47 protein-coding genes and 2 pseudogenes (1 of these 49 running past the window's edge) are annotated in these 57,671 nt (G+C 45.8%); 23 read left to right on the top strand and 26 right to left on the bottom strand.

Going from position 1 to position 57,671, the window contains the following annotated elements:
- From H6F77_RS14890 to H6F77_RS14875, 4 genes are all read right to left on the bottom strand, one after another.
- A protein-coding gene (locus H6F77_RS14890) for a ribonuclease catalytic domain-containing protein (protein WP_190489473.1) crosses the window boundary here: on the bottom strand, positions 1-1,551 show its 5' portion. 462 nt of this gene lie to the left of the window's left edge; 1,551 of the gene's 2,013 nt are visible here — the first part of the coding sequence; the start codon lies at positions 1,549-1,551; its stop codon lies beyond the left edge, outside the window.
- Between the two features lie 127 nt (positions 1,552-1,678).
- The gene (gene rpsR / locus H6F77_RS14885; RefSeq protein ID WP_190489581.1) at positions 1,679-1,894 is read right to left on the bottom strand and encodes a 30S ribosomal protein S18; all 216 of its coding nucleotides are present in this window, start codon (positions 1,892-1,894) and stop codon (positions 1,679-1,681) included.
- Positions 1,895-2,013: 119 nt separating this feature from the next.
- Complete coding sequence (gene rpmG, locus H6F77_RS14880) at positions 2,014-2,208, bottom strand: 50S ribosomal protein L33 (protein WP_190489472.1); 195 nt, start codon at positions 2,206-2,208, stop codon at positions 2,014-2,016.
- 44 nt (positions 2,209-2,252) lie between these two features.
- Positions 2,253-2,792, bottom strand: coding sequence for an RDD family protein (locus H6F77_RS14875; protein WP_190489471.1), 540 nt, complete (start codon positions 2,790-2,792; stop codon positions 2,253-2,255).
- A 217-nt stretch (positions 2,793-3,009) separates the two neighbouring features.
- On the opposite strand from H6F77_RS14875, the gene H6F77_RS14870 reads away from it, so the two are divergent.
- On the top strand, positions 3,010-4,287 hold the full coding sequence (locus tag H6F77_RS14870) for a molybdopterin molybdotransferase MoeA (protein ID WP_190489580.1): 1,278 nt from the start codon (positions 3,010-3,012) through the stop codon (positions 4,285-4,287).
- A 64-nt stretch (positions 4,288-4,351) separates the two neighbouring features.
- Here H6F77_RS14870 and H6F77_RS14865 read toward each other — a convergent pair whose 3' ends face one another.
- Together H6F77_RS14865 and H6F77_RS14860 are read right to left on the bottom strand one after the other, a co-directional pair.
- Positions 4,352-5,521: a peptidoglycan-binding domain-containing protein gene (locus H6F77_RS14865; RefSeq protein ID WP_242022169.1), complete on the bottom strand. Its 1,170-nt coding sequence runs from the start codon at positions 5,519-5,521 to the stop codon at positions 4,352-4,354.
- Between the two features lie 109 nt (positions 5,522-5,630).
- A complete protein-coding gene (locus tag H6F77_RS14860; RefSeq protein ID WP_190489470.1) occupies positions 5,631-7,256 on the bottom strand; it encodes a serine/threonine-protein kinase in 1,626 nt (541 codons plus the stop codon).
- A gap of 842 nt (positions 7,257-8,098) precedes the next feature.
- Between H6F77_RS14860 and pheT the strand changes: the two genes are divergently transcribed.
- Positions 8,099-10,549, top strand: a complete 2,451-nt coding sequence (pheT, locus tag H6F77_RS14855; RefSeq protein WP_190489469.1) for a phenylalanine--tRNA ligase subunit beta — start codon at positions 8,099-8,101, stop codon at positions 10,547-10,549.
- A 145-nt stretch (positions 10,550-10,694) separates the two neighbouring features.
- On the opposite strand, the gene H6F77_RS14850 is transcribed toward pheT, so the two are convergent.
- On the bottom strand, positions 10,695-11,099 hold the full coding sequence (locus tag H6F77_RS14850) for a BRO family protein (RefSeq protein ID WP_206753468.1): 405 nt from the start codon (positions 11,097-11,099) through the stop codon (positions 10,695-10,697).
- Between the two features lie 101 nt (positions 11,100-11,200).
- Here H6F77_RS14850 and H6F77_RS14845 point away from each other — a divergent pair, with 101 nt between their 5' ends.
- Positions 11,201-13,663, top strand: coding sequence for an NACHT domain-containing protein (locus H6F77_RS14845; protein ID WP_190489467.1), 2,463 nt, complete (start codon positions 11,201-11,203; stop codon positions 13,661-13,663).
- Positions 13,664-13,770: 107 nt separating this feature from the next.
- Here the strand turns inward: H6F77_RS14845 and H6F77_RS14840 are convergent, their stop codons facing one another.
- On the bottom strand, positions 13,771-14,340 hold the full coding sequence (locus H6F77_RS14840; RefSeq protein WP_190489466.1) for a Uma2 family endonuclease: 570 nt from the start codon (positions 14,338-14,340) through the stop codon (positions 13,771-13,773).
- 109 nt (positions 14,341-14,449) lie between these two features.
- Here H6F77_RS14840 and H6F77_RS14835 point away from each other — a divergent pair, with 109 nt between their 5' ends.
- Together H6F77_RS14835 and H6F77_RS14830 are read left to right on the top strand one after the other, a co-directional pair.
- Positions 14,450-14,719, top strand: coding sequence for a YciI family protein (locus H6F77_RS14835; RefSeq protein WP_190489465.1), 270 nt, complete (start codon positions 14,450-14,452; stop codon positions 14,717-14,719).
- Positions 14,720-14,786: 67 nt separating this feature from the next.
- Entirely contained in the window at positions 14,787-15,533 is a 747-nt protein-coding gene (locus H6F77_RS14830; RefSeq protein ID WP_190489464.1) for a Uma2 family endonuclease, read from the top strand.
- On the opposite strand, the gene H6F77_RS14825 is transcribed toward H6F77_RS14830, so the two are convergent.
- Positions 15,503-16,258 carry a cobalt-precorrin-6A reductase gene (locus H6F77_RS14825; RefSeq protein ID WP_242022167.1) on the bottom strand — a complete coding sequence of 252 codons (756 nt, stop codon included), beginning with the start codon at positions 16,256-16,258 and terminating at the stop codon, positions 15,503-15,505. The genes H6F77_RS14830 and H6F77_RS14825 overlap by 31 nt on opposite strands.
- A 739-nt stretch (positions 16,259-16,997) precedes the next feature.
- Here H6F77_RS14825 and H6F77_RS14820 point away from each other — a divergent pair.
- Both H6F77_RS14820 and H6F77_RS14815 read left to right on the top strand, forming a co-directional pair.
- Positions 16,998-19,535: a mannose-1-phosphate guanyltransferase gene (locus tag H6F77_RS14820; protein ID WP_190489463.1), complete on the top strand. Its 2,538-nt coding sequence runs from the start codon at positions 16,998-17,000 to the stop codon at positions 19,533-19,535.
- Positions 19,536-19,649: 114 nt separating this feature from the next.
- On the top strand, positions 19,650-20,306 hold the full coding sequence (locus tag H6F77_RS14815; RefSeq protein WP_309228854.1) for a single-stranded DNA-binding protein: 657 nt from the start codon (positions 19,650-19,652) through the stop codon (positions 20,304-20,306).
- A 66-nt stretch (positions 20,307-20,372) separates the two neighbouring features.
- Here H6F77_RS14815 and H6F77_RS14810 read toward each other — a convergent pair whose 3' ends face one another.
- Complete coding sequence (locus H6F77_RS14810; RefSeq protein ID WP_190489595.1) at positions 20,373-20,729, bottom strand: hypothetical protein; 357 nt, start codon at positions 20,727-20,729, stop codon at positions 20,373-20,375.
- 323 nt (positions 20,730-21,052) lie between these two features.
- Here H6F77_RS14810 and H6F77_RS14805 point away from each other — a divergent pair, with 323 nt between their 5' ends.
- The 4 genes from H6F77_RS14805 (at position 21,053) to H6F77_RS14790 (ending at position 24,694) form a co-directional block, all read left to right on the top strand.
- Positions 21,053-21,358, top strand: coding sequence for a hypothetical protein (locus H6F77_RS14805; protein ID WP_190489462.1), 306 nt, complete (start codon positions 21,053-21,055; stop codon positions 21,356-21,358).
- A 1-nt stretch (position 21,359) separates the two neighbouring features.
- On the top strand, positions 21,360-21,719 hold the full coding sequence (locus tag H6F77_RS14800; RefSeq protein WP_190489461.1) for a cupin domain-containing protein: 360 nt from the start codon (positions 21,360-21,362) through the stop codon (positions 21,717-21,719).
- A gap of 1,082 nt (positions 21,720-22,801) precedes the next feature.
- Positions 22,802-23,686: a ChaN family lipoprotein gene (locus tag H6F77_RS14795; protein ID WP_190489460.1), complete on the top strand. Its 885-nt coding sequence runs from the start codon at positions 22,802-22,804 to the stop codon at positions 23,684-23,686.
- 48 nt (positions 23,687-23,734) lie between these two features.
- Positions 23,735-24,694: a PrsW family intramembrane metalloprotease gene (locus tag H6F77_RS14790; RefSeq protein WP_190489459.1), complete on the top strand. Its 960-nt coding sequence runs from the start codon at positions 23,735-23,737 to the stop codon at positions 24,692-24,694.
- A 2-nt stretch (positions 24,695-24,696) separates the two neighbouring features.
- Here the strand turns inward: H6F77_RS14790 and H6F77_RS14785 are convergent, their stop codons facing one another.
- Positions 24,697-25,497 carry an inositol monophosphatase family protein gene (locus H6F77_RS14785; protein ID WP_190489458.1) on the bottom strand — a complete coding sequence of 267 codons (801 nt, stop codon included), beginning with the start codon at positions 25,495-25,497 and terminating at the stop codon, positions 24,697-24,699.
- A complete protein-coding gene (locus H6F77_RS14780) occupies positions 25,497-26,927 on the bottom strand; it encodes a BCD family MFS transporter (protein ID WP_190489457.1) in 1,431 nt (476 codons plus the stop codon). The genes H6F77_RS14785 and H6F77_RS14780 overlap by 1 nt, the downstream gene beginning before the upstream one ends.
- 218 nt (positions 26,928-27,145) lie before the next feature.
- Between H6F77_RS14780 and H6F77_RS14775 the strand changes: the two genes are divergently transcribed.
- The 5 genes from H6F77_RS14775 to H6F77_RS14755 all read left to right on the top strand — a co-directional run bounded on the left by H6F77_RS14775 (position 27,146) and on the right by H6F77_RS14755 (position 31,573).
- Entirely contained in the window at positions 27,146-28,096 is a 951-nt protein-coding gene (locus H6F77_RS14775) for an aldo/keto reductase (RefSeq protein ID WP_190489456.1), read from the top strand.
- A 96-nt stretch (positions 28,097-28,192) separates the two neighbouring features.
- Complete coding sequence (locus tag H6F77_RS14770) at positions 28,193-28,708, top strand: methyltransferase family protein (RefSeq protein ID WP_190489455.1); 516 nt, start codon at positions 28,193-28,195, stop codon at positions 28,706-28,708.
- A gap of 216 nt (positions 28,709-28,924) precedes the next feature.
- Positions 28,925-29,161 carry a hypothetical protein gene (locus H6F77_RS14765; protein WP_190489454.1) on the top strand — a complete coding sequence of 79 codons (237 nt, stop codon included), beginning with the start codon at positions 28,925-28,927 and terminating at the stop codon, positions 29,159-29,161.
- A gap of 291 nt (positions 29,162-29,452) precedes the next feature.
- Complete coding sequence (locus H6F77_RS14760; RefSeq protein WP_190489453.1) at positions 29,453-30,514, top strand: fatty acid desaturase; 1,062 nt, start codon at positions 29,453-29,455, stop codon at positions 30,512-30,514.
- A 204-nt stretch (positions 30,515-30,718) separates the two neighbouring features.
- Positions 30,719-31,573 carry a hypothetical protein gene (locus H6F77_RS14755; protein ID WP_190489452.1) on the top strand — a complete coding sequence of 285 codons (855 nt, stop codon included), beginning with the start codon at positions 30,719-30,721 and terminating at the stop codon, positions 31,571-31,573.
- An 83-nt stretch (positions 31,574-31,656) separates the two neighbouring features.
- On the opposite strand, the gene H6F77_RS14750 is transcribed toward H6F77_RS14755, so the two are convergent.
- Both H6F77_RS14750 and H6F77_RS14745 read right to left on the bottom strand, forming a co-directional pair.
- Positions 31,657-34,113 (bottom strand): hypothetical protein, encoded by a 2,457-nt coding sequence (locus H6F77_RS14750; protein ID WP_190489451.1) that lies wholly within the window; start codon positions 34,111-34,113, stop codon positions 31,657-31,659.
- Between the two features lie 101 nt (positions 34,114-34,214).
- Positions 34,215-35,426, bottom strand: coding sequence for a glycosyltransferase family 4 protein (locus H6F77_RS14745; RefSeq protein ID WP_190489450.1), 1,212 nt, complete (start codon positions 35,424-35,426; stop codon positions 34,215-34,217).
- A gap of 29 nt (positions 35,427-35,455) precedes the next feature.
- Here H6F77_RS14745 and H6F77_RS14740 point away from each other — a divergent pair, with 29 nt between their 5' ends.
- On the top strand, positions 35,456-36,460 hold the full coding sequence (locus H6F77_RS14740) for an Npun_R2821/Npun_R2822 family protein (RefSeq protein ID WP_190489449.1): 1,005 nt from the start codon (positions 35,456-35,458) through the stop codon (positions 36,458-36,460).
- Between the two features lie 3 nt (positions 36,461-36,463).
- Positions 36,464-37,483 (top strand): Npun_R2821/Npun_R2822 family protein, encoded by a 1,020-nt coding sequence (locus H6F77_RS14735; RefSeq protein ID WP_190489448.1) that lies wholly within the window; start codon positions 36,464-36,466, stop codon positions 37,481-37,483.
- Between the two features lie 118 nt (positions 37,484-37,601).
- Here the strand turns inward: H6F77_RS14735 and H6F77_RS28430 are convergent, their stop codons facing one another.
- The gene (locus tag H6F77_RS28430; protein ID WP_255515762.1) at positions 37,602-37,736 is read right to left on the bottom strand and encodes a hypothetical protein; all 135 of its coding nucleotides are present in this window, start codon (positions 37,734-37,736) and stop codon (positions 37,602-37,604) included.
- Positions 37,737-37,784: 48 nt separating this feature from the next.
- On the opposite strand from H6F77_RS28430, the gene H6F77_RS14730 reads away from it, so the two are divergent.
- Positions 37,785-38,732: a glycosyltransferase family 2 protein gene (locus H6F77_RS14730; protein WP_190489447.1), complete on the top strand. Its 948-nt coding sequence runs from the start codon at positions 37,785-37,787 to the stop codon at positions 38,730-38,732.
- A gap of 45 nt (positions 38,733-38,777) precedes the next feature.
- Here H6F77_RS14730 and H6F77_RS14725 read toward each other — a convergent pair whose 3' ends face one another.
- The 5 genes from H6F77_RS14725 to H6F77_RS14710 form a co-directional block, all read right to left on the bottom strand.
- Positions 38,778-39,578, bottom strand: coding sequence for a Rho termination factor N-terminal domain-containing protein (locus H6F77_RS14725; protein ID WP_190489446.1), 801 nt, complete (start codon positions 39,576-39,578; stop codon positions 38,778-38,780).
- Positions 39,579-39,582: 4 nt separating this feature from the next.
- Positions 39,583-41,085, bottom strand: coding sequence for an AAA family ATPase (locus H6F77_RS14720; protein ID WP_190489445.1), 1,503 nt, complete (start codon positions 41,083-41,085; stop codon positions 39,583-39,585).
- A 145-nt stretch (positions 41,086-41,230) separates the two neighbouring features.
- Positions 41,231-41,665: an HHL1-like protein gene (locus H6F77_RS14715; RefSeq protein WP_190489444.1), complete on the bottom strand. Its 435-nt coding sequence runs from the start codon at positions 41,663-41,665 to the stop codon at positions 41,231-41,233.
- Positions 41,655-41,945, bottom strand: a complete 291-nt coding sequence (locus H6F77_RS27575; RefSeq protein WP_206753467.1) for a hypothetical protein — start codon at positions 41,943-41,945, stop codon at positions 41,655-41,657. Before H6F77_RS27575 ends, H6F77_RS14715 begins: the two co-directional genes overlap by 11 nt.
- 41 nt (positions 41,946-41,986) lie before the next feature.
- On the bottom strand, positions 41,987-42,724 hold the full coding sequence (locus H6F77_RS14710) for a hypothetical protein (protein ID WP_190489443.1): 738 nt from the start codon (positions 42,722-42,724) through the stop codon (positions 41,987-41,989).
- 290 nt (positions 42,725-43,014) lie between these two features.
- On the opposite strand from H6F77_RS14710, the gene H6F77_RS14705 reads away from it, so the two are divergent.
- The gene (locus H6F77_RS14705) at positions 43,015-43,956 is read left to right on the top strand and encodes a ParA family protein (protein ID WP_190489442.1); all 942 of its coding nucleotides are present in this window, start codon (positions 43,015-43,017) and stop codon (positions 43,954-43,956) included.
- A 117-nt stretch (positions 43,957-44,073) separates the two neighbouring features.
- Here H6F77_RS14705 and ileS read toward each other — a convergent pair whose 3' ends face one another.
- Both ileS and H6F77_RS14695 read right to left on the bottom strand, forming a co-directional pair.
- Positions 44,074-47,670 carry an isoleucine--tRNA ligase gene (gene ileS, locus H6F77_RS14700; protein ID WP_190489441.1) on the bottom strand — a complete coding sequence of 1,199 codons (3,597 nt, stop codon included), beginning with the start codon at positions 47,668-47,670 and terminating at the stop codon, positions 44,074-44,076.
- A gap of 287 nt (positions 47,671-47,957) precedes the next feature.
- Entirely contained in the window at positions 47,958-48,782 is an 825-nt protein-coding gene (locus H6F77_RS14695; protein WP_190489440.1) for a Ycf66 family protein, read from the bottom strand.
- Positions 48,783-48,893: 111 nt separating this feature from the next.
- Between H6F77_RS14695 and H6F77_RS14690 the strand changes: the two genes are divergently transcribed.
- The 3 genes and pseudogenes from H6F77_RS14690 (at position 48,894) to H6F77_RS14680 (ending at position 53,003) form a co-directional block, all read left to right on the top strand.
- Entirely contained in the window at positions 48,894-50,168 is a 1,275-nt protein-coding gene (locus tag H6F77_RS14690) for a hypothetical protein (protein ID WP_190489439.1), read from the top strand.
- Between the two features lie 443 nt (positions 50,169-50,611).
- Entirely contained in the window at positions 50,612-52,114 is a 1,503-nt protein-coding gene (gene gnd, locus H6F77_RS14685) for an NADP-dependent phosphogluconate dehydrogenase (protein ID WP_190489438.1), read from the top strand.
- A gap of 118 nt (positions 52,115-52,232) precedes the next feature.
- Positions 52,233-53,003: pseudogene (locus H6F77_RS14680) on the top strand (SDR family oxidoreductase).
- Between the two features lie 34 nt (positions 53,004-53,037).
- Here the strand turns inward: H6F77_RS14680 and H6F77_RS14675 are convergent.
- The 4 genes and pseudogenes from H6F77_RS14675 to H6F77_RS14660 all read right to left on the bottom strand — a co-directional run.
- On the bottom strand, positions 53,038-53,706 hold the full coding sequence (locus tag H6F77_RS14675; RefSeq protein WP_190489437.1) for a Uma2 family endonuclease: 669 nt from the start codon (positions 53,704-53,706) through the stop codon (positions 53,038-53,040).
- 174 nt (positions 53,707-53,880) lie between these two features.
- Positions 53,881-55,524 (bottom strand): DUF1997 domain-containing protein, encoded by a 1,644-nt coding sequence (locus H6F77_RS14670; protein WP_190489436.1) that lies wholly within the window; start codon positions 55,522-55,524, stop codon positions 53,881-53,883.
- A gap of 100 nt (positions 55,525-55,624) precedes the next feature.
- The gene (locus H6F77_RS14665) at positions 55,625-57,109 is read right to left on the bottom strand and encodes a WD40 domain-containing protein (RefSeq protein WP_190489435.1); all 1,485 of its coding nucleotides are present in this window, start codon (positions 57,107-57,109) and stop codon (positions 55,625-55,627) included.
- 211 nt (positions 57,110-57,320) lie between these two features.
- Positions 57,321-57,671 (bottom strand): annotated as a pseudogene (locus tag H6F77_RS14660) (photosystem II q(b) protein); the annotation flags it as partial.

The following is a 57,671-nucleotide window of genomic DNA, read 5'->3' as shown; positions in this document are numbered from 1 at the left end:
TGGTGTAATCCCCATTTCACTCTTGGGCATGCAGCGACGCATAGCACAGAAGCGGACTGGGCCAGCGGGTAGCTGCAAAAGTTCTTCTTCCGAGGGCAGGTCTGGTTGAGGCTGACCGCGAAAAGGCAGGGGAAGATTGTGGGCTTGGCCGTAACGCGCCGCGACTTCACCAGCGAGGATCATCATCTCCGCCACCAGTTGGCGCGATCGCGAGTCATCTAATACATTAATGGTGATTTCATCACCTTCTACCTTGATCAACCCCTCCGGCATGCTGATGCTAATCGATCCCTGAGACTGTCGCCATTTCCAGCGAAGTTGAGCAGCTTTCGCGATCGCCTCTATCTCCGGTTCCGCCTCAATCCCTAGCTGAAGCATCTCATCTACATCTTCGTAGGTGAGGCGATATGTCGGTTTGATCGTGCTGGCATGAATGGTGTACTCGGCTACTCCACCATTTTCATCCAAAATTACGCCAAAGCTCAGGGCACAACAAAGTTTACCCTGAACCAGACTCATTGGCCCCGTCGCCAACGCAGGTGGAAACATCGGAATCATCCCCGTAGGGAGATATAGCGTAGTGCTGCGGCGTCTAGCTTCTAGGTCGAGTTCATCCCCAGGATTAAGCAGACGGGTGGGGTCAGCAATATGTATCCAAAGACGCTGACGCCCATCAGCAGTATTTTCCACGCTTAAGCCGTCGTCAATTTCCTGGGTGCTTTCATCATCAATGGTGTATACCTTTAGATGAGTTAAGTCCAAGCGATTCGGGTCTTCAGTAGGGGGCGGGATATCCAGGCAGCGCTGCGCCACTTCTATTACCTTATGAGGAAAGTGAACTGGAATTTGACTGCGCCGCAGAAACAGGTTCTCGTGAGGACTCCACCATCCTAGATCTACCAGGAATTCTCTGGCACCTTCAGGATTCTGAGGACGTTGTAGTGCGGCTAAAGTTTCCTGAACAAACTTGGAAGCAAATTCTGGGCTGAGGACACACTTTTCAAATATTTCCAACTTGTGGCGATCGCTATCCTGCCACTCCACTGCCTCACCAGCTATTTTTTGCTGCAAGCGCGTCAAAAATTCTTGCTGCTCTCTTAGCTTCTGCGCTTCCACTTCCAGTTGGTGTCTAATTTCACCTACCATCCCTGCGGGACGTGGCTGGTAGTGGTCCGCCTTTTTTTTGAAATAAATTTTATCGTCGGACAGCAAGCAGTGAGCAGCGTAGCATACAGGCGGGCTTTGATCTGAGAACAGCAGCGAGGCCATAGTTGCCACCGTCGCTGATTCGTCATCCTCAACCAATATTTCCCATGCTACCTCTAGACTCGACGGGTCTATATATTGCTCTACTTCTTTTAAGAAGCTGGGAATTTCCGACGGCTTATAACTTTGCCCCGCCACTTCATAAGTAATGTTCCGGGGGTGGAGTGTGTGCGATTGACCGCGATCGTCTACCACAATCCAATGCGTTTTGCCCTCTTGACGGTCAGCAACTGCAAGACGCCTGTCTCCATGCAGTCGAAATTCAATGAGCGTTCCTTTCTCCACAAGTTCTGGCGTTCCCCGGTAGCTGTCTTAGCATACAAACTATATTCAGTTTAACTTCGAGCGGTCAGCCTGCCTATCGACTGGGAATTCGGTCAACTACCCTAGCCGATGGCGGCGTGTAGGCTAATTATCCTTCTGCATTTATAAAAGGTAATAACGCTACCAAGCGGGCACGCTTAATGGCTACGGTCAGGTCTCTTTGCTGTTTTGCTGTTAGACCAGTAATGCGACGCGGCAATATTTTACCACGCTCTGTGATAAATTTCCGCAACAGCTCTACATCTTTGTAGTCAATGGGGTCTTCGGGTTTGATGGGGGAAAGGCGACGACGATAGTAGGTCATTGGAGTTCTTAGCTTCGTTTTTTGAGTTGTAGAAACGCGATTCATCGCGTCTGAAATATGAGTTGTTAGCGATCGCGAGCCAATTAACTAAGGGCAAAGGGCTAGAGACCAACTAACATCTACTTGATTTCCTTGTGTAGTACGTGTTTGTTGCAATGGGCACAGAACTTATTCAGTTCCAGTCGCGCCGTCGTGTTGCGGCGGTTTTTGGTGGTTGTATAGCGGGAAACACCGGGCGATCGCTTCGCTGTGTTTGAGCGACACTCGGTACATTCCAAGGTAATAATTAGCCGGACGCCCTTCTTGGCTGCCATAATTCTACTAAAACGGTTGGGATAGCGTTAGACACAAATTTCTATTATTTCACACGACGGGTCACTTCGGCAAGTAATTTTTTAACTCTCAAGTCCAAAGAAAATCCGCGACGTGAGGCGACAACGAGCGATCGCGCCAAGCGATCGTGCAATGCTTGCTGATTTTCATCTATCAAAGCTGCGCCACAATCTGCCGCCAAAGGAGCAGTTAGCAGTATAAGAGAGACACCGTTACCAAAACCAATATATAGCCCGATCGTAGCTAAAAGAGCGCAAAAACCCAGAATTCCCTCCCGCTTGGACAATTCCAACAGCCCTGGCGTCTTCCCAGTCTTAGGATCGATCGCTCTCATATCCAGCGCCCAACGTCCCAAGCTTTGTCCCTGATTCTTCGCTACCAATACAACCCGCAACAGCCACCAAGCGACGACAAAAACTAGCACCTGAGAAAACTGGACGCCGGGAATAGCGCCACCAAACGGCAACGTAAATATCAAAACTGCCACAAAATCAATCGCAAAGGCATAAACCCGTCGCTGGATCGGCACTTTGGGAAAGTGGCGATCGCTTGGTTCAATAGTCATGGGAGGGGGGGAATTTGGACTTGCTACTTTTCATATTAAGCGCAGCTAACGTTATGCCCTCAGCTTTGAGATTTTTGTCCTTGGGCAAATTTATAAGTTGATAAATTTGCCTGTTTGTGACTAAAGACGCCAGATGAAAGTTGCGACAAATATCGACGCGATCGCCCTTAACAAGCCATAAACTGAGCATTAGAGTCTTGAGGCTAGGTTGATGAGTATGTTGCCAGTTAATGAAGCAGAGGCACTTATTTTAAATTTGGTGCAACCTCTAGATAGTCAGCAAGATGCCGAAGTTGTAGACTTATCTTCCGCTGCGGGACGCATTCTGGCGACACCAGTGACAAGCCAGCTAGATTTTCCCCACTGGGATAATTCTGCGATGGATGGCTATGCCGTGCGTTACGCCGATGTGCAAAACTGTAGCGCCGAACAGCCAGCCATTTTAGAAATTGTCGAAGAAATTCCCTGTGGCTTTGAACCTCAAGTTACCATCCAACCAGGACAAGCTGCCCGCATTTTAACGGGTAGCATGATGCCAGATGGGGCGGATACGGTTGTAATGCAGGAAGTGACAAAGCGAGAAGGCGATCGCGTTGTCATATTAACAGCACCCCAGCCCCAAGCCTTTGTCCGTCACCGCGCCGCATTTTACCAAGCCGGAACGCCCCTACTACCTGCGGGCATAGCTCTCAACGCTCCAGAAATCGCCGTTTTAGCCGCAGCACAGTGTACTGAGCTACCAGTGTACCGACGCCCCCGCGTGGCAATTTTATCCACTGGCGATGAGTTAGTGACGCCAGACCAACCGCTGCAACCGGGAAAAATTGTAGACTCAAATCAATATGCTCTAGCTGCAATAGTCGCGCAAAGTGGCGCAATCCCACTGATGATGGGAATTGTGCGCGATGAGAGAGAAGCACTTAAGGAAGCGATCGCCAGCGCCATATCCACCGCTGATATAGTTTTATCCACTGGCGGCGTCTCGGTTGGCGATTACGACTATGTTGAGGAAATTCTCGCTCAACTAGGTGCTGAAATACACATCCGCTCTGTCGCCGTCAAACCAGGCAAACCTCTAACTGTTGCTACCTTCCCACAAAACAGGAAGATGGGGAGTGGCGCAGCAGAAAACCAATTATTCATTAACAAACCCGTGCTGTATTTTGGCATACCGGGGAATCCGGTTTCAGCATTAGTAAGTTTTTGGCGCTTTGTACAACCTGCTTTGAGAAAATTATCAGGTTTATCTCAAGGTTGGGAGCCAATTTGGGTAAAAGCGCGATCGCTTCATGATTTGCGTTCGGATGGCAAACGCGAAAGTTATCTGTGGGGCTGTCTAAACTTAAAAGACGGTGATTTTGAATTTCAACTAGCTGGTGGTAGCCACAGTTCTGGCAATTTAATTAATCTAGCTAATACCAATGGACTTGCCGTTGTGCCAGTCGGCACAACATTTATCCCCGCTGGCGAACAGGTACTGGTTTTAAAAATTTAGCCTTGAGTTTTGAGCAGGCGTTAATACAACTCAAAACTCAAAAACTTGCAAGCCAAAACTAACTCTACTTAGGGGGAAACTTCTTAACCACTTCGTCGCCAGGAATAACGGCGGTATAGAACATATAGTCATTATTCGCCTGATAACGCTTATCCTGCTTGACTATTCTCATAAACTCCCGATGTCCCTCTCTGTTGCGTCCTACCAAGCATCCCGCACTAGCATTATGGACATCGTTATAGGCCATATCGTAACCCCAGTGTTGGTTTATACCAAAAAGTCCGGCGTCTGTATTATCGCCAGCGCGACTGAAATCTTTATTAAAGTCGCGGTAAACAGTTATATTTCCAACCTGTACCAGCGCCTCGTGAGGTTCGGCGTTCCCGTGTATTCCTACCTGCCAAGCTTTATACTGTCCGAACTTAACCCGGGCGGCTCCGCCGTCGTTCATAGGGTAATAAGTGTAATAATCCCCAGGCTCCGTTGTTGCTTCCCAGTTGCCGATTATACCAGGGATGCCATTGAGGATCTGGATTACCATGCGGCGGTCGTTGAACTGGTTGGGGGTATCCTTGTTGAGGCTGCCATCAGCATTCATCCCCTCAAGGTAGACAATATTGTACTGTTTGGGGCCTTGAAAAATTTTGTATCCCTGAGACTGCATATACTTGACAATGCAGCTAGCCAAGTCTGTACCCAACTTCAGCGGTGGCGTCGGGATATCACTTGCCTTGGCTTCAATCAGTTTTTCAGCAGTGGAAGCTCCGAGGTAGTTGGGTTCGCCACATTGCATCAGCTCTTGAAACATCCTTAAAGCCGCTGCGGATACAGGGCCAAAGTTCCCATCAGCAGGCGCGTCTAACAGCTCTAATCCTATTAGTAGAACTTGGATTTGCTTAGTAAGATCTTTGTCAGTAGCGATCGCCTCATAGTTGTATTTTAGGTTTGTCCCAAGGAAGTTTTGCAGCTTTATTTTTGTTGAGGGTAAACTCCTGGTCTCAATTAATTTTTTGGCGGTTACCGAGCCAAGGTGATCGTACTCTCCAGATTGCGTTAGTATTTGAAACTTTTTTAATGCTGCTATAGAGATTTTGTTAAACACTCCATCTGCGGGCGCACCGAAAAGACCCAACTCTTTAAGCCGGATTTCGATCTGCTTGGACAGTTCTTTGTCAGCAGCGATCGCACCGATACTTACTTTCAGGCTTTTGGCCAGAATGTCTTGCAATTTCATAACTCTAACAATAAACAGATAAATTTTTACTTCCCGTCTAGATCAACCAATTTTGTAGCTAACGCAATGGCTGTCATTTTTTTGACGAAAAAATAATTTTAGCTCATATTTACCAAAAGCCACGCTTACCGCTGGGTAACACTGTTGCCCAATTTGTTTTAGCCGTTGCTAGCTGTTCCTCAGTAATTTTGGCATTGCTGAGATTCGCACCACATAGATTAGCTCCGCGAATGTTGGCATTGCTGAGATAGGCATAGCTTAGATCCGCTCCTCGCAGATCGGCTCCTTCCAAATCGGCCTGATTAAAGTAGGCTCTGCCCAAGTTCGCATCTCGCAGAATGGCCTTACTTAAACTCGCGCGCCCAAAATCAGCATTAGCTAGGTCTGCTGCCTGTAAGTTAGTCTTAACTAACTTCGTTTGGTGAAAAATACTCCCAGATAAATTTGCTTTTTCTAGGTTTAGCAGGCTCAAATCCATCTGGGCAAAATCGCGGCGCCCCTTTGCATACGCTGTTATAACACCAGGCGCATCCAATTTTATGGGCCCTTTTGGCTTTCCTGAAGAATTGCTGTTCTTCAACGTGCTAGTTGTTGGGTTTCTACCAATAAAAGCCCCGCTTCCAGCCCCGTTATGCATCTGCGGAGTTCCCGTATTTTCCATCTTGGCGCGGCGTGCCCGTATCGCGGCTGCCTGTGCCAATCTAGATGAGGCAGATGAGTTTGCATTGGGGGAAGTCTGCGGTCCTAGATCGCCTGAGTGGAATTGGCGATAGCCAGGATTGCGGATTGAGGGTTTGGATTTGGTCGCCAAGCCCTGCTCCAAACTATCAAGATAGGGTTCAAGATCAAGCGCTCTCAGAACTTCCTCAGCACACTGAAAGCGGTGAGCAACTGAAACCTCTAACATTTTCTTCATCACATCAGCAAAATGATCGCTGATATAAACTTGCTTTTTCCAGAGCATTTCACCCGTTTTTGGATCGTATTCTAATTCCTTGGGTGATTTACCCGTTAATAGATAAATACAAGTAACCCCAACTGCATATATATCACTGGCATATACCGGGCGCATTGCCATCTGCTCTGGAGGCGCAAATCCTGGCGTGCCAATCGCATAAGCTGTCAAAGCTGTCTGATCTGAATTGCTAGAGGCACCACCTTGACTCACCTGATTTTTGACAGCTCCGAAGTCAATCAAAACCAGTTTACGGTCTTGCTCGCGACGAATCATGTTTGCTGGTTTGATGTCCCGGTGAATTACCTGCTGGCTGTGGATGTATTCCAGAACGGGGATGATTTCGCTCAAGAATTGTTTGACTCCAGCTTCGCTCATGGGGCCATCGCGTTTAATCTCCTGCTGTAGGGTATAACCGCTAATGTATTCCTGCACGAGATAAAATTGCTGGCTATCTTCAAAGTAGTCCAAGAGCCTTGGTACTTGGGGATGATTGCCAATTTTGCCGAGCGTTCTGGCTTCTCGGGCAAACAACTCCCGTGCCATTTCTAGAACTTGGGGGGCAGTTGTCGATGGTCGCAGTTGCTTGATCACGCAACAGGGTTCACCGGGCAACCCTTCATCCTGAGCCAAGAAGGTGGCTCCGAAACCCCCTTGACCCAGCGACCTTATAACTTTGTAGCGATCGCGCAACAGTATTTTAGAGTTACACGCCCGACAGATTTCGGTATCCGTCGGATTCTGGGGATTGGGACAGGCTGGGTTTAGGCAGTAGCTCATTCAGCGTCACCGATGGCACACAAGTCCGCGCTTTAACTAATATATTGACTTAAAAGCTTTCAGCTTTGCACCACTGCTTCCCAGGGAACCCTTTCCTGAATGTATTCCCTGAGCTATTGGTTGCCTTAGCTTTATTAAACCGTGTTTAAGACCAGGATATCTTACTTTTTACTATTATCCCGCTATAACTGCGAAATAGCCGCCTACTTTACAGGCAATTATCTTAAAGAGTTGCTAAAGTTAGCTTAATTTTGCTTAATGCTTTATGTAGACTTATATATTTATAATTTGGCCATACTTCATCTAAATATTTTATACAACCTTTACCTGTACCGCTAACCCAATGTATTTGGCATTGGATACTAAATTTACCGATAAAACACTTTACCTATAATAGTATAAACTCAGACAATGTAAATATGTAGCTAATAAGTGGTGACACCCCCTTACCCATAAAGCTTAGGTATATGCTTTCATTTCACGTATAGAGGGACAAACAGGTACAAGAGAGTAATAAAGAAACAGAGAAAGAATTTTCCTCGCTGACCTCATCACGCGCTCTTACTGCTATTTTCGGGTTGTAATTAAGCCCAGTTTTTTTATTTTCGCCCCTGATAAAAATTAATACAGGCCAACGAATTTACCTAGAAATAATACCTAGTTCCCTACGTAGGGTATACTCTGCTCCTCAGCGCCGCGGCTTATGAAGACCGCGATAATAACTAATGGCTCTTGATAATACTTATTTATATTTTAACTAACCCTTGAGATGTAAAGATAGCCGCAGTCTCTCATAGGGACGGTAAAATGAACGGGCTGAGGTAGATCTAAGTTTAGAGTAAATGCGTATCTCTCTTTCCTGGCTGCGCGAATTGGTGGACGTGACAATTACCCCGGATGTGTTGGCTCACACGCTAACTATGGCTGGGTTTGAGGTGGAAGACATCGAGGATCGACGCACTTGGGCTGATGGTGTCGTTGTCGGCAAAGTCCTCAGCCGCGAACCCCACCCTAATGCAGATAAATTAAGCGTCTGCCAGGTTGATATTGGCGCTTCTTCGCCTTTAAATATCGTCTGCGGCGCATCTAACGCGAGGGCTGACATTTATGTGCCCATCGCGACGATAGGCACTTTTCTTCCCAAAATCGATTTAAAAATTAAACCAGCCAAACTGCGAGGCGTCCCTTCCGAGGGGATGATTTGTTCTCTGGCTGAACTTGGTTTGGCTAAAGAATCGGCTGGAATTCACATTTTTGACCTAGAAAACCCCAAATTAGGCGCAGATGCCAGACCGCTGCTGGGTCTAGATGATGTAATTCTAGACTTGACATCTACGGCAAATCGTGCGGATGCCCTGAGCATGGTAGGTGTGGCGCGGGAAGTAGCAGCGCTAACTGGGGCAACGGTAAGAATACCGCAAGCACCCGAGGTGTCTGTACCATCTGAAAACGGAAATCTTAATTTGCGAATTTCAGCACCCCAAGCCTGTCCGGCATACATAGGGACAGTTATAGAAGGTGTAAAAATTGCCCCTTCTCCCGCTTGGTTGCAACAGCGACTGCAATCGGCTGGGGTACGCCCGATTAACAATGTTGTAGATATTACCAACTACATATTGCTGGAGTGGGGTCAGCCGCTGCACGCCTTTGACCGCGATCGCCTGCAATCTGTCGCTGGTGGAGATAGTTTGACGATAGGCGTCAGATATGGAAGCCAAGGGGAATCCCTAAAAACACTGGATGGGCAAACCCGCAACTTGGGGACGCAAAGCCTGTTGATTACCGCCAACGACAAGCCAGTTGCCCTTGCTGGCGTCATGGGTGGAGAAGAAACAGAAGTTTATGAAGGAACGATGAATTTAGTCTTAGAAGCGGCGCTGTTCGACTCGGTGGCGATTCGGCGATCTGCACGCGGTCAAGGGGTAAGAACTGAGGCTTCCGGTCGTTACGAACGGGGAGTCAACCAGGCAGAATTGGGTATAGCTTGCGCTAGGGCGATCGCGCTTATTGGTGAGTTAGCATCTGGACAACCAGTACAACAAAAAATCGCCGACACGCGACCCGATCCTGCCATATGGAGTCGTTCCATAGAACTGCGTCTAGACCGAGTTAACCAAATCTTAGGCCCAATTGACTTGGGAGAAGAAATAGGGGACATTCAAGCAAAAGACATGAAGCGCATCCTAACAGCTTTGGGATGTCAGGTTAATCCTGTAGCAGATAACGAACGAGTGTGGAAGGTTACGGTACCGCCTTATCGCTATCGAGACTTAGAAAGAGAAATAGATCTGATTGAAGAAATTGCCCGCCTATACGGTTATGACAACTTTTGCGACGAGTTGCCAAGTGAAAGCGAGGCAGGTTATCTTTCATTAGACCAGCAGCTAACGCGCCAAATTAGAGAAGCTTTAAGGGCGGCGGGACTGACAGAAGTAATGCACTACTCCTACGCGGTGAATGCATCAGCGGGGGGAGAGAGACAGGTAGCGATCGCTAATCCTATGTTTAGCGAATATTCAGCTTTGCGAACTGAATTAGTATCCGGACTAATTGAAGCTTTTCAATACAACCTAGAACAGGGAAATGGTGCGTTGAATGCTTTTGAAATTGGGCGGATATTCTGGCGAGAAGAGGAAGGGCTAATAGAAGCGGATGGCTTAGCTGGTATTATTGGCGGAGATCCAATCATCGGAAAATGGACGCGGGGAGGTAAAGAACAGCCGATGACTTGGTTTGAAGCCAAAGGCGTTCTTGAAAGCGTGTTTCAGCGATTGAGTTTGGTGGTAGAGTATCAACCAGATCGACGCGATCCGCGCCTGCATCCAGGACGCACGGCTTCTTTGTGGGTGCAGGGAAATCGACTGGGAACGTTTGGGCAATTACATCCCCAATTGCGGCAAGAAAGAGGGTTGCCAGATGCAGTTTATGCGTTCGAGTTGGATTTAGATGTGTTCTTAGAAGCTTTGGCTGAGGATGAGAAATTGACGCCTAAATTGCGTACTTTCTCGACTTATCCAGCATCGGATCGCGATATTGCCTTTTTTGCACCAGTCCAGGTAACGGTAGCCGAGATTAAAAAAGCCATTACTAAGGCGGCGGGTGCGTTATTGGATTCGGTGGAGTTGTTTGATGAGTATCGCGGAGAAAACGTACCAGAAGGGCAGAGAAGTTTAGCTTTGCGGTTAGTTTATCGAGCAAGCGATCGCACTCTCACGGATGCAGATGTAGATCCTGTACACAACAAAGTACGGGAGGCGCTAGTTGAGAAATTCCGCGTTAGTTTGAGAAGTTAGATGTTTATGCCGACACCATAAAGGGTGCGGCTATACAAAAGAAGCCCGCGCAGGCGGGCTTTTTTGTTGAGATTAGGGGGAGGGCGATCGCTACTTTTTATTCCCCAACCGTATCCTTAATTTGCAGGTGGATAACTGTGCAAACTCAAGCTATCTTGCGGAGGAAGGGAAGTGCTTCTTTGTACAACCACTTCTGAAACTCAAGTGCGGTTGGTTTGCTAGTACGGCTAATGAGATAATCAAGCCCGTCCTGGTTTACTGTCTGGACTAATTCTTTCCAAATAAGTAGCTGGCCTTTTCTGTCTACACAAGTACAGACCAAATCCTTAAACTCTTCGGGAATTTGATTCAAGACAGCTTTATTTAGACCAAGTGCTAAAAGCACGTCTTCAGCAACGAACTTTAAATTTTCTGCCGTTCCTGTATAGCGTAAGCAATGACCTTGAAAATCTAACTCCGCGCAGCCAGAGTCTAACACTTCAATGGTGGATGTGATGTGATTATTCATAGTTGGCTTTGCATCCTTTATAGCTTGTTGGTGTAGTTTCATATTTGCGCTAGCCTAGTACACACCCACTACTCATGCTGTGAGTCTTTGTGAATAGAGAGAGTACACAGATGTGTACTCTGCGTTGTGAAGTGCCCAGAAGTATGAATCAACAACATTTCAAAGCAATATTTAATCGTTTGACTAAGAGGCGGGAAGAGGTATTGCTAAGATTTCTGGCTAACGAGACAGATGAAGCGATCGCGCAATCTCTGCACATCACGCCTGCAACTGTCAGAAAACATCTTGAAAAAATATGCAAGGAATTTGGCCTGACAAATGATTTTGCAGACGAACGCCGCTCAAAACGGCAAGACTTACTCGTATTATTTGCCAATTACAAGCCTGAGTTATTAGGTGGATGTTCTTCTATTGTCACGGATAAAAGGCACGTAGAAGAGATAGGAAGTGCAGAAGAGACCAGGTTGGAAACTACTAATTTAGTAGAACGTGAAGAGGCGATCGCGGACTCTCCAGAGAATGATATAGATGAGTTAGTGCGAAGAGTGCGATCGCATCCCTATCGCCACGACAAAATCCAAGAACAGTGCGGACGTTTACGCATTTTGGATGTTGACTCGCGGGTTGGAATAGACGACATTTATATTCATGTCAACGTTCTGGAAAAGCTACCCAGCACTAGACAATTAGATATTTCTGACTTTCAAAGCTTCAACCCAGCTACAGATAATTTTGATCGCTTGGGCTTGGGCAAAGTCCGTGAGCCACAAGTACCAGGTCTAGAAGCAGTAACAAGGTATTCTAAGCTGATGGTGCTGGGCAAACCAGGAGCGGGTAAAACCACTTTTTTGAAGTTTTTAGCAATTCAGTGTAATCAAGGCGAATTTCAAGGCGATCGCATACCGATTTTTATAGAATTAAAGGCTTTCGCTAGAAAGCGTATAGGTGATTTCAGGTTATTGAACTATATCAGCCAAGAATTGACCATCTGCGATATTTCACATCAGCAAGTTGAAAACTTGCTCTATGAAGGTAGATTTTTTATTTTGCTGGATGGATTGGATGAAGTTAAAGCGGATGTTGGTGATGAAGTGCTGACAGAAGTTTGCACTTTTTCTAGTAAATATTTTAAAAACCAGTTTGTTATCACTTGTCGAATTGCCGCCCAGCTTGCCAATCAGCGGGATAGTTTGAACTTCGATAATGTCGAGGTAGCAGATTTTAACTATGAGCAAATCGAAGCATTTGCTAAAAAATGGTTTGTAGAGGTTGGCAGGAATTCAAATGAGCAGGGAGAAGCTAAGGCTAATCAGTTTGTTGAAAATTTGCATCTGCCAGAAAATGAGCAAATCCGAGAACTGGCTGTAACGCCCATATTGCTAAATCTGGCTTGCTTATTTTTTCAAGAAAAGTCTGAATTTCCCTCGAACCGCGCCAAGCTGTATGAACAAGGACTAGATATTCTGCTCGAAAGGTGGGATGAGTCTAGGGGCATTCAGCGGGATGAAGCTTATCGCAATTTGTCTTTGGAAGACAAGAAACAAATGCTGATTCAGGTGGCATTTATTATGTTTGAACGGGGCGATTACTTCTTTGAACAAGACACAATACACAAAATTATCGCTGACTATCTCCGCACTTTACCAGATGCTCAAACTGAACCAAAAGCTTTGAAACGAAATAGTAAGGCTGTGCTGAAATCAGTTGAGGCGCAACATGGGTTATTAGTAGAGCGATCGCGGGAAATTTACTCTTTTTCACATCTAACGTTTCAAGAGTATTTCACTGCAAAAAACTTTGTTGATAGTTATAATTGGCAAAATCTGGTCAAATATATCGCTGAACCACGTTGGAGCGAAGTATTTTTGCTGGCGGCTGGTATGCTGAAGCCTGCTGATGAATTACTACGGTTGATGAAGCAAGAAGTTGATGCGATTGTGCGTGTTGATGAGCAATTGCAGAAATTCCTAGTCTGGGTTAAACAAAAATCCCTTTCAGTCGAGGTTCGCTTCAAACCAGCCGCCGTTAGAGCTTTTTATTTTGCTTTTGCTCTTGACCGCCGTAATGTTATGCCCACAATCCTTAGCACTACCCTTGCTCATGCATTAAACAGCGACCTAACTAATGAATTCTGCAATGATTTTAAAAATAAATGTGCTACTGGCCTTGCTCTTGACTGTGCCCTTCTTTTGGATCTTAACTTGGCGCGTGACCATGCCCTTGGTGGTACATTTGCTAGTCAATATGCCCTAGATCCTGAACTCAAGCGATGGCTCCAAAAACTTCAACAAACACTTAAAGACCAACTACCTGAACTGATTAAAGATACACAAGGATATAGAGCCTGGTGGGAGGCTAACGGCCCTGCTTGGACTGAGGAGTTAAGATATGTGATGAGGGAGTATCGCAATATCGGTCGCGATTGGGGGTTTAGCGAGGCGCAAATGGAACGGCTAGAGCAATATTACGATGCTAATAAATTGCTTGTCGATTGTCTGAATAGTGCTTCTAACGTATCGCCTGAAGTGCGGCAGGAAATAGAAGATACATTGTTGTTGCCTATTGCTGAAATTGATAACCTAAAAAATAATGCTTTAAATCCCTAAATACCAGCAGCAATATGTTTCACGAAGCGCGATCGCTCCTTGACTTCATTTTATTATTTATTATCTTTTTTATAAATTCAAAAATACAATAATAGATTAAGCAAAATCTAAGGAGCGATCGCACTTCGCAACATCTCTTTAACAACAACAGTCACATCAGGAAACGCCAAGAGGGAAACACTTGCATTTTCTGAAAGAATCATTTGTCTTTGATAACCATCTTGACTCGGTTCTCTAAATACGTGCAATTTACGGTTATTAACATCTAACACCCAATAATCGGAGATTCCCGATTGAGCGTAAATTCCCGCTTTAAATTCTAAGTCGCGACTCAGACTTGTATCTGCTACCTCAATAATTAGATAAACTTCATCCCTAGTAGGATGGTGGTCTTCGTAATATAGCGGATCTGGCACGACAACGGAAATATCCGGTTCTGGTTCCGAGTAATCGTCTAACTGGATAGGAGACTGTAGACGAAGCAAAATCTGCTCTCCTAAAAGGTTCCTCAGCAACCTTTCCGTGCGCGTAATTGCCGATTCATGCGCTGTTCCTTTAGCTGCCATCTTTATAATCTGCCCTGCAAGTAATTCAACTCGTTCATCTGGATCAAAAATACCAGCTTCCGTCATACGATGATAGTCTTTAACTGTCAAAAGGCGAACATCTAACAGCATGGTTGTATCCTGTATTGTTTGAAGAAAAAATGCGATCGCCGGACAAATATTGGCTTTAACTATGATAACTTAAACCCTAGAAGCAATCGTTTATCTCAGCGCAAATAATATGACTAAATACGTGATGTGGGGAAGTTACTGTGAGGATGTTCTAGAAAAACGCGCACCCCACCGACAAGCTCATCTCGATGTACTTGCCAAACAAAAAGAATCGGGTGTCCTAATTACAATTGGCCCCACTAAGGATTTAACTAAAGTCTTTGGCATCTATGAAGCCGAAGATGAAGCCACCGTTCGCGGGCTAATTGAAGCAGATCCCTACTGGCAAAACGGTGTCTGGACTGAGTACGATGTCCGTGAGTGGATACAAGCTTTCTAAAGAATTTTAGATTTTGGATTAATCCAAAATCTAAAATCTAAAATCTCACATCGTTAAGAGGTTGTCTATGTCTGCGATCGCCACAACCCCAGCCCCCCAGCCGACAATTACTTGGCCTCTCTTACCTGATGATTTTGTTTTACCAGATGACCCTGTGGAAAATGAAGACCAGCCTCTACTAGCAGCAGCACTGCGCCAATTATTGCTAATTGCATTTCCAGAGCTATTACAAGATGCTTTAATAGTCTCTAACTTTGCCCTATGTGCTGCGATCGACGACCGCATCACCTGCAAAGCCCCAGATTGGATGTTCGTGCGTCCCGTACAACCCTGGCAAAGTCCTGAACCCCGCCGCAGCTATACTCCCCACACAGAAGGCACGATCCCCCAAGTGGTGATGGAATTTCTCTCGTCCACATATGGGGAAGAGTATTCCGTCGAGTTTGAACAGCGCATCGGCAAATGGTATTTTTACGAGCAAGTCATCAAAGTTCCCGTTTACGTTATCTTTCAACCAAAAACAGGTCACTTAGAGGTCTATGCTCTCGTTGATGGGCGTTATCAGCGGCGATCGCCAGATAGCGCTGGACGTTATTGGATTCCTGGCTTAGACTTATTCCTGGGTCAATGGCAGGGAACCCATGAAGGCAAAACTGGCTGCTGGCTGCGGTGGTGGAATGCCGACGGGCAAATGCTGCTATTCTCTGAAGAGCGGACAGAACAAGAACGTCAACGCGCTGAACAAGAACGTCAACGCGCTGAAAGACTAGCTGAGTTGGTGCGTCAGCTAGGTGGAAACCCTGACGAAATATGAAAGCGGCAAAACTCCAGTGCAACTGATAAATCGCTGGTTTGTTGCGGGTAGTCAACTTCTGGGCGGGCGATCGCCACCAACTTGACACCTAACTCAGCTGCAACTATCCGCTTCACGTCTTCTCCCCCAGCGCTTCCAGAGGCTTTAGTCACTACGAGGGAAATTTTCCACTGACGCCACAGCGCTTTTTCCAATTCTGCTGAGACGGGAGGACGCATAGCAATCAGCCTGTCTGGTGTAAACCCAGACGCCAAAGCTGCTTCTAAAGCTGTGAGGGAGGGGAGAATGCGGGCAAATAAAGTAGATTTGTCTTGCAAAGAACTAAATAAGGGTAACGTTCTATAACCCAGGGTCAGCAGCACTCGCTGTCCTTGGAGATAGTTTCCAGTAATAAGAGTATCGAAACTGTCTAGTGAAATTACTTGCGGTACAGACATTTCAGCCTGTGGCAATTCTGTTAGTGCTGGGCGTTCGTAGCGCAGATAAGGAATATTTTGCTCAATTGAAGAAGCGATCGCTAGCTTAGAAATCTCCACCGCATAAGGATGCGAGGCGTCTAAAATTGCCACAATTCCCTCTTCGTGCAAAAACGAGTCAAGGGTAACGGCAGACAAATAACCTACCCAGACTCGTAATATGGGAGAAGGTGGATAGAGCGATCGCGCCGCCGATGTCGTTACCGTAACCGTACAGGGGATATTAACAGCAGCAAGAGCGATCGCCAACCTAGCACTCTCGTGAGTACCACCAATCAGCCACAGCCGTACTTTATCTCTTTCCTTTGCCTTTTTAATTGTTACTTCAGCCTTACCTCTAACCCTTTAGCGCTTTTCTAAAGTTCTGACGATAAGCTTTATTACTTATCACCAAAGCGGGCCACAACAGCGCCAACATCAGTCTACCCTGACTAAAATTCGTCCGCCGAAACCCCTTCCAGAACCTCCAAGCACCATATCCATAACCCCCCAGCAACAAAAAGGCGATTAACGTACCCATTTGATCAACCCTTTATTACAACCGACCAAGTTTAGTTCCAAAGCAAGAAAATGTAAATTTCAGCAAGCCACACAAGCGCCAATTGATTGGCAGCAATTTCAGTGGATAGAGAGCAACAGCCTCATACTTAAGTGTAGCTGCGTCTACCGAATTGCTTCCAGCCACAGGGCAAAGTAGGATTGACAGGAGTCATAAATCCCAATTCCATTGTCTAGGGCCATGGGTTTAGGCGAGACAAAAAGCGGTTAGGTTCTTTGCCTAAAAAGGTACGACTAGGTTTTAGCAGACAAAATTTATGCCCGCATGACATGGTAAACGCGCCCCCAGCTAAAGAACAACAGACTGTTGTTCTATCCTATAGGCGAGGATACCCTAAAATCCAAGGCCGTAGGACACTAAAAGAAAGGCAAGTGGAACGCTAACTATAAGAGATGATGCCGTGAAAAGTGCAAATAACCAGGAGGACTTATGCGAGCAGTACTAATGGCTGGCGGATCTGGAACGCGGCTTCGTCCGCTGACCTGCGATCTCCCCAAACCGATGGTACCCGTCCTGAATCAGCCCATTGCCGAACATATTATCAACTTACTAAAACGGCATCATATTACTGAGATTATTGCTACCCTGCACTATCTCCCAGATGTGATGCGAGACTATTTTCAAGACGGCAGCGATTTTGGAGTCCAAATTACTTATGCCGTAGAGGAAGACCAGCCTCTTGGCACGGCTGGCTGTGTCAAAAATATTGCCGAATTACTTGATGACACATTTTTAGTCATTAGCGGCGATAGTATCACCGATTTCGACCTAACCGAGGCAATTAAATTTCATAAAAAACATCAATCAAAAGCGACGTTGATTTTAACCCAGGTTCCAAATCCAATTGAATTTGGCGTAGTTATTACTGATGAAAAACATAGAATTAGTCGCTTTTTAGAAAAACCTTCTACAAGCGAGATTTTTTCAGATACGGTCAACACCGGGACATACATCCTAGAACCGGAAGTATTGCACTATCTGCCAGCAAATCAGGAATGTGATTTCTCCAAAGATTTGTTCCCCTTGCTGTTGGAAAACGATGAGCCAATGTACGGCTATATCGCCAAAGGCTACTGGTGCGATGTCGGCCACCTAGATGCTTACCGCGACGCCCAATATGATGGTCTGCTGCAAAAAGTTAAACTGGACTTTGCCTATAAAGAGCAGTCCCCCGGACTGTGGATTGGCCAGAACACTTATATTGACTCTACAGCTAAGATTGAAGCGCCATGCATGATTGGTAGCAACTGCCGCATTGGGCCGAGGGTCAAGATTGATGCAGGAACTGTAATTGGTGACAATGTAACAGTCGGCTCTGATGCTAACCTGAAGCGTCCCATTGTCTGGAACGGAGCAATTATTGGCGAGGAAGCAAGTCTGCGTGCGTGCGTTATCGGTCGGGGGACAAGAATAGACCGTCGCGCTCATGTCTTGGAAGCGGCTGTGGTGGGTTCTCTTTCCACTGTGGGCGAAGAAGCCCAAATTAATACCAGCGTGCGCGTTTGGCCAAGCAAACAAATTGAATCAGGTGCAACGTTAAACATCAACTTAATCTGGGGTCATACGGCTCATCGCAATCTGTTTGGACAGCGTGGTGTTAGCGGATTGGCGAATATTGACATCACGCCAGAATTTGCGGTTAAGTTGGGAGCCGCTTACGGTTCGACGTTGAAACCTGGTTCCCAGGTAATGGTATCTCGCGATCAGCGCAGTATTTCGCGCATGGTGAGTCGCTCTTTGATTGCTGGTTTAATGTCGGTTGGCGTTAATATCCAGAACCTCGAAGCAACAGCAATACCTGTTGCTCGCACGGTCTCTCATACTTTGGCGGTTGTTGGTGGTATTCATGTAAGGGTGCATCCAGACAGACCCGATCACATTTTGATTGAATTTTTCGATCGCCAAGGCATCAATATCTCGAAATCTCAAGAGAAAAAAATTGAGGGGGCTTATTTCAAGGAAGACTTGCGACGGGCACAAATCGATGAAATCGGTAATATGGCTTACCCCAGCCAGGTGATTGATATCTACAGCACTGCTTTTGAAAAGCTTTTGAACGTTGAGGCAATTCGCTACAGCGGCTCGAAGGTGGTGATCGACTATGTTTATGCTGTTAGCGGTGCAGTTTTGCCGCAACTACTGGCTAAGTTTGGCTCTGATGCGGTCGTGCTAAATGCCAGCTTGAATCAATCGGCTCTGTCTGGAAACGAGCGGGAGGCGTTGCTCAATCAGCTTGGTCATGTGGTTGAGGCTTTGAAGGCTAATTTTGGCGTTCAGGTGTCGGCAAATGGGGAACAGATGATTTTAGTCGATGAATCTGGGATGCCGATTCGGGGTGAGCTGTTGACGAGCTTGATGGTAAGTATGATTTTAAGGGCTAATCCTAGAAGCTCTGTTGTTGTGCCCGTCCATGCGTCGAGTGCTATAGAGCAGATTGCCCGACGCCATGATGGGAAGGTGATTCGCACTAAGGCGAATCCAACGGCTTTGATGGAGGCGTCTCAGGCTAATCCTAATGTGGTGTTGGGCGGTAGCGGTGAAATGGGCTTTATTTTCCCGCAACTGCATCCGGGGTTTGATGGGATGTTCTGTATTGCAAAGCTGATTGAGATGCTGGCGCTTCAGGAGCGATCGCTCGGTCAAATTCGCGCTGAGTTACCCCGCGTTTTCCATAAAAGCTATACGGTGCGCTGTCCTTGGACTGCGAAGGGTGCCCTAATGCGCCATCTGGTGGAAACCCATCCTCCTGAAAATCTGGAGCTGGTCGATGGAGTAAAGATTTGCAACCACCACGATGATAGTTGGGTGCTTATATTACCCGATGCTGGAGAACCTCTCGTGCATATTTTCGCTAATAGCAACGACCGCGATTGGGTGGATGGAAACATGCGAGAGTATCGCAGCCGCGTTCAAGAGTTTGTTGAGCAGGAGCAAGGAACAGACCCCTTTTATGGGGAAGCCGTTTAATACCTTTTGGGATTTGTGATTGTGGAAGCCTTCCCAGTAGGTAGTAGAAACGCGAAATTTCGCTTTAACCCCACAACCTTCAACACAAATGTTATAGTTTAAGACTTTTGAGTGTTGAGTGTTAATCTAAACGTTCAACACTTAACGCTCAAAGTTTTCTCTACTGGTACATTTGTTCTATTATTAATGGAGGCGATCGCGAGGCGCAAGGAGCCAGCAATTATGAATAACTGCATTTTAATGGCGGAAATAGTTAAAGATCCGGAACTGCGTTACACGTCAGATAATCAAACTGAGATTGCAGAGATGCACGTCGAGTTTCCGGGCTTGAAAGCTGACGACCCACCAGCACTCTTAAAGGTAGTGGGTTGGAGAAATTTGGCGCGTGAAATTAAGCAACGCTACAAGAAGGGCGATCGCGTGATTATTGAGGGTCGCCTCAGCATGAACACTATTGACCGACGAGAAGGATTTAAGGAAAAACGCGCTGAATTGACTGCTTCGAGAATTCACAAAATAGGCGCTGATACCGAAATCGAGGCGCGAGAATCATCTGCTGATAAATCTACTAGCAATCTTGTCTCTTTTGAGCGCGGTAAATCACCAGCTATGGCGTCAGCATCCGAACCGCCAAGTACAAGTGATTCGCAATATGAATTTGGTTCATATGATTCCCCATCACCTGAATCCACCTACGAACAGCCCAAGCGCCAAAAGCCAGCTGCTTCTAACGCAGGTAATTCTCAGGACTTGGATGATATTCCGTTTTAGATTTTTAGATGGACTGCTACCGCGAGTCGCCCACAATCCCCAATCTAAAATCTGAAATCGCTACATTTACTCGAGCAAAAATTCAACGGGATCGTCATCCCAAGGCGGAGTGGGACACAGCCAAAAAAGACCGCGGTTAATGTCGTCTTCGATGTCCCCAGCGTCGTCCCGCTCGAAAAAACTCGCTAGGGCATCTATGTCGCCCTCTCGCAGCGGAGCGAGGGGCGCGGCACAGTCTTCTAGTTGAGCATCTTTGGCTTTTGTAGAAGCGGGCGGTGTTAGCTTACCGCCCACTGGTGTTTCTAAACTAGCGATACGAGTCGCAACACTTGGCCTTGAAGCCATAGAAGTCGCCTGAGAACTAAAACGGATTAGCTCTGGCGCTTGGGTGGTGCTGTCGTTGATAGATGAAGGGATAAGCATGTGTGCATCCACTAAACGCGCCTTCAGGCAGACCGTTGATTTGCGAACGGCAGCATTGTCTTGCTTGCAGATCGTTCAGTAGATGCAGGTTATTAACACCAAAATAGCCCCAACGCCTACGGTCGAGGCAATTAATTTGCTACTAAGATAAATTATCTTAGCTTGCTCATCTATCCTTTTACATCAGCCAGTTTACATATCTATTCATGAGTAAAAAACAGTTACAAAAATTAATAAATAAGTCGCAGGTTTGATGGTTTAAAAAAAATAGTAAATTAATTTGGTTGATATCCGATCGCTGCACCCTTCTTAAGAAATAAGCCGTGTTTCAACTTCTATATTTCCTGGTTCACGCAATCCAGCCAATTTTAGTACCTGTTTGCTTTTTATGTGCCTGGATGTTAACGATTTTGTTTGGCTGGAGCATATGGACTGCGATCGCCGACACCCAGAGAAACGCTAAACGGATGCACAGCATACCGTGCGCTGAGTGTAAATATTTTACGGGCGATTACCATCTCAAGTGTACGGTACAGCCCTACATTGCTATGTCTCCAGAAGCGATCGATTGTCCTGACTATCGACCGGAAAAATTTACTTGTACGGAGTCTGGGGAGAGAGCGTACTAAAATGCTGGTTCAAAAGCTCAATAAGTGCGAGGAGTTTATTGCGGGCGATCGCACGATACTAAGAGAGTTATTACATCCAGATAAGCAGTCGGTGGAGTTGCGCTACAGTTTGGCTCACGCCATTCTCCCAGTTGGCGAAACTTCCACCCCCCACTCGCTAAAAACGTCTGAGGTTTACTACATCATCAGCGGTAAGGGTGAGATGCATATTGATGACGAAACTCAGCTAGTGGAACCTGGGGATGCTGTGTATATTCCCCCTAATGCTAAGCAATTTATTCATAGTTGCGGAACTGAGCCGCTAGTGTTTATTTGTATTGTCGATCCGGCGTGGCGCAAGGAAGACGAAACTGTTTACTAATAGTTTGGCGATCGCGATCGCACTTTAAGTATGGAGTTAATTTAAATCTTTAAAACAACAACAGCACTCAAACTAGACTCGCTTAGGGATTTCCTCATGTGGGCAATTGACATGGAGTTGCACTGAATTGCATTGCTCCCCAGTCTTTAGCTTAGGAAATATTAGCCTTCTTGTTGGGTGCTGCTGTTGTTGGTTAACGAGACAGATTTTAGATTAAACAGCGTTCTTTACCTCTTAACTCATATGCCAACTGCGCTGCGATTCATCTGTCAGAGAAGCTTTTTAGCTCCTTCTTTTACAATAGCCATTTTATCTGTTAACAACAAGTAGATGAAACCAAAGTTCACATTTTTACTTAACAGATGTTTATAGTAAAAAGTAAATATTGTCCGCTTGTATAGCATTTATATCAATTGGAATGCGATCGCGCCTCTTGATGCTTTATTATCTTAACCAGGCACCATTTTTTAAAGGCAATATTAGTTAATAGTTTAAATTTTTAAAACAACAACAGCACCCAGACTAGACTCGCTTAGGGATTTCCTTATTTGGGCGATTGACGTGGAGTTGCACTGAAATTTAAATTATGAAGCAACGATTTATTGCTCGCCGCTCATATCAGTTACATTGCTCCCTAGTCGTTAGCTTAGGAAATATTAGCCTTCTTGTTGAGTGCTGCTGTTGTTGGATGAGACAGATTTTAGATTAAACAGCGTTTTTACCTCTTATATCGAACTTAACTCAAATGTGAACTGCGCTGCGATCATCTGTCAGGGGAGCTTTTTTTGCTCCTTCTTTTACAATAGCGACCCTGTATCTTAACGACAAGTGAATGCAACCAAAATTCACATTTTTACTTAACAGATGTTGATGTTAATAAATGTATATAAAGCGCGAGCGAATAGGTCTTGCGCTGTTCGCAGAATGTAGTTAAATGTAAAGCAATGTTCCACGCAGTAGAGAACCTACTACTGCAACTGTAGATAGAAGAGTCGCAACCCCCGCCAGGGGTTAGGGGCGCGGGGATGGAAGATTATGAGGGGTGATGTGTCGTTTGAGCGATCGCAAGGCACAATATCTTTATGAAAATATACCAAATCACCAAAATCTGGGCTTGGTCGCTGGGGATAATCTTATTCTGTACCTTGCCTTCCCATGCTCAAAATATATCAAGTCCGCGATCGCAGCAAAACTACAATCTTCAAGAAGTTTTGCAAAAGCTCTACCAGACAAACGTCATCTACTTAGGCGAAACTCACGATAACCCTGAAGATCATAAAGCTCAACTGGAGATTATCCAAAAACTGGTAGCGAAAAATAAGAAAGTAGCGATCGCTATGGAAATGTTTCAACGTCCCTATCAGGACGTACTCGATCGGTATATTGCTGGCAAAATAACAGAAACGCAGTTAATCGAACAAAGCGAATATGAGCAACGGTGGGTATTTCCTTGGGAAAATTACGCCCCCATCCTGCGCTTTGCCGCATTAAATAAATTGCCAGTTTTAGCCTTAAATACTCCCGCTGAAATAACCCGCAAAGTTGCTCGCAGAGGATTGGAAAGCCTTACTCCAGAAGAGCAACGCTATATTCCACCAGCCTCAGAAATTCGTACAGATAATGCTGAATATCGCCAAATGGTGTTAGGGGCTTTTCAACAACATAGACAAGCAGGACACGGATCTAGCGCCAGCTTCGAGCGATTTTTCACAGCGCAGGTGTTGTGGGATGAAACAATGGCAGAAGCGATCGCCAAGTTTGTCAAAGCCAACCCAGATTATCAAGTAGTCGTGTTAGCTGGACAAGCTCATATTATCTACGGCTACGGAATACCCAGCCGCGTAGAACGACGCCTTGGTAAGAAAGCGGTGCAGAGTTCAATTTTACTAAATCCCTCAGAAGAAGATATCGCGTCTACAGATAAAGCGATCGCAGATTACTTTTGGATAACTTCACCACCTAAGTGACGCATTGTGAGTTATAAACGAGTCAAGTTTTAACTCACGCCCCTACCTATGGACAAATTCCTAATAACTGCCGTTTTAATAGCCATTCCGACATATCTATACATCCGCATCGTTATCAGCATAGATCGCTTTGAAAAAGAACCTACACGCTACCTGATTGGGGCATTTTTGTGGGGTGCGGTGCCAGCGGTGATTATTGGTATCATTGCACAACTAATTCTAGACATCCCCGTAGAAGAAATACTCGGTACAAGCCTTACGGGGCAGTTTATCACCACTGCGATCAATGCACCAATCACTGAAGAGATTCTTAAAGGTGCTGTTGTAGCCATCCTTTACCTGTGGTTTCGCAGAGAATTTGATGGTTGGGTGGATGGAATTGTCTACGGTGCGATGGCGGGGTTTGGATTTGCCTACGTGGAGAATATTATTTACTTGCTAGGCACAAAAACTTGGGAAGAATGGGTGGGGTTGTTCATCTTGCGTGTTATTGCATTGGGTTTCATGCACGGTTTTTGGACAGCGTTAACCGGAATTGGTTTTGGTGTAGCGCGTCACATGCACAACCCCTGGATGAAAGTATGGGCGATCGCTACTGGCTTAATCGCAGCAATGTTCGCTCATTTAATACATAATGGCGGACTTATCTTGGCTGAAGCTAGCGGCGGCGCAACAATTTTAGTAGTTATGTGGAATTATGGATTTCTACTAATCCTGATGATTATTTTAGGGTTTGTTGCAGCTCGCCACGATCGCAAAATGCTCAAAACTTATCTAAGCGACGAAGTGCCACATATTATCTCAGCCGTAGACTACGAAGGACTTTGTAACACGACATCCAACGCACTAGCGCGGTTTCGCGCTGCACCCAAACAAAAACGCGCTTTCATTCAAGCGGCGGCTGAGTTAGCCCAAAAGAAGTTCCAGTTAATGAAGATGGGCGAAGAAGGCGGTAATAGTACAGAAATAAAACTATTGCGTGAGGAGTTAAAACGAATGAGGGGATGAGTCTATTTAACCAAAGATTGCACTAAGGGTTGAAAGACAGAGACGAGTTCGGGACGGCTGACGACTAAAGAGGGAAAAGAGCGATCGCGATAATTTTCTCCCTCTTGTAAAGGAAACGGTTGTTCTTTCTTCAACGGTATCCACACTCCACCCGCTGCGTGTAAAATTGCCCAGACTGCGGCAATATCCCAAACCTTTGGAGTTGATTCGACACCGCCGAGGGTAGCACCAGAAGCAACAGCCAAAAAGTTGTATGTGGTGACGCCCAACATTCTAATTTTGGCGGGGAAGGGTTGCTGCAAAACAGACGTACTCCTAGCACACAGACAAAAAAAGTGATTGAGGCTAGGATCGTCTTCGCTTGTTTTGATGGGTTTATTGTTTAAAAATGCCCCATTTTTACTGCCATCAGCTAACCAAAAACCGTGAAAAGATTGCGAAGTTGGGGGGAAATGCACGTAGCCAAAAACGGGCGTGCCTTGATAGAGCAAACCCATCGATATTCCCCAGATGGGAATGCCCCTCGTGAAGTTTGTAGTACCGTCAATGGGGTCGATTACCCAACACCATTCGGAACCGTAGAAAGTGTGTTCTGATTCTTCACTCAAGACATCGTGGCTGGGAAAAGCATCAGCGATCGCCTCTCTAATTTCCGCATCAGCCCATTTATCGGCTTGCGTAACCAAACTTCCATCAGCCTTGCGATCTGCGTGTACTTGTCCAAAATCTTGCAACAATTGCTTGCCGATTCTAGTAGTAGTAAGTTCGGCAAAATTTAATATCTTTTCCCAAAAATCAGTCATCAGTCTAAGTCTCCTTCCATAACGGCTGCGATCGCTTGCTGGGCATTAGTGCGGAACTCCTGCACGTTTACTCGTTCGAGAAATTTGAGTGCCAAAATCATGGCAACTGCCTGGAGAGCAAATACCAACCCATACGCTAGCACCGAGTCAGCAAATAGCTTTGTGCCAAGCTGTAACACAGCGCCTCCAACCACCGTCGCCACTCCTTTTGCTAAAGCCTGCGACAATCCCCACGCACCAATAAATGTGCCTGCGGTTTCGGCTACTGTTAAATCCAACATCATAGTGAGCGCTCCTGTCGTTAGGATGCCAGAAGCCAGACCGAAGAATAAAAGAGCAATTTGGAGGAATGCGGATTTATGGGTAAATCCCGACATTACCACCCAGATCAAGGAGACGATGACTAGGATACAGCCTACTTTAGCAGTATTGCGCTTGCCGATTCGCGGAGTTAAAAGGAAGCCAGCCGCAGAAATACCAATTAATGTTCCAGTTCCCCAGTAGGCATTGAGGCTAGCTGTTGCACCGATTTCCATGTTGAAGACATCACCACCATAGGTTTCTAAGATGGGGTCTTGCATAAATAAGCCAAGTGTCGTCAACACCAAAAAAGTAAAAAAGATGCTCGTTTGGCGGCTAGCAGTTAAGATTCTCCAAGCTCTACCGAGAGTAATTTTTTCTTCTTGATTAACTAATGTCGAGCGCACGGCATAGCGGGAATATTTTTTCTCGATGCCCCATGTTGATACAAAAGCCAGGGCAAATACAATCAAGGGTACAACTAGAAACAGGCGATTAATTGCTGTCTGTACTTCCTCTATCGGGGCGTTGAGAGTTAATTTCTTGAGCAAGATACCAATAGTAATTGCCCCAATAATTGTTCCCCCGATTAGCATCGACCAGTCTATTCCTACCAGTTTGGAGCGATTATCTTCATCGGAAACATCCACCAAGAGCGTCGCAAACGGAGTAGAACTTGCACTAACTGCAAGACCGTATAACGCAAACAACAGAGCTAGCAAGGCAGCCCAGCCATAGGTTTGAGCAGTCCAGCCGTATGCCTTTAAACTGCTGCCCACCTGCCACATTACTTGGACTGCTAAAAAGGAAATAATTGCCAGACCTGCTGCGCCAATCCAGACATAGCCTGTTCGATGATATCCCCACAGAGGTTTGGTATCGGACATCTGCCCAAACCAGACTCGCGCTGGAGCCACAAATAAAGTCAAGGCAAGGATAACTGTGGCGATCGCTGGCGGTACTCCCAACTCTCTTATCAGCACGCGGTTGAGAACCCCAAAGACGAGAACTGACATCATTCCCAGTCCCATTTGGAATAGTCCGAGCCGAAACATTGTGGCTAGATTAAGCCTGGGAAGCTGCTTGGAATTTTCTTCTATGTAAGAATTTGATAAATCATCAAGGGTCATAGTTTTTCAAAGAGGCGATCGCTAGAAAAGTTGCGCCCTTAAGTTAAACATAAACCCTACCACCAACCAAATAGTATAAGTAAGTCACAGCCCCCATCATCTCTCTTGCCCCTCTCCCCAAGGTGACTTGAGGGCTGCAATCTGTTCCAAAGGGTGCAGGGTGCAAGTTCCGCCTCTATCCGACTATAAATAAAGAAATATTAAGATTTTGGTCAACTGTGGAAACTATTACTCTGGGGCAAAACGGCCCATCGGTTACACCTCTTTGCATTGGCACTTGGGCTTGGGGAGATAAGCTGTTCTGGAATTATGGCAGCGATTATGGGCTAATTGAGGTACTAGATGCCTTTGATGCTGCCTTAGATGCTGGTGTAAGCTTCTTTGACACCGCTGAAATTTACGGATTTGGAGAATCTGAGTCTCTCTTAGGGCAATTTATGCAACGCACCACTAAATCGGTGCAAATTGCTACTAAATACTTCCCCTTACCTTGGCGATTTACCGCTCAATCTGTTTCCGACACCCTTACAGACAGTCTGAAACGCCTGAAGGTCGAACAAGTCACCCTTTATCAAGTGCATTCACCCTTAAACTTCTTGATGAGTGCGGAGACATTGATGAATGCTCTAGCGGATGAGGTGAAGCGGGGCAGAATTGTCAGCGTAGGCGTGAGCAATTATTCAGCAGAGCAAATGCGGGAAGCACACAAGATTTTGGCAGCTAGAGGCGTTCCCTTGGCTGTGAATCAGGTTCCCTACTCTCTACTGAATCGGAAAATTGAAACAAATGGCATTTTGGATGCAGCGCGTGAGCTAGGCGTGACAATTCTGGCTTATAGCCCTTTGGCGCAGGGCTTGCTAACTGGCAAGTATACGGTTGAACAATATAAAGAGCCGACTGGTGCGCGTAGGATAGACCCCCGCTTCAGCCGCAGCGGTTTGGAAAAAATCGCGCCTGTAACTTCTGTGTTGCACGAATTGGGGGAAAAGTACGACAAAACTCCAGCTCAAGTGGCGCTGAATTGGCTAATTGCTCAGGGTGGGGTGGTTCCAATTCCGGGTGCGAAAACAGCTCAACAGGCGCGGCAAAATGCTGGGGCGCTAGGTTGGGAGCTTGCAGAGTCGGAAGTTGCCCGGTTGGAAGAGGTAAGCCGCCCTTGGCGGAGTTAAAACGGAGGCAGAGGCTTCCAGTATGCTTGTTCCCAGGCAGCAGCCCTGGGAACGAGATAATCTACAATCCAAAATTGATAGTGGAGCGATCGCGCAATGAAACTCTTGTCAGATTGGGGCTTTACCCTTGAAGGTTGGCGCAATGGCAATAAAGGCGAATACTGGGTAGTAGCTCAGGCATTTCTGATAGTAGCCTTTATCCTATTGCCAATCTACCGCCCGAATAGCTTGCAAATCGACTCCGCTGAATTGTTGTATATCAGGTGGGGCGGTGGCGTAATTCTGGGATTAGCAGCATTAGTGCTACTGGCGAAAGGCTTGCTAGATTTGGGACAACAACTAACACCGTTACCTTATCCCAAAGCCGACGGCGAGCTTGTACAATCGGGAATTTACAGCATCGTGCGCCATCCCCTTTACAGTGGTGTAATTTTCGCTGCACTCAGTTGGGCTATCTTCCAGGTAAGCTTATCTCACTTGATAAGTGCTGCTGTTCTGTTAATCTTTTTTAATGCCAAAGCCAGCCGCGAGGAAGCCTGGTTAGTGCAGAAGTATCCAAATTACTCAGAATATCGGCTTGCAGTCAAAAAGCTTGTTCCTTGGCTCTACTGAAGCTGATTTTGGTAGGCAACGTCCGCCCTGCACGGCATAAGGGGTATTTTGTAGCTTATGGTACGGATAATTGCGTGGCATTTGCTAATATTGCCAGCTTTTAGCCAATGCCTAAAATTGGTCAGTTGGAAAATCGCCACATAAAATTTAACTTAACTGCCAGTTCAGGATAGAATGACGAAATGGTGTGAGTAAGTAAAAATAACTATTCAGCTAATGTCCACTTTTTCATCTACTCTGACCCGTCCTGAAAACTTGGTGAGTGATATCTGTACAGCCTCGGCCACCAGAACCCGCGCGATAGAGATGATGAAGTCTCTCTATCAGGCTGACCAACAAGCCAAGTACCTGAATTTGCATTCAGAAGTCGAAACTCTGTTACAGCAGTTGCAGTGCCTCAAACAGCAACGGCTAGCAGAAGAAAATGTAGATTCTTCTGTTAACTGCGATTAGGGCACAAAGAATTTTTAGACAAGGCGTGCAGAGCGATCGCACTCGCGGGAGCGATCGCCCCGTTATTGTCTGCTATAAGACTGAATTCACAAAAAAAAACTGCTGGGGCACGATGCAGCAACGCGAACAGGCTAAATACTGTGGTATAAAAATTAAAGTTTTGTAACCTGCAACGCCCTTTAAAAGGCAAATTCCGCAATTTCGCCTGCTACTGACTCGCATATAGCAGGTTTTTTATGCTTGTTGATTCAGCCATTGACCGACCTGAAAATTGGATAATGTAATTTCTGCATGACTATATCGACAATCAAAGTAACAGACCAGACCCTGACATCTACTACAAAAGAGTCAGACCTGCGTCTGAAAGACATTTTGAAGACGCTGCCACGCGAAGTTTTTGCCAAAGATCGGCGCAAAGCGTGGACAACGTTGGTAATAAATGTATTGATGGTAGGCTTGGGGTATGTAGGGCTGGCGATCGCGCCTTGGTATCTTCTGCCCTTGCTGTGGATTTTTACAGGCACAGCGCTAACAGGCTTTTTTGTAATTGCACATGACTGCGGTCATAGGTCATTTGCCAACCGCCGCTGGGTAAACGATCTAGTCGGGCACGTATTCCTGCTGCCCTTGATTTATCCCTTCCATGCTTGGCGTCTGCTGCACAACCAACATCACGCTCACACTAACAAGCTAGATATAGACAACGCTTGGCAACCTTGGAAAGAAGAATTTTATGAAAATTTACCAAGCTTTGCACGGTGGGGCTACCGCAGACTGCGGGGACGGTTTTGGTGGGTTGGCTCGATAATTCATTGGGCAGGTATGCACTTTGATTGGACGCAATTCCAAGGCAAAGAGCGCCAGAAAGTGAAATTGTCTGTTTTAGTAGTACTTGGGTTTGCCCTAGTAGCATTCCCTCTTTTGGTAGCTACGACTGGCTTCTGGGGAGTGGTTAAGTTTTGGCTAATGCCCTGGATGGTTTACCACTTCTGGATGAGTACGTTCACCATAGTTCACCACACAATTCCCTCTATTCCATTCATGCCAGAGGAGCAGTGGAATGAGGCTAAAGCTCAGTTGTCTGGAACCGTCCATTGCGATTATCCATCTTGGGTGGAATTCCTCTGTCACAACATCAACGTTCACATTCCCCATCACCTTTCGGTCGCGATTCCTTCTTATAACTTGAAGGAAGCACATCGAATTATCAAAGAAAATTGGGGAGAACACATCCACGAGTATCGCTTCTCCTGGTCTTTGATGAAAGAGATTACCGATGAATGCCATCTGTACGATGCCGAGGATTGCTACTACCAGTCTTTCGATGAGTATTACGCTAAAAAAAGAGCTTGATAGTATCGCTTACGGGCGGAATAGCGATCGCTAGCGGCTGAAGTGCTAATTAAATATATAGAAACCCGTTTTCTTAAAGAAAACGGGTTTCTCGTTTTAGGGCGATTTTACACTTATTTTGAGCTATTGCTTTAAACCATATTTCATTCTTTTGTCAAGTAAGGCTATTGTGGAGAATATAATTTGGGCAAGGAGAAGCAGGTTATGAAGAAGGCGCAGTGGATTGCAAGTTTAAGCCTGGTTGCTTTGTCGCTAGCTAGCTGCACGAGTAATAGCAATACAAGTACAGCACCGACACCGCAGCCTAGTGTTGGACAAGTGGCTGCACGTTCCAAAAAACAGGCGTCTCAATCGCCTAAAAAGATCGTAACTCCAACTCGTTCTGAGGCTGTGCCTGCGCCACCTCCAGGAATTTTTAAGCCCACGAAGGTAGGAACGATTCAGGCGGGACGCCGCGATCCGTTTTCTGTGGTTCCTCCGGTACAGCAGTTGTTTACACCTGAGACGAAGAAACAGCAGGATACTAAACAAACTGTAATTAAAAAACAAGCTATTAAAAAACAGGCGATTAAACAGCAAGTAATTAAAAAACAGGCAATTAAACAGCAAGTAATTAAAAAGCAGGCAATTAAACGTCAGGAAGCCAAAACTAAACCTAAGCTTTCGGCTGAGCCAAAGGTTGCTATTCTCAATAAACAAACCGCGCCTCTAAGGAAAGTTGTACCATCACCTGTAGCGCAAATTTATCCGCCAATGGCGGACAAAATACCAGTTATAAGTTCTTCCCCTGCGCCATTACCTTCGACAGATTTAGCTAGTGCTGTTCAAGTAACGGGGGTTGTGCAGGTAGAGAGTAAAGTTGTGGCGATCGTTAACGCACCAACTGAGAAGATAAGTCGCTATGTTAGTGCTGGCGAATATCTTTCTAATGGACAAGTGTTGGTAAAACGTATTGAATTTGCCAGCAATAAGGAGCCTGTGGTGGTTCTGGAACAAAATGGAGTCGAGGTAGTTAAATCGGTGGGTAGCACTAGCGGCGCGGTTGCTAGTGCTATGTAGGGAATGGGGAATGGGGAGACGCGACCTTATCGGCGTCTCCACAAGGCTCCGGACTCCGGACTCCGGACTCCGGACTTTTAAAACTACTCAAATTTTTGGCGCTGGGCTGACCACCGTTTTAGGCTGTAGTTGCTGACATCTTCGACTACTAAAGCGGCTGTTCCTCCATCGCCTAAGTCAGCGATCGCTGCTAAACTGGCTCCTGTGTCTGCGCTAAATTCGCTGTATATCAGACTACCCGTATCCGAAAAGATTAGGGTGCGCGGTTTAAAAATTTGAGCAGCAGGGGCAGGTTTGCCGTCTTTTGGTTTCAAAGCTGCTGAAACATCTTGATACAAAGTCAAGACGGCTTCAGGCCGATTGTTACCAGTCAAGTCGATGGGCTGCACCGACCAGTTGCCCAATGCTTGCAGCATGGCAGGCAAGCTGGGAATTGCTCCTGGGGGAATTTGACCAGCTTTTTGTAACTCGCGCCACAGCGTTGGTAGGATGGCATACGTCCACTGGGGCTGAATTTGCGAGAGGGTGCCCAGGCTGGTGGAATCTGCCTGCAACCACTGTAGAGCTTTTTCGGTATGCGCCATAGGACGGAGGCGATCGCCTGAAGCATTTGCGGGTGCAGGACTAGAAAGAGCCTCGCCCGTTGCCAATAAAGCGATCGCCCCATCGCGGACTTGCGCCCCTTTGACTACCGCCATCGTAGTTTGCTGTTGTCCGTCTGGCTTCCAGACTGTAATTTGAATTCTGGGGTCTGTGTCTAAACCCAACAGTTTCCACAACTGCTTTCCCGGTTCAACCGTTGACAGTTGTACATCGGTAAAGGGCTGTTTAAGCCAGCGTTGCCCGTCGTGAAAGTTTGCTACCTGAACCTGATACCATTGTTGCCCCTCTTGTTGCAAAGGTGCAGTTTCATCTGGTCGCAGCCACTCTGCCGGATTCACCACAGTTAGTGGCTGCGCCGTGCCAATAATTTGACTGAAATGACTGCTTATGGGGGACGCATAGGCAAATGCTGCATCCAACAAGTCGAGTAATTGAGTAATTTGGGGGGTAATTTGGGGTTTTTGTTCGGGTATTTTAGCTTCAGTCGAATTTAAGGGTGCGACAGCTTGGGCTGTAGCAACTGGAGTAGAAGGAGTTTGCTGCTGCAACCAGGCGATCGCTTTGGCGCGTCCCTGCTGTGCAGCCATAATCAGCGCTCCCCATGCTTGGGCATCGTTTTGAGATGGATCTACCTTCAGAGCCGCTTCGACGCGCTTCCAGAGGTGGCGAGAATCGCTTTTCAGACTCATAGCAACCTCATAACGGCGAGGATCGGAAAGCGACTCGAATAACGCGATCGCTTCCCGCCAACGCCCATCGATCAAAGTAGCAACAATTTGATCGCTGGGACTAGCCCAAGGTTTCTTAGCCTCAGCTTGGGTAATTTGTGCGTGGTATTGAATTACATCCAGTTGCGCTTGGGCGTCAGAACTCCACTTATCCTTATTTTTCACAGATTTCAACGCCGACAGTGCAGGCGACCACAAGCCATTCCTAGCCAGCAGCAAACCATTCCGATAGGCTTTAGTGTTGATGGCTGGATCTGTTAAAGAAACTTCCTCTAGCTCAACCGGATCGGGTACAAAGTTGCGCGGTTTAACCTGATAAACGCGGAACTGCGGTTCCACGCCCACTGTTTGATTGACTACCAACTCTGGGGAATCGCCGCCTGTAATTTCCTCCCAGTAAGCAGACTCGCCAGTTTGACTCGTCCACGCCGCCATTATGCTCAGGTGAGTTTGGCTGGGGTTGTAGTGAATCACTTGTCCGTAGACTATTGGTTTTTCAGCGGCTACGATACCAGTGACATTCAGCCAAACCCCAAGTTCTGGTGCTTCGCCCTGAATGGAACTTACTTGAGTTAAAGCTAGAGAACGGGATGAGTTACGACGGTTAGATTCGGTAGGTTCCTTGGGAATAACCGCAGCTTCTTCGGGTCCGGAAATGGCTGCTTGACTGACAAGCCGATAAGCTTTTTCGCCTTCGACCACCTCTGTGGACTGATAAACTCTCAGTTCTACAATCTGTTCGCAATCTGACTGACAATTCTTCAGCTTTGCTTTGATAGGTAGCAACAAGTCAGAATCGTTTAGAGATATGGGTTCTCCTGGTGTCAGTTGCTTTTTACTAATAGCTGCGCGGATTTGTGCGAGTGTTAGGGGTGGTTCGCGGACGGCGACGGGGATGCGCGTCCATGAAGGTAAATAGCGATTTAGCCAGACGATTGAATCTGGGTTAACGATTGACTGGACTGCTAGATTACCACCACCAACAATTAAACCTGCTGCACCGACTAACGCCACCAGCGCACCCAAACCAGTCAGGAAATTCCCTAGTCGGGACGATCGCATTGCTGGTTTTTTGCTGACTGGGACTTGACGTTTCCCAGGCTGAGGCGGTTTTTTTGCCTTTGGCCGTTCTACAGGCGCGTTTTTTGTAAACTGGGCGTCTTTTTTACGCGGGTTTTTACCAACTGGTGGGGATGGCGGCTTCTTCATAAATATTTTCTATTGATAATAGGTGACGCACCAAGGCATGAGACTTGCACGAGGGCGTTTATTGAAGATTGGGGTGGAATGCCTCATTTATCTAGTGATTTTTACAAATTCAGGACTTTTTCATAACGCATACCGACAGTTTCCCAGGTGTATTCTGTTTCGATGAGCGATCGCCCATTTTGCGATAATAGACTTCTTAGTTGGGGGTTTTCAAATAAGCGGCTGATTGCCTCAAGATACTCCTCAACCCGGTTCGCCCGCAATGCTCTTAATGGTACGCCGTCACCTTCAACGGTTAACCCTTCCAAACCGCGATCGCTCCCCACGACGGGAACCCCAGCCGCCATCGCCTCTAGTGTCTTATTTTTAATTCCGAAACCTGTTCGCATCGGTATTATACAGACTGTAGCTTGGTGCAGATACTCTACCATTGAAGGCACGCGCCCAGTTACTTTGATTCCAGGAAGCTTTCCTAACTCTACAACTTCCGGTACGGGACGCGCTCCCACGAGTTCTAATGTTGTATCGGGATAACGCTTTTGGATTTGCGGCAAAACTTGCAAACTAAAAAACTGCGCTGCATCAATATTTGGCCTATTATCCATTGCTCCAATAAAAATTAATTTACATCCCCCCGGATCTTTTGAACGCATGGGAAATTGAGTAAAATCTACGCCATTGGGAATCACCTCAATCGTGTCATTAGGGTTGAAAGCCTGTATTTGCTGCTTGTCTTCCTCAGTTGTTACTACAATTGCAGAAAACTTAGAACAGTATCGCTGTTCGTATCGGCGCAAGAGGGGCAAATTCAAGCGATCGCGCAGTGGCTTCTCTGCTGTTTTTGTTTCTAGCTGTTGACGACACGTTGCATATACAGAACTGTGAATATTTACTACTGTCCGCAACTTTTGCCGCCACTCAGGTCGCACGTAAATTTCATTTACGCTATGCTCACAAGTAATTACCTCAAAGTTACCAGCAGCGACAGCTTCATCTATCCACTTTTGTATCTGAACTGAGTAAATGGATTGTACGCTAGGCGGCGTTCCTTGCTGCAAAAATGCACCAAAACGCTGCACTTTCCCCACAAATCCCCCTACGCCAGATTCTTGCGGACGGGGAAAAACAACCAGTTCTTCCACCGATTCCCGTAATTTTTCTACTTCCGCATCTGTAACGTCAGAAGCCCGCTGGGTAATTAAAGTAATATTATGGCGTTTTTGGAGATACTTGAGTAAATTAAATGTTCTTACCTGCGTTCCACCCCGCGTGGGAGGATAGGGAAAAGTGGAAGACAGCATTAAAATTTTCATAATAAATTTTCTGGCTTTTGGAATTAACTATGACTAACGGAATTTATATACTTGCTAACGATGTAGTCTATGACCAATTGGTTGCTTTGCTCAATAGTATAGAAGCGAATGCGGGCAAAAAATATCCAATTTGCATTATCCCCTACGACGATCGCTTGGAGTTGGTGCGAAGGGAGATTAAAACTAGGGGAAATGTTCAATTATTTGAAGATTCAGACGCGATCGCTCGTTGGGATAACTTTGCTGTAGAAGTTTGGCAAACTCATCCCACTATTATCAGCGAATGGCGTCAAAAAGGTATTACAGGAATATTTCGCAAAGGTATGCATCGTCGATTTTCTTTGTTTGACGGCCCCTTTGAAAGTTATATTTATCTCGACGCCGATATTTTAATATTAAACTCGCTAGACTTTGTTTTTGAGCAGTTGAATAAACACGACTGGGTTGTTTATGACTTCCAGTATAACGATCCGAGTCATGTTTATAACGTGCGATCGCCTAAGTTATTAGAGGTGTTTCCTCAAGAGAGAATAGAGAAAGAAATATTTTGTGCTGGGTTCTACGCTACTAAGCGCGGAATCTTTGATAAAGAGCAACGGGAATGGTTGTTATTGCAGTTGATGTTAGGGGAATCAGAAATATTATATCCGAGCGCACCAGACCAAACTATTCTAAATTATATGGTGATGCGCTCTGGTATTTCTAGCTATAATTTTGCTCATGAACTACCCGAAAGCGATCGCACTGGTTGCTGTGTCACTTCTCCACACTTTCAAGAACAAGACTATATTCTCTACGATAAAGGCAATCGCCTCACCTATCTGCACTATATTGGTTTATCTGCGAGTTTATTTACTCGGCTATGTGCGGGAGAAAATATAGGCTTCCCCTACCGCGATTTGTTCTTGCACTATCGCTATCTTTATGAACCAGAGAAGCGCCCAAAGTTTAACGGAAAACCCAAAGCTTACAATCAACCGCCTAATTTAGCAACAAAAATTTTGCGTAAGCTAAACTTTATCAAAGGAATTTAGAATATGCGATCGCACGGTATTTACACTTTAGCTAATGATGTTGTTTACGATCAACTTGTTGCCTTGCTCAACAGCATCGAAGCCAACGTTAACCCAGATATTCCTATTTGTGTTATTCCTTATGATGACCGGCTGGACAAGGTAAAACGAGAAATCGCTTCTAGAGAAAATGTAACGCTTTTTGATAACTGGGACGCGATCCAACGTTGGGAAGACTTTGCTAATCAAGTTTGGGCAGCACATTCCAGAGCAAAGCACACAGGCAAATCAAAAACAGCTTGGTATAAAGGCCACTTGCACAGAAGGTTAGCTGCTTTTGAGGGCTATTTTGAAAAGTTTGTTTTTTACGATGGTGATAGTTTGGCTATGAAGCCGCTTGATAGCGTTTGGGAAAAACTAGACACTTACGATTTTGTCTTTGATGATTGGGAACACGCTAAACCTAGCCCTGTTGCAGCCTTAAATATTCCCATTATAGAAAAAACTGGCATTTACAAAGAGGCAGATATCCGTCCTAAACTGCATTGTGCTAGTTTCTTCGCCTCGAAGTGGGGATTTTTTGAGCCGAACGAGTTAGCCATCTTGAAGGAGCGATTAATTGAACAAGGGGAAATAGAATGGATTAATGGGCGGGGATGGTGGGATGATGCATTCTTGTTTAATTACATGACATTGAGGTGCGATCGCTCATTATTTAACTTTACCCTAAGTCCTGATGGAAAAGAGCGAACTGGCAACTGTGCCAATGCAGATCCATTTGTTAATATTGACAACGTTCTCCACAACGAGCAGGATTTAAAACCCATCCATCGCATTCACTATATGAGTTACTCGTCTAGTGACTTTGCGCGTTTGAGTCGCGGTGAAGATGTAGATATTCGTTATAAGGATAGTTTCTTATACTATCGTTTTATGAAGCAGCCAGATCAGAAACCAAAGGAACTTAAACCACCAAGTACATTAATAAAAACTGGTAGATTATTGCAGAAAGCAGTCGGTAAAGTCAAAAAAATAATTTCCTAAGTAGGCTGGTGAATTTACACATCAGTTGTTCTGGCTAGTAATGGAGAATAGGAGATTGTCGGTAATTCGGGAGCAGCCCATTTTTGCAAATAGATGCCCACAGCCTGGAAGCCTGGGGCTACAAAAACAAAGCCGTAGCGAGAGCAGCGTCATATAAAGTCCGCGCTCCTCTGACGAAAGTTTGTGTAGCCGCGACTTTAGCCGTTAGGTGTTTTGACAAAATTGGGATGCACCCGTCGGTAATTCTCCCCATCTTCTCTACTCCCCATCTCTCCTATCTCCCTTTTACCATCCTTATTTTGTGCCTAAAGTTAGCATTTGTATTCCCACATTTAATCGCGTTAATTTGCTGCATTTTGCCATTGAGAGCGTAATGAAGCAGACTTATGAAGATTTTGAACTAATTATTTGCGATGATGGTTCAACAGATGGGACACCTGAGTTAATGTCTCAATACAAAGACAGCCGAATTCGCTACATCCGCCACCAGAAGAATATCGGAAAAAGTAATAATATGCGCTCTGGTTATGAGGCTGCAAGCGGTCAATATTTCATTAAATTTGATGATGACGATCGCTTGACGCCACAATTTATAGCTCGAACGGCGGCAATTTTAGATAAAGACTCTAACATTGATTTTGTAGGCACGGATCATTGGATTATTGATATTAACAATATCCGCAATGAGGAAAAAACCCAGCAAAATTCTCGCCAGTGGGGGAGAGCGAATTTAAATGCTGGCGTAGTTGAAAATTTACTAGAAGTAGTTTTTATTAAACAAAGCTTTCAGATTGGCGCAACTTTATTCCGCCGCCAAACTCTGCAAGAAGTGGGATTTATGCTTCCCAATATCCAAAATTGCGAGGACAACGATTTATTTGTGCGCTTAGCGCTAGCTGGAAAGAAGGGCTATTATTTGCCAGAATTGCTCATGGAATATCGCGTCCATGCCGAACAGCAGGGGATTCAGCGAGCGATTCAGTATTTGACAGATAAACTGCGGTATTTATCAAGTTATCAGTTTGAGGTAGATAACTTAGAAAAAGTCAGGCGATCGCGCCTTACTGAAACTCAATTATTATTAGGTTTGCGCCTTATTGAAACGGGAGAAACCCAAAAAGGACAGCAGCTAGTTTGGTCAGCAAAATCTTTCTCTCCCAGCAGAGCTTATACTGCATTGGCACTATCTCTATTACCAGTGGCCTTGCGGGGTAGCGCGTTTAAGATGTTGAGGAGAGTAAAGCCATAACCATCTGTTAATTTAAGCTGTACCTAAATAAATAAAAATTCTAAGTTAACTTTGATTTGCATCGGCTCTTTTAAGAGCTGCAATCAGTTCAGGCTTGGTCATCTTTGAACGTCCTGGTATGTTACGTTCTGACGCGATCGCTCTAAGCGCTGTAACTGGCATACTCTGGTAATTTTTTTGTCTAGTTTCGGTTTGAACTGCCTTTGTCGTTATATTTCCTGTTGGCTGGCTAGGAATATCTTCAACTATTTTCGCAGCTCCTGCAACTTGGTCAAGTTTTTCAATCAAAGCTGCTATTTGTTGTTGATTGGCTGTTTGCTTGTTCTGACTTTCCTCAAAACTTTTTACAGTTGCAGCAACTTGCTCCACTTTTTCTGTAATAACTTTCAACTGTTGCTGAAATGATTTCTCAAATTGTTGGAGCAGACTTTTAATTTGCTGTGTTTCTCCTGAATTTGGAGATATGTCTGCGCTAACCGCAACTGTTGATCCTACTAACTGCTGCATTTCTGCTTTAGCAGTAGCAGCTTGCTCGTCAGTCATGTTAAAAACCCAAACCCACAGCTTCTCGATCTCCAGTTCCTTAGCAAGTAAACACCAGTCAGCACCGTAGACAACTTCATACTCTTCTTCTTCGCTATAAGCTTCGGTGCGGCGCACAATTAGAGGTACTAAGTTGCTACCTTGTTCGGCGAGACTTTTGCTTAAAGCTTCGCGCCGTTGCGAAGGAATTTCTATAACTTCGGCTGGTGGGATAGCAATCTGGAAAGTGTAAATTTGACCGTGACTAATTGGCTTAATCCGCAAATATTCAACAATGCGATCGCGACGCTCTGAATCGTTCATCTTACTACTCCTTCGCCTTAGTAACAGAAATTAGGTACTCTGCTAGTTTCTCATAGCAACTAAAAGCATCTTGTGCTGACTCTTTATCTTTAGCAGTTAATTCATCATCATATTCCGCGCAACATAGGGGATATCCTTTCCCAGGTGTAGTAGCAACGATGTTAAGGTCGGGAATCCATGTATCTTGAGGCCATAATTCTACATTTTTAGTTTCAGGATTCTTTGCTAAAATATCAAAAATTTGCTCCGTCATTCTGGCCGTTAGTCTAGTTGACTTTCTTTCATACATACTAACTGCAATACCTAAGATTGGGAGTGGTTCATCTCTAGATTGATCGATAGCGATCGCTCTATCAATAACATACTCCAATGCCCGTATAGGATAAGGAGCCAACTGAGTAGGAATTAACACGGCTGACGATGCCATTAATGAAATCGTATTAGCTTTTCCAAAAGACGGCGGTGGGTCAATTAAAACATAATCGTAGTGTTCGCCATATTTCTTCAGCTTTTTTGCCAATACCCGATCTATATCTACTGTCGAAATAAGAGCAGCTTCCATATAGCTTAACCGAATATGGGATGGAATAATATCTAGTTCAACATCCTCCCAACGTTGGCGAATAATTGTGTCTTGTAGGGTGACTCTTGGGTCAGTCAATAAATGCGAAATATCTTTTTTACCCTGTAACTCAATATCGTTTAGCGGATCGATACCCAATCCTGTAGTCAGATTTGCCTGAGCGTCAATATCAACCAGCAATACTCGTTTACCTTGCTGATTAAGTGCAGCCGCGAGGTTAATAGTTGTCGTAGTTTTACCCACGCCGCCTTTGTTATTGAATACGGTAATAATCATTGATTTGCCTTCTTCCTGTTTTTGGCTAACTACTTGGGTTATTTCGCTATTGGCTATTTCGCGATCGCCTTGGTTTGTTGTAGAAATAGTCTGCTTTTCTTGGAAAGAATCTAACTGATTTTCTAAGTTCAAGGCTTTTAATGTCAAAGACAAGAATTTTAGAAGAATCTGCTGCTGACTCTCATACACAGCTTGATTCACTTTCAACCCCGTATCTTTACATAAAAGCCTGTGAAAGAAAGGGAATTTATCAATTACGGTATCGCGATTGTACTCGATTATTGTTGTAATCTTTTTCTTATAGTTATAAAGTATCTTAAACCGAAAGCCATTGGTTAAAAGGCCAAGAACGGCTCCAGTTTTACGCATATATTTGCGAATTTGCCACATATTATGCTCAATCTTTTTGCAGGGAGATTTGACCTCAATAACTAGATAAGGTGGGGAGGCGGTAGCCTTATCTTGTGCAAGAACTAAGAAATCCAGCCTAGCTTTAGTAAGAAAATACTGAGTCTGCCAATCCCCGTCGGTGTAACCTAGAAGGCGCAAGAGGGGGATTACCAGATTTGATTCTACCTCCGCTTCACTACTCTGCGGGGTAATTGATTGAAAAAGATTTTGTAGAGTCTCACCAGTTACACCAGTCATGCTAAGTCACGCAGGAGGCAGTTTTTATGAGTCTAACGACTAATTGCCTTGACCTGTATGCGTATCTTCACTTATCTTTGCATGACAAATTTGAGCGATCGCATTTTTTCCTACACTACGCAATCGCTCTATTCTTCTAAATTACTTATTTCTTCTTGAGCAAACCTGAAAATGTATTCTGTACTTTAGCGATCGCGGTTTGGAAGAAGTTGGCTACACCAGGCGCTGGTGGTACGGCAACTTGGATCGGATCGTCGGCAAATTCCGCTCCCTTTAGCTTATAACCATACTCCAACTGTGTTTGGTTCTTTTTTAACACTGGATACAAACGCACGGCGCCTTGACGTAAATTCTCCTCTTCTTGAAAAATGGCTTGATTAATCTGGCTGGTGCGATTTACAGCTAAGGAACCTGCTGGATACCAGTTCTTTTTACCCTGAACGCGAATATAAATATTAAATTCTGGTACTCCATCCGCCTTCATTTTGTCGTACTGCTTGCCCGCTTGGTTGCGTTTTGCGGCTGATTTCGTTGCTTTTTTGCTAGCCTGAACTTTGCCGAATCCACTATTATTTGTCATAAATTCCTCTGCTATTTTTACAAAATTTTACATAATTTTCAGGAATTATGGAATGGTTTTGGGGCGTCTTTACGGAAAGTTTGCGAGATTCCGCGCGATCGCTCTTCGCGCTCCAACCCGCAGCAGGTGTAACAAAAGGGGCATTGTAAGCATACTGGCCAAAACGCATACGAAGCCCTCTACTCAAACTAAGACAACCAACAGCGATCGCTTCAATCCTTATAATTAACCAGATAATTGTTCGCCATTGAGTGGTATCTATAGTTCTACAGGACACCATTTGAGCCTGAAAAGAACCTGGGTGTTATAACAAGAATTTAATTAAGACAAAAAAACAATGTTTAACAAAGCCCAGCATCTTACCAAAAAGCTCAAAAAGCTGGCAGCCTTCATGGGCGTTGTCGCCAGTACATTCATCGGTTTACCCGCATTAGCCCAATTCAATTCTGCTCCTACTACCCCTAATACATCTCCCCTTACTGGAGGCGCGACAAACACCAGCGCATCTCCCACCGTTACTGAAGGCGTGACAACTACCATCACCTCTCCCCTTACTGGTGAGGTGACAACCACTACCGCCCCTTTGTCTGGAAACGCAAATCCATTCAGCACCCCCGTCCTTCCTGCAAACGGAAGCTTGCCAAGCAACAGTACTATTCTTCCTGGAAACGCAGCTACTCCCAACAACACAACAGCCTTTCCTGGAACCATAGCTTTACCAAGCAATACGAATCCCCTCCCTGGAACTACCACTTTCCCCAGCACTATTAGCTTTCCTGGAAACGTACCTTTTTCAAACAACACGAATCCACTTCCTGGAACGATACCTGGTAATGGCTTGCCCGGTGCAATACCGGGAACGCCGATGATTGACCCGCCAGTAGCGTCCGAAACTGCGCCATCGGTAACAACTTCGCCGTCAGTAACGCCTACTGCTGCGCCAGCGGTAACAATTTCGCCGTCAGTAACGCCTACTGGTGTGCCAGCGGTAACAATTTCGCCGTCCCTCGCGCCTACTGCTGCGCCATCCGTAACAACTCCCCCCGCAGGTGCTAACACCACGACAGGAACCGGGGCGGTGAAGGGTTCGACTACGGGGGGCGGTGGCTTCTAACAAAAAATCTGGTTAATTAGTACCAATGAGTACTGTCCTAGCTTGCTGACACAAAGCTATACCCTGTATAGGAGCATACGACTGTGCGCCCCTATTTTTGCATTAAAGCGATCGCGCTATTGCCTATTTGTAGGGAAATCCCTGATTATTATTAAGACTGTAACGGATTATTAGCGATCTAGTCACCTGGATTAGTTTGGCCAGGTAGTGCGTCACCCTCAATAGGAGTTAACCAATGGGATATGTCATTGCAACGGTCAACATGAAAGGCGGCGTCGGTAAGACAACTCTTACCGTCAATTTGGCGACTTGCTTGGCCAAACATCATGGAAAGCGCGTTCTAGTTGTCGATCTAGACACGCAAATTAGTGCGACTCTCAGCCTAATGGCACCTCATGATTTTGCAAAAATTAGGAAAGAAAGGCGCACGTTGAGTCAGCTAGTCTACAAAGCTATTAAACCCGATAGCAAGCTACCTCTTACTATTCACGATATCATTGTGCCTTACGTTGGTACCGTCAAAGGTCTAGATTTATTACCAGGCGATATTGACCTTTACGATGAATTTTTGGTTTCCGAAATGCTTCATAAAAAAGCCCTCCAGGATGGAGAAAGTAATTATATTGAAGTCTGGAATCGCTTTGAAAAAGTCTTGGTAAAGGGAATTTTAGAGCCTGTTATTAAAGACTATGACTTCATCATTCTCGACTGTGCCCCTGGCTATAATCTGATGACGAGAAGCGGTATTATGTCTAGTAATTTCTACTTGCTACCAGCTAGACCAGAACCTTTATCCGTTATCGGGATTCAGTTGCTGGAAAGACGAATAGCCAAATTGAGAGAAACTCATAATTTTGACAACAATTCTCTCAATCTCCGCTTGATGGGCATTGTCTTTATTATGTCAGGTGGTATTTTAGGCAGGTACTACCATCAAGTAATCCAGCGTGTTAATGAGGATTTCACATCAGCCCAAATCTTCAAAACACGCATACCGCTGGATGTTAATGTTGCCAAAGCCGTTGATAGCTTTATGCCAGTGGTTCTCGCTGCGCCAAATTCCAGTGGAGCAAAATCTTTTATGAAATTAACTCAGGAATTTTTAAATAAGCTACAAGTTTCTGGGGGCATATATAAGACGCCCACAGGAAAGCTTAATTTATCCAACATGGAGTGATGTTAGCTTGGTAATGGGTAATGGGCGATCGCTACTTATTTTCATAAGGGCTGCTACACCTTATCCAGTTGGCATTAACAAATAAAAAATAAGGTGGGCATTGCCCACCCTACAGACTTAAAACTCTCCTTCTAATGCTGGAACGCAGCGTTCGCAGAGTAGGGGATGCAAACTTGATTTGCCGATGTTAAGCGAGTAGTTCCAGCAGCGATCGCACTTTTGCCCGTCTGCTTTCACTACGCCAATTCCGATATCCTTAGACTGCACTTTGTACTGCGCTTTCTCCAAAGCTGCTGGTGATTCCACCAGTTCAACTTGAGAGGTAATAAACAGGTAGCGCAGTTCATCTACAGGATTCGTCGAACTTGGCTCACCCGTTGCGGCGGGTGAGGGGGTGCTTAGGGTTGGTTCAACCCTCACTTCTGGTTGCTTAACAGCGTCAGGATTAGCAGTTAGGTTTTCATCAACTATCGTCGCTGCTAGTTCCTCGCCTGCGCTTCCCGACAGGGATTGCTCAACTGGGGGCTTTGTAGCGAAAGCAGTTTTGATCAGCGATCGCAACTGCTTAGCCAATGCGCTACCATCGTCGCTGAAAGCATAACGAGCAGTAACCCAAATACCAATTAGTTCAAAAACAGTTGCTAGTAGAGGAGTCTTATTAATGCTGTTTACCAGCGCCAACAGCAAACTAATTGGCAATAGCGACAACGGTAGCACGATCGCCGCTGCCAGTAGAGCTTTGTATTCTTTGACAACTTTACCCAAATAGTATGGCGATCGCGTAAATGGCTGCACTATCTGATTTAAAGCTTGCATCCAAAGATTGTCTACTGTCTGCGCGACTGGTGTATAAACTTCACCATGAACCTCTGTTGTTGTAGAAGCATCTTCCTCTGTCTCCACCTCATCAAGCGAATTTGGGGAATCTTGCCATAAGTCCTCTTGCAATGACGACACGCTAGAGGCTTGTTCCACAGCAGGAGCAGGGGTGGGATTTAGAGATTGCAGTGACGAACGCAACTCGGAAGAAGCCACGTAAAGCAAAACCTTAGCTTCTAGGGAAGCACCTATTGCTTTTTCAGTTCGTGCTTTTTCCAGCACCTTATTAACTTCGGTGCGAACTTCCCGTATTTTTTCCCATGTTGTTGCTAATTCTGGATTCTTCCACTTGTCCTCCAACTTCACCCAACCGGATTCAAACACCGATTTGTAAGGAGTTGGGTAGGGGACATATTGCCAGATATCTTCAGCCATGTGACACAAGACAGGCGCGATCGCTCTTGCCAAATTTTCTAGCGCGATCGCCAAAACCGTCTGACAACTGCGACGCCGATAGCTATCCGCCGCACTGATATAAAGTCTGTCTTTCGCAATATCCAGATAAAAATTCGACAAGTCAACGACGCAGAAATTCTGCACAGTCTGGAAAAAGCGGAAAAACTGATAACTTTCAAACGCCTCAGTAACTTCAGTAAACACCTCAGTTATCCGGTGCAGCATATAGCGATCGAGTTCTGGCAATTCCTCGTAAGCGATCGCATCCTTAGCTGGGTCAAAATCATGCAAACTCCCCAGCAAAAACCGAGCTGTATTGCGAATTTTGCCTCTTATATCCCCCAACTGCTTGAGGATATTCTTACCAACGCGCACATCTGAGGTGTAATCCACCGAAGACACCCACAGACGCAAGATATCAGCGCCGTAAGCTGGTTCTTGCTGTTGATTTTTGCCGCCCTCAATCACCACATTTGGATCGACAACATTTCCTACCGACTTACTCATCTTGCGACCTTGTTCATCCAAAGCGAAGCCATGAGTTAAAACAGTCTTGTAGGGAGCAACGCCGTTAGTTGCGACGCTGGTGAGCAAGCTGGACTGGAACCAACCGCGATGCTGGTCAGATCCCTCCAAATACATATCAACCGGATAGTGTAATTCCTGGCGGTGATTTGCCACAGCAGCCCAAGACGAGCCAGAGTCAAACCAAACATCCATCGTATCCATACCTTTGCGGTAGGTACGACCGTTATTGCGATAAGACTCTGGTAATAACTCTTCTACCGACAATTCCCACCAAGCATTGGAACCTTTTTCGGCAACAATTCCTTGGACGTGGGAGATAGTTTCTTCATTCAGCAGCGGTTCGTTTGTTTCTTCATCGTAGAAGACGGGAATCGGTACTCCCCAGCTGCGTTGACGAGATATGCACCAATCGGAACGCTGGGCGACCATTGGGCTGATGCGGTTTTCTCCTTGAGAGGGAATCCATTTAACGCTAGCGATCGCCTTTAAGGCTTCTTCCCGGAATCCCTCAACTGATGCAAACCACTGTTCGGTTGCGCGATAGATTGTGGGCTTTTTCGTGCGCCAATCGTAGGGGTATGAGTGGCGGTAAGGTTCTTCCTTTAGCAACGATCCAGCAGCAGCCAGCGCATCAATAACTGCCTGATTGCCATCACCCAGTACGTTCAACCCAGCAAACTGTCCCGCTTCTTGCGTGAAGTTGCCATTTTCATCGACTGGCGACAGCAAGGGTAAGCCGTAGCGCTGACCTACCTTATAGTCATCATCCCCGTGTCCGGGAGCGGTGTGAACCAATCCAGTACCGGAGTCAGCCGTGACGTAATCGCCGCCGATGACAATGGGGCTTTCGCGGTCATATAGCGGGTGACGATAGGTGCAATTTTCTAAATCTCTGCCTTTAACGGTGGCTTTTACTGTTAGATGAGTGGCCAGGGTTGCCGACAATTTTTCTACTAAATCGCGGGCAACAATTAGGTATTTTGGTGCTTGGGCAAGAGCAACTTCGTTTTCTTGTGCAACCTCTGACTCAACAGACGCGATCGCTTCTTGTTCTTCTGGTCTTGCTAAGGCGGGGTTAAGCGGTGTTGCCTCAACTACAGCGTAAGTTAGATCTGGATTCAGGCTGACGGCTAAGTTTGCTGGAATTGTCCAAGGCGTTGTCGTCCAGATTGCTACGCCCAAATTTGGCACAAATTCAGCCAGCAAGGGTCGCACCGCTTCCGACAAACTGGCGATCGCAAATACTGTGTAGATACTGTGCGATACGTGAGTGGGGCGACCTTCGGCATCTTCTGGATACTCTAACTCAGCTTCAGCTAGCGCCGTCTTGGAACTCGGACTCCAATGAACTGGCTTTAGTCCGCGATAGATGTACCCTTTTAAAACCATCTGACCAAAAACCCCAATTTGCGCCGCCTCATATTCTGGCGTCATTGTCAGATAAGGATTCTCCCAATCACCCCAAACTCCATAGCGTTTGAAGCTTTTTCTCTGCTCGTCTATGGCTTTAAGGGCAAAATCTTTGGCTTTTTGGCGCAATTCCAGAGGAGTTAGGTTTTGCCGCTCCTCTTGCTTCATATCCTGCAAAACTTTCAGCTCAATTGGCAAGCCGTGACAATCCCAACCGGGGACGTAACGAACTTTGCGCCCTTTGAGCATCTGGTATTTATTGATTATGTCCTTAAGGATTTTATTCAGGGCGTGACCAATGTGCAGAGAACCATTGGCGTAGGGCGGCCCGTCGTGCAAAATAAAAATTTCACCCGGATTGTTCTGCGACAGCCGTTCATAAATCTGTTGCTCTGCCCAAAGTTGCTGTATTTCCGGTTCCCGTTTGAGAGCGTTGGCTCGCATATCAAACTGCGTCTTGGGGAGATTTACGGTGTTTTTGTAGTTTCCTGATTCTGTCACAGTGCAATATGGGTGAAGGGTGCAGTGCTTATTTGACTATTATAGAATTTGCGCGGAATTGCCCATCTCAAATAGCAAGTTGTTTTTATTTTTGTTCTGGGCTTGGCGCAGTTTTCTTACATTAGAGCCAAATTTTCATAGTGGTGAAAATTTGGTAGCTAAAAACATCGGCTTTGTCTGGCAAAAATCCTGACGCCAGTGCGATCGCATCTTTACGACAGGTTAGTTTAGGTGGGCATAAGTAATTTAAGATTTATTACCCTCCCACCCTTCGGACTCAGTAGATTTTAAGTTGGATTCGGTGGGTTGTCTAACGGCTGATTTGCTTCCGCTGTTGGCGGTACTTCGCTGAATTCGGGTGGTTCTTCAACAGGTGGGGGCGAACTCTCGACTCCTTTAGCTTCAGCATCTTCTATGGCTGCTTCTACCAGTTCCGGCGGCGGTGGGTTGGGTGGAACCAGTCCGGGAGTGTCGGTTTCTGCTGGCGGGGTTTGTGTCTCTAGGCTAGCGATCGCTGGTGTCGGCGATGCTTCTACATTGTCTGTTGGCGGGGTTTGTGTCTCTAGGCTAGCGATCGCTTGTGTCGGCGGTGTCTGCGTTTCTACTTGCACGCTCACCGCCGGGGTTGATGGTACGACCTGACCACCTGACGAAGTTATGGCATCTTTAAGCGCTTGGGAGGGCGCAGGCTTTTGACTCGGTGCAGCATCAGCCTTGGTTTTGTCCTTTTTAACGCTAGTCAGAGTCTGTTGTGCCTTGTCTTTGACGGTAGAGAACAGTCCGCCTAATTTTTCAGGAATTGATAAATTTGCCAGTTTTTCCTTTAGCACTTCTTGGCTTACAGGAGTTCGTTGCGCTGGTGGCGTGAGTTGATATCTTAAAGTCAAGCTTTGCCAGCCTAACCAACCGAGTAATGCCACGCTAGCTATTTGACCGAGCATGACACCTCCGCTTATGCGTCCGGCACACACCCATAAAACCAGGGCATAGAACATTCCCACTCCACTCCAGATAAAATCATTCTTTCGATGGATTTCGGGGAAGAAGAAAGCGGCTAAATAAATCGCCAAGCTACCAAGAGCTACAGCTAGTGCCAGAAGGTATACCAGCATATTTTATTGGTGTTTTCTATTGTGTCTGACGAATAAATACAACTTTACTGCTCAATCTGGGCAGTTTGTTAACATCTTGTTGAGATAGTTGGCAGAAAATGGGAGGCTTTTATGCGATCGCACGCTTTAATTTCGGCTACGATGCTTGTCACTCTCGGATTTGGCTGGAATATTTCGGTGCATGCTGAAACATCTTCACAACAACTTGCCCGCGCCGCTGTATCTGGAAATGTCTCCGAGTCTGCAAGGGCGATCGCGATGCTCCGTTCCCAAGGGCAAGAGGGCATAAAAATATTTTTAGACACATACGGCGATAAGTTACAACAACGCCAATCCCAAGCACTCGATGCCATCTGTCAACAGCGCGACTGCTATGCCTCCCGCTTGTACTGGTATACCGATTTACAACAAGCCAAGGCAGCAGCCAAGGCGACCGGCAAACCCATCCTCTCGTTGCGGTTGTTGGGTAGACTCGATGAAGATTTAAGTTGCGCTAACAGTCGATTTTTCCGCACCGCACTTTATCCCAATGCTGAAGTTTCTCAGGTGCTGCGCGATCGCTTCATCCTCCACTGGCAATCCGTGCGCCCCGTGCCTAAAGTTACTATCGACTTCGGTGATGGCCGCAAGATGCAAAGCACGATTACGGGTAACAGCATTCACTACATCCTTGATTCCGAAGGTCGTCCAATAGATGCTTTGCCGGGATTGTATGGCCCTGGAACATTCTTAAAAGAATTGTCTAAAGCAGAGCGAGCTGTAAAAGATTATACCAAGCTCGGCTGGCAAGAAAGAGAGGATTTTTTAACAAAATGGCATAGCGATCGCCTTGCTGAAATTCAAGCAAACTGGGTGGCAGATTTATCAAAACTGGGAATATCATCGCCACCCGAACTTGTGAAAATTCCCAATCCCACCGACAAGCCACCCACAGCACAACAGGCGGCTCCCATAGCAATGTCTAAAATGGTGGTGGAAAATCCCCTTCTTACAGCCATCACCAACGCTGTAAGAAACAACCGCGAGGCACTCACCAAGGCGACAGGAGATGAGGAAAACTGGACTAAGATTGCCCAACTGCACGCCGTCACTGCCCGTCTAGACAGCAACAGCAAAGCGCTGATGCAGCAGAAAAACAGTAATTTACAGCCACCTGTAATTGAAAAATTTGAAAATTACATGGCTTTGGACACAGTTCGCAACGAGTACCAGCTACACAGCCAAATCCACGAATGGTTTATTCGAGGAATAGGCACAAACAATATTGAGACGCTAAACGAAAGGGTTTATGCACAACTTTTCCTCACACCAAGTTCCGATCCTTGGCTGGGACTGTTACCCCAAGACGCTTACACTGCTATTGAGAATGATGGTATTAGCAAATAGCAGCCATTAAGCAAGTTACAAGCCAAAAGTTAAAAGAAAGGAAATCCATACCCTTAAAGACTTTTGGCCAGTGCGGGGGCAAATTAAATCTGGAACAAGTTATTAATTATGGTGGTTGTAAGAAATAATTTTTTGTAGCCTAAATAACAATGGCTCAAAAATCTCCAATGTTTTAGTTAACTACTTTAGACCTAAGCGGGAGCAAAAAACTTTTCACTCTTAGGTTGTATCTACTTGCGCCAGGCATTACCTAATAGGTAGATGCTGAATTTGCGTGGAGATTGTTGACTTGGATACAAACAGAAATAAATCATCTGTCTAGAGTTGACGAGATTGCTCGCGTAACACACTCTTAACATCTTCTTTACGTGACAACTCAGGGGATCGGGCTACCCTGAATAAAAAGTGACGCTTCTTGCATTGCAGAGTTAGCAAAGAATCTTATGGGACTACAACAATTTGGTGTGATCGGTCTAGCAGTCATGGGCGAAAACTTAGCGCTGAACGTTGAGCGCAATGGTTTCCCCATCTCCGTCTACAACCGCACAGCAGAAAAAACCGACGCCTTCATGTCGGCACGCGCCGGGGGCAAGAATGTCGTAGCAGCCTATACCATTAAGGACTTTGTGGCGTCTCTAGAGCGCCCTCGCAAAATCCTGATTATGGTGAAAGCTGGTGCGCCAGTGGATGCGGTCATTAACGAGCTAAAACCATTTTTAGAAGAGGGTGACATCATCATCGATGGTGGAAACTCCCTGTTTGACGATACCGCTCGTCGCACCCGCGAGTTAGAACCAGAGGGGTTCAGATTTATCGGTATGGGCGTCAGCGGCGGTGAAGAAGGGGCGCTAAATGGCCCTAGTTTGATGCCAGGAGGCACAAAAAGCTCTTACGAGTATCTATCGCCAATTTTTACCAAAATTGCCGCTCAGGTGGATGATGGCCCTTGCGTGACGTATATTGGCCCTGGTGGTGCGGGTCACTACGTCAAGATGGTACACAACGGCATTGAGTATGGCGATATGCAGCTAATTGCCGAAGCATACGACTTGCTCAAAAATGTTTTGGGACTTGACCACCAGCAGCTGCACGAAATTTTTGCAGAATGGAACACTACCGACGAACTCAATTCCTATTTGATTGAGATTACGGCGGATATCTTCAAGTACCTCGATACCGATACTCATCAGCCCTTAGTAGATGTAATTCTCGATGCGGCTGGTCAGAAAGGCACGGGTCGCTGGACGGTGCAGAGTGCCTTAGAATTGGGTGTGTGCATTCCAACGATGACGGCGGCGGTTAACGCTCGGATCATGTCTTCCTATAAGAAAGAGCGGGTGGCTGCATCAGAAGTGTTAACTGGCCCTAGCGGTAAGTATCAGGGAGACACCAAAACCTTTATCAACCAGATCCGCGATGCTCTCTATTGCTCAAAGATCTGCTCTTACGCTCAGGGTATGGCGCTATTAAGTTCGGCGTCGCGGGCTTATTCCTACGATCTAAATCTGAGTGAAACGGCGCGGATTTGGAAAGGTGGCTGTATTATTCGGGCTGGGTTCTTGAATAAAATTAAATCAGCTTTCAAGGAAAATCCAGCGTTGCCAAACCTGTTGTTAGCTCCTGAGTTTAAGCAGACGATTTTGGATCGGCAGGACTCTTGGCGCGAAGTGTTGGCGCAGTCGGCGAAGCTAGGAATTCCAGTTCCGGCATTTAGCGCGTCCTTGGATTACTTTGATAGTTATCGACGCGATCGCTTGCCACAAAACCTCACTCAAGCTCAACGCGACTACTTCGGTGCCCATACATACGAGCGCACCGACAAGGCTGGGTTCTTCCATACCGAATGGACGGCTGTCAACGCCGAAAGTCTGCAAACCTCAACGCCTCGACCTCTTCAAGCCCAATCTCCTGAAGAAGTTTTACGCACTCCGAGCGCTGCTGAATAGTTTTGTAGGGTGGGCACTGCCCACCCTATTTTTTGTTACCAAAACATCTGTTACAGAAATTTTTTATTGGTATTAGACGTAGTAGATTTTTGAATATTATTTCAATTAGAGACGAAGCATGACATCGAGCTTGGAAAACAAAGTTGCTCTAGTCACAGGTGGAACTTCTGGCATTGGAAGAGCTACAGCGATCGCCTTTGCTACTGCTGGAGCCAAAGTTATTATTGCTGGGCGACGACAGAAGGAAGGCAAAGAAGTCGTTTCTACCATCAAAGCTTCCGGGGGTGATGCCTACTTTATCCAAACTGATGTCACCGATGAAAATAGTGTTAAGGCATTAATTGATAAAACAAATGAAATGTACGGTCGCCTTGATTGTGCATTTAATAATGCGGGAATAGATTAAACACCGGGACTAACAGCTGATAAAACCAGCGCCGACTACGCCCTGATTATGGATACAAACTTCAGGAGCGTGTTCTTGAGCATGAAATATGAGATTTTGGCAATGCTCAAGCAAGGTTCTGGCTCTATTGTGAATAATGCTTCTGTGGGTGGACTTGCGGGCGGCGCAGGTGTTGCCCTTTATTGTGCTAGCAAGCACGCAGTTGTAGGATTTACTAAATCAGTTGCGCTCGAATATGCACAGCAAGGAATAAGAGTTAATGCCGTATGTCCGGGAGGGATACAAACTCCTTTTATGGATCGTTTAGTAGGCGAACCGGGTGCAAATTCTGAGTTTCGTCAGCAAATGAATGCAGCGCATCCAATTGGTAGACTTGGAACTCCTGAAGAGGTCGCTGCTGCTGTTGTCTATCTTTGTTCTGATGGAGCTTCATTTATTACCGGACAGGCACTTGCAATTGATGGAGGCTACCTAGCACGTTAAGATTTATAGGTTACTTTTTGCCCCAGCGACTACTTTAATCGGATGAAGATAGCAATATACTTTGTAGCGAGTTCAAGTTTTCAGCAATATCAAAAATGGCTCGAACGGGAAATTCTAAGTTAGTAATTGCTACGCTCTGCAAATTTCCCGAAGTTGATTTAGTTTTTAATTGATAGCGATCGCCCTGTAAAATATATTGTTCAATCGCCTGTTCTTCAGGGTTAATTAACCAGTATTCCGTTACTTTATGAGCGGCGTAATCAGCTATTTTAATTTCCTTAGTTCGCTTTTCTGTGCTGTCTGTTAAAGTCTCGACAATAAGATCGGGGGCAGAAAACTGAGTTTGCCCAGGACTAAATTGTGATGATTTAGATTTACTAAAAAAGCAAATATCTGGCTCATAGTCATTGCGAGTCAGAGAAATAATAATCTTTCCATGAGCTACATAGCCTAAGTCATACTTATCTACAAATACGCTGATGAGGCGGAGCAATAATAAATTATCTTTGTTGTATCCTATGCTTACAGGAGAGTAAAAGACAATTTTTCCATTAATAAATTCAACTTTTTCGTTATCAATGAAAGTGGCATAAAATTCTTTGCGTCGTTCGCTTTCTCTTTGAAGAATATTTTGGAGTTCGTTGAAGTACAAAACAAGTTTAGGCGAGTCGAGTAACTCGTCTAATAAAGCATCGCTTTTCATCAGACAATTAAACCCTGTGGATAAAAAAATAGACTAAGCTTGATTTTAGCTGTTATGGTGCGATCGCAGCGCTTTGGAGCCAAAATATCATCAAGAAAGCGCGATCGCGGTACAAAAAACCGAGCTAGAGGGCAAATGCCTAACGTATGCTACACCAACGCGCTAACGCATAACCTATTTTTTGTGAGATTTCTTAGGAAAAGGTATGTCTAAAGTGTTGTGGAAATCAGCCTGCACTTTGTTAGCTAAACGACGCGAGACTTCTCGGGCAATTTGGAGTAACAAGCGATCGCCCGTGCTGCGAACGACAGACTGAGGCATAGCGCGAATAAACTTGGGAAACTGAACCCCCACTTGTTGGTTTAACCGCCACTCCCATCTAGTCATCACCGAGGTTAGCTGCGCCTTACCCGTTCCAGGCTTTGTCTCAAACTCCAGAGTCGTAGGATCGATAGGAACTTCCTTTAACTCAAAACTCCCTTGAAAATCCACTTGATAGCCTGGAGCCGTATAATTTGGCAAAGGAACGCTACTAATCTGATAAATTCCTTGCTCGTCTGGTGGTAGCATTTCTAAGCCAATTCTCACCTCTATTTCATATTTAAAGGCCCCATATCGTCCGATCAGTAAATCGTAGCCGTTATTACCGATGGGTGACGCTTTCATGGGATAAGCGCAGCGATGAAACCATGTTGGATGTGCAGCTATATAGTCGGCGACCGTTGTACGGGGCGCATATAGTTCTATACAGTCTTCATAGTGAAGGCTAAACCAAGTCCAATCTAAGGCAATTTCTTCCAATACTTTTGTTGATACCTTTGTTGAGATAGTTTTTATAGTATTCCGCAGTTGGGACAGGTTTTGATTTTGATGAATTGAATTTGCGGAAGCATTTTTCGAGGTTGGTTTAGGATTAGATGGTGTTTGCGGGGTTTCTAACTTTAGTAAAGCGGAGATCGCTTCCTCTGCTGACTGATAGCGACGCTTGACGACGTTGTGAGTCATTTTATCCAAAATGCGCCCCAGGCGATCGCTCACTGGATTGTTAACTAGATACTGTCGCCACACAAATGCACTTTCGTTGGCGTCATACAAATCAAAAGGCTGGATTTGCGTAAGCAAATGAATGCAAGTTACGCCCAAGCTGTAGAGATCGCTGGCAAATACCGCCTTACCAAAGCTTTGTTCGGGAGAAGCATAACCCGCGCTGCCAATCTTGGTTCCTGTCTTACTTAGGGCTGTTGCTGTAGCATATTTGGCTGCACCAAAATCTACCAATACTAATTTTCCATCAGATGAACGACGGATGATATTTTCTGGCTTAATATCCCGATGAATTACCTGCCTGCTATGGACGAATTGCAGCATCGGTAATAAGTCATTCAGCAGGCTTTTGATGCTAGTTTCAGAAAAAGCGCCTTTTTCTACTAACTCAGCCGCTAAGTTTTGTCCTTCGATGAATTCCTGGACGATGTAAAGGCGATCGTCTTGCTGACAATGGGCGAAAAGTTCGGGGATCTGCGGATGTTTGCCCAACTCATCTAACCGCAGGGCTTCTTGTTCAAATAACTCTATAGCTTTCCAGGCGCTATTAGTATCTTGATATTGGGGGAAAAACTGTTTGATGACGCATCGCGGTTTTGAGGGTTTGTCCTCATCGATTGCTAAGAAGGTTCTGCCAAATCCACCTTGTCCAATTAGAGCGATCGCGCGGTAACGGTCTTTCAGCAGTAGCTTTGTGCCGCAACTTTGGCAAAACCTAGTTTGAGGTAGGTTTTTGGTAGGTTTTTGGCAATTGGGATTGAGGCAATAGCTCATAGGGGAAAGCGATGCGGACTTACTCTATGGTAAGTTTTCCCCGCTTCAAAGGAGAGCGATCCTTTGGCTGTAGCTTGCTGATTGGATAGCTATCAAAACCTCAATCGCACCGCCAAATTTTAACGGTCTTATCAAAACTACCACTAACTAGAGTTTTCCCATCCGGGGTAAAGGCAAGGGAACAAACCCTGTCGGAATGCCCCTTGAGGGTACAGATTTCCTTACCACCGTCCATTTGCCATAGCTTGATGGTTTTGTCAGCACTACCACTAGCAAGAATTTTGCCATCCGGACTGAAGGCGATCGCATCAACCTCGCCTGAATGCCCTCTGAGGATGTCGAAACCTTTGCCCGTATTCATATCCCACAGCCTAATTCTACGATCGACGCTGCCAGTGGCTAACGTCTGACCATCCGGGCTAATGCCGAGAGATACAACATAGCTAGAATTCCCTGAAATCCGCCGAATTAATTTGCTGCTACTCATCTGCCAAATCCTGATAGGCTCTTCCAACCCGCCGCTAGCAAGAGTCTTGCCATCCCTACTGATGGCGATAGACACAACTGAGGCTAAATTTCCCGTGAGGGTGCAGAGTTCCTTCCCAGTGTCTATCTGCCACAGCTTGATGGTTTTGTCAGCGCTACCACTAGCCAGCGTCAGCCGATCTGGGCTGAAGGCGACAGAATAAACTTTGTCTGAATGTCCAGAAAAGAGACTGCCAAGGGTGCGGATTAACTTGCCTGTACCCAAATTCCACAGTTTGATAGTCTTATCAAAGCTGCCACTAGCAAGAGTCATTCCATTGTGGCTGATGGCGACGCAAAGAACCCGGTCGGAATGCCCATTCAGGGTGTGGATTAACCTTCCTGTACCTAAATTCCACAGCTTGATAGTCTTGTCAAAGCTGCCACTGGCAAGAGTCCTTCCATCCCGGCTGATGGCAACAGCAGCAACTACGTCTGAATGCTCTCTCAGGGTGCTTACACATTTCCAGGGTGAGGGTTCCTCTGTCGATGCTGATGTTGGCGGCTTTGGCTCCGATACAGGTTTTGTTTGTGGTTTCGGCTGCGATCGCTCTTTTGGTGGCGGCGGTGGTGCTTGGGTTGCTGTCTTTCTCTCTGTCCGCTTAAGTCGTGAAGCGTTCCCTAGATCCGAAGCGGCTCTATACTCATATCCAAGTTTCGCGCAGGCAAGCCCCCGCTGTTCGTATGCCTCAATATACTTGGGATCGATACGAATGGCCTTACTAAATTCCTCAATGGCTTCCTCATATTTTAGGCTTTGGACATTCTCCATTCCTTGGTTGTAGTGGGTTTCAGCATTGGCTGAATCTGAATAAACCCTTGTTTGAGAAGTTGGATTTGGAGAATCGATCCCATCGGTAAATTGATATGACTTTACCTGTTGGTAAGCGTCATTAATTTTTTTAATTTCCTCCTCTGCCTTCTGTTTCATCAGAGGATCGTCAGGAAAACAATCTGGATGCCACGTCTTAGCCAGAGTTCGATACGCTTGCTTAACCTCTGCCTGTGATGCACCGGGTTCAACACCAAGGATTTCGTAGTATCGATGGATATCATTCATCTATAACTTGAGAACAACTAGCTGATGAGATCTATACTCAGTGTTCCCAAGTATTGAAACTTTGTAACCCAGGGAAGCGTACCCCTAGCGACGTTTTATAATTTCCCTGGCACTTTGATAACTCTGACGCACCAACGATCCCAGAGTTTAACCCAAAACAAAAAGCGCCCCCATATCAGGGAGCGCTTTTTATTTAACTAGATTCTAATTCTTAGCCATTGATAGCTGGAGCTTGAAGAGCAACAGGAGCAGCCTCACCCGCCGCCAAGTCGAGAGGGAAGTTGTGAGCGTTGCGCTCGTGCATTACTTCCATACCCAAGTTAGCGCGGTTGATTACGTCAGCCCAAGTATTGATAACGCGACCGGTGCTGTCGATAACCGACTGGTTGAAGTTAAAGCCGTTGAGGTTGAAAGCCATCGTGCTGATACCCAGCGCGGTGAACCAAATCCCGATTACTGGCCATGCACCCAAGAAGAAGTGCAAGGAACGGCTGTTGTTGAACGAAGCGTATTGGAATATCAAGCGACCGAAGTAGCCGTGTGCTGCAACGATGTTGTAGGT

This window comes from Microcoleus sp. FACHB-831, assembly GCF_014695585.1.
Classification (GTDB): Bacteria; Cyanobacteriota; Cyanobacteriia; order Cyanobacteriales; family FACHB-T130; genus FACHB-831.
This window is presented reverse-complemented; position numbering and strand designations above follow the sequence as displayed.

Bases quoted from the DNA above. Each gene is read 5' to 3' on its own strand.
- rpsR (WP_190489581.1), bottom strand. From the start codon at position 1,894: ATGACCTACTATCGTCGTCGCCTTTCCCCCATCAAACCCGAAGACCCC.
- rpmG (WP_190489472.1), bottom strand. From the start codon at position 2,208: ATGGCAGCCAAGAAGGGCGTCCGGCTAATTATTACCTTGGAATGTACC.
- H6F77_RS14875 (WP_190489471.1), bottom strand. From the start codon at position 2,792: ATGACTATTGAACCAAGCGATCGCCACTTTCCCAAAGTGCCGATCCAG.
- H6F77_RS14870 (WP_190489580.1), top strand. From the start codon at position 3,010: ATGTTGCCAGTTAATGAAGCAGAGGCACTTATTTTAAATTTGGTGCAA.
- H6F77_RS14865 (WP_242022169.1), bottom strand. From the start codon at position 5,521: ATGAAATTGCAAGACATTCTGGCCAAAAGCCTGAAAGTAAGTATCGGT.
- H6F77_RS14860 (WP_190489470.1), bottom strand. From the start codon at position 7,256: ATGAGCTACTGCCTAAACCCAGCCTGTCCCAATCCCCAGAATCCGACG.
- pheT (WP_190489469.1), top strand. From the start codon at position 8,099: ATGCGTATCTCTCTTTCCTGGCTGCGCGAATTGGTGGACGTGACAATT.
- H6F77_RS14850 (WP_206753468.1), bottom strand. From the start codon at position 11,099: ATGAAACTACACCAACAAGCTATAAAGGATGCAAAGCCAACTATGAAT.
- H6F77_RS14845 (WP_190489467.1), top strand. From the start codon at position 11,201: ATGAATCAACAACATTTCAAAGCAATATTTAATCGTTTGACTAAGAGG.
- H6F77_RS14840 (WP_190489466.1), bottom strand. From the start codon at position 14,340: ATGCTGTTAGATGTTCGCCTTTTGACAGTTAAAGACTATCATCGTATG.
- H6F77_RS14835 (WP_190489465.1), top strand. From the start codon at position 14,450: ATGACTAAATACGTGATGTGGGGAAGTTACTGTGAGGATGTTCTAGAA.
- H6F77_RS14830 (WP_190489464.1), top strand. From the start codon at position 14,787: ATGTCTGCGATCGCCACAACCCCAGCCCCCCAGCCGACAATTACTTGG.
- H6F77_RS14820 (WP_190489463.1), top strand. From the start codon at position 16,998: ATGCGAGCAGTACTAATGGCTGGCGGATCTGGAACGCGGCTTCGTCCG.
- H6F77_RS14810 (WP_190489595.1), bottom strand. From the start codon at position 20,729: ATGCTTATCCCTTCATCTATCAACGACAGCACCACCCAAGCGCCAGAG.
- H6F77_RS14800 (WP_190489461.1), top strand. From the start codon at position 21,360: ATGCTGGTTCAAAAGCTCAATAAGTGCGAGGAGTTTATTGCGGGCGAT.
- H6F77_RS14795 (WP_190489460.1), top strand. From the start codon at position 22,802: ATGAAAATATACCAAATCACCAAAATCTGGGCTTGGTCGCTGGGGATA.
- H6F77_RS14790 (WP_190489459.1), top strand. From the start codon at position 23,735: ATGGACAAATTCCTAATAACTGCCGTTTTAATAGCCATTCCGACATAT.
- H6F77_RS14785 (WP_190489458.1), bottom strand. From the start codon at position 25,497: ATGACTGATTTTTGGGAAAAGATATTAAATTTTGCCGAACTTACTACT.
- H6F77_RS14780 (WP_190489457.1), bottom strand. From the start codon at position 26,927: ATGACCCTTGATGATTTATCAAATTCTTACATAGAAGAAAATTCCAAG.
- H6F77_RS14770 (WP_190489455.1), top strand. From the start codon at position 28,193: ATGAAACTCTTGTCAGATTGGGGCTTTACCCTTGAAGGTTGGCGCAAT.
- H6F77_RS14765 (WP_190489454.1), top strand. From the start codon at position 28,925: ATGTCCACTTTTTCATCTACTCTGACCCGTCCTGAAAACTTGGTGAGT.
- H6F77_RS14760 (WP_190489453.1), top strand. From the start codon at position 29,453: ATGACTATATCGACAATCAAAGTAACAGACCAGACCCTGACATCTACT.
- H6F77_RS14755 (WP_190489452.1), top strand. From the start codon at position 30,719: ATGAAGAAGGCGCAGTGGATTGCAAGTTTAAGCCTGGTTGCTTTGTCG.
- H6F77_RS14750 (WP_190489451.1), bottom strand. From the start codon at position 34,113: ATGAAGAAGCCGCCATCCCCACCAGTTGGTAAAAACCCGCGTAAAAAA.
- H6F77_RS14745 (WP_190489450.1), bottom strand. From the start codon at position 35,426: ATGAAAATTTTAATGCTGTCTTCCACTTTTCCCTATCCTCCCACGCGG.
- H6F77_RS14740 (WP_190489449.1), top strand. From the start codon at position 35,456: ATGACTAACGGAATTTATATACTTGCTAACGATGTAGTCTATGACCAA.
- H6F77_RS14735 (WP_190489448.1), top strand. From the start codon at position 36,464: ATGCGATCGCACGGTATTTACACTTTAGCTAATGATGTTGTTTACGAT.
- H6F77_RS28430 (WP_255515762.1), bottom strand. From the start codon at position 37,736: ATGGGGAGAATTACCGACGGGTGCATCCCAATTTTGTCAAAACACCTA.
- H6F77_RS14725 (WP_190489446.1), bottom strand. From the start codon at position 39,578: ATGAACGATTCAGAGCGTCGCGATCGCATTGTTGAATATTTGCGGATT.
- H6F77_RS14720 (WP_190489445.1), bottom strand. From the start codon at position 41,085: ATGACTGGTGTAACTGGTGAGACTCTACAAAATCTTTTTCAATCAATT.
- H6F77_RS14715 (WP_190489444.1), bottom strand. From the start codon at position 41,665: ATGACAAATAATAGTGGATTCGGCAAAGTTCAGGCTAGCAAAAAAGCA.
- H6F77_RS27575 (WP_206753467.1), bottom strand. From the start codon at position 41,945: ATGGTGTCCTGTAGAACTATAGATACCACTCAATGGCGAACAATTATC.
- H6F77_RS14705 (WP_190489442.1), top strand. From the start codon at position 43,015: ATGGGATATGTCATTGCAACGGTCAACATGAAAGGCGGCGTCGGTAAG.
- H6F77_RS14695 (WP_190489440.1), bottom strand. From the start codon at position 48,782: ATGCTGGTATACCTTCTGGCACTAGCTGTAGCTCTTGGTAGCTTGGCG.
- H6F77_RS14690 (WP_190489439.1), top strand. From the start codon at position 48,894: ATGCGATCGCACGCTTTAATTTCGGCTACGATGCTTGTCACTCTCGGA.
- gnd (WP_190489438.1), top strand. From the start codon at position 50,612: ATGGGACTACAACAATTTGGTGTGATCGGTCTAGCAGTCATGGGCGAA.
- H6F77_RS14675 (WP_190489437.1), bottom strand. From the start codon at position 53,706: ATGAAAAGCGATGCTTTATTAGACGAGTTACTCGACTCGCCTAAACTT.
- H6F77_RS14670 (WP_190489436.1), bottom strand. From the start codon at position 55,524: ATGAGCTATTGCCTCAATCCCAATTGCCAAAAACCTACCAAAAACCTA.
- H6F77_RS14665 (WP_190489435.1), bottom strand. From the start codon at position 57,109: ATGAATGATATCCATCGATACTACGAAATCCTTGGTGTTGAACCCGGT.